Source organism: Caenimonas terrae, assembly GCF_042655405.1.
GTDB lineage: Bacteria > Pseudomonadota > Gammaproteobacteria > Burkholderiales > Burkholderiaceae_C > Ramlibacter > Ramlibacter terrae_A.
Window position 1 is genome coordinate 1,035,646 of sequence record NZ_JBHSMF010000009.1, and the last position, 53,595, is coordinate 1,089,240.

A 53,595-nucleotide genomic window follows, 5' to 3' on the forward strand; every position below is an offset into this window, starting at 1 on the left:
TCGATGATAGGACGCGGCCGGATGCCCCGATTGTCCCGGCGGCGACCGGCCCGCGGCCTACAATCTTCGCAAACGGCGCCCCCATGAAAATCCTGATCTGCAATGACGATGGCTACCAGGCGCCCGGCCTGGTTGCGCTGCACGCGGCGCTCAAGGACGTGGGCGAGGTGGAGGTGGTGGCGCCGGAGCACAACAACAGCGCCAAGTCGAACGCGCTCACGCTGCATTCGCCGCTGTACGTGACCCAGGCGCACAACGGCTTTCGCTACGTCAACGGCACGCCGGCCGATTGTGTGCACGTGGCGCTCACCGGCCTGCTCGATTACCGGCCCGACCTGATCGTCAGCGGCATCAACAACGGCGCCAACATGGGCGACGACACCATCTATTCGGGGACCGTCGGGGCGGCGATGGAGGGCTACCTGTTCGGCATCCCGGCGATCGCCTTCTCGCAGGTGGAAAAGGGCTGGGCCCACATCGACGACGCGGCGCGCATCGCGCGCGAGCTGGTGCTGTACATGACACGGCACCATACCACCGACGGCGCGCACTGGCTGCTGAACGTGAACATCCCGAACCGCCCGTACGCGGAACTCAAGCCGCCCAAGGTCTGCCGGCTGGGACGGCGCCATGCGGCGGAGAAGGTGATCTCGCAAGCCAGCCCGCACGGCCAGACCATGTACTGGATCGGCGCCGCCGGTCCGGCACGCGACGGCGCCGAGGGCACGGACTTCCACGCCACCGCGCAGGGCCACGTGTCGCTGACGCCGCTGCAGGTGGACCTGACGGACCACGACGCGCTCGGGTTCTGGACCCAGGCGGCCTCGCAGCTGGCGCGCGGCGAAGGCTGACGATGGCCAGCCGCCCCGGCTTTCCGGCCCGCATCGACCTGGGGCCCGCCCCCGCGACGCCGCGCGGCGCGCGTGCGGGCGCGCCGGTGCGCGAGGGCACCATCCCCGGCGGCGTCGGGCTGGAGTCCAGCGCGATCCGCCACCGCATGGTGATGAAGCTGGCGGCACAGGGCGTCAGCGATCCCAAGCTGCTGGAGGCGATGGCCACGGTGGAACGGCACCGCTTCGTCGACAGCGCGCTGGTCAACCAGGCGTACGAAGACACCAGCCTGCCGATCGGGCTGGGCCAGACCATCTCCAAGCCGAACGTGGTCGCGCGCATGATCGAGCTGCTGCTGGGCGGACGGCGGGACAGCAATGGCCGGCTCGGGCGGGTGCTGGAGATCGGCACCGGCTGCGGCTACCAGGCCGCGGTGCTGAGCCGGCTCTGCACCGAGGTGTACAGCATCGAGCGGCTGCGCGGGCTGCATGACAAGGCGCGCGACAACCTGCGCCCGTTCCGGCTTGCGAATGTGCACCTGCTGTTCGGCGATGGCATGGCAGGGTTCGCCAAGGGCGCGCCCTATGCCGGCATCATTGCCGCGGCCGGCGGCGAATCGGTGCCGCAGGCATGGATGGATCAGCTGGCGATCGGCGGCCGCATCGTCGCGCCGACGCAGACCGCTAACGGCCAGCAGGCGCTGGTCGTGCTCGAAAGAACGCAGCATGAATTGAAACAAACTGTCCTTGAGGCGGTTCACTTTGTCCCCCTAAAATCGGGGATTGCTTGATCGAAAGAAGACGAATGCCCCAATCCCTGAGCCGCTGTCGCAACTGGGTGCTGATGTTGCTGGCGGTCACCGTGCTGGCCGGCTGCAGCAGCACCAGGCTGCGTGCGCCGGCGCCGGTGGAAGACCGCAGCGCGGGCCGCCAGCAGGCGCCCGCCAGCGCGCAGGCCACGCGTCCTTCCCCCTCTGCGATGGCGCCGCAGGACAACACGCTGGCGCCGCCGAAGGCCGGCTATTACACCGTTCGTCCCGGCGACACCCTGATCCGCATCGCACTGGAGGCGGGCCAGAACTGGCGCGACCTGGTGCGCTGGAACAATCTCGAGAACCCGAACGTGATCGAAGTGGGCCAGAGCCTGCGGGTCGCGCCGCCGGCCGGCACCACGACGGCTGAAGTGACGGCCGTGCGGCCGGCCACGCCCGCCACCGGCAGCGCCAACGTGCCTCCCCTGGCCCCGGCCAGCGAAGCGCGGCCGTCGGCGAGCGCAGCCGCGCCGATGACGCCGATGACGGCGCCGGCCACGGCCGCCCGCGCCAGCGACGCGGCCGAAGACGACGTGTCCTGGGCCTGGCCCACCGCCGGTGCGCCCACCGTGCTGGCCGGTTTCGACGAAGCACGCAACAAGGGCCTGGACATCGGCGGCAAGGCCGGCGACCCGGTGCTGGCCTCGGCCGACGGCCGCGTGGTGTACGCGGGTGCCGGGCTGCGCGGCTACGGCAACCTGATCATCCTGAAGCACAACAACACTTACCTCACGGCTTATGCCCATAACCAGGCACTGCTGGTCAAGGAGGACCAGAATGTGCGCAAGGGCCAGAAGATCGCGGAGATGGGCAACAGCGATGCGGATCGCGTCAAGCTGCACTTCGAGATCCGCAAGCAGGGCAAGCCGGTCGATCCTTCCAAGTACCTTCCGAGGTAGACATGAAAAAGCGCAACGGACACAGCAGTAAAGCAGTTCCGGGTGCGCATGAGGTTGCCAGCGTGCCTGCCGCACGGCCGCTGGTCCAGGAAGACGAGGAGATAGCCGAGCCCAATCCGCGCGAGATTCCGGCCGAGATCGCCGGCGAGTCGAGCGACACGCTGACGCTTTACCTGCGCGAAGTGCGGCGCACCCAGCTGTTCACCCCCGAGGAAGAATTCGCCGCCGCCACCCGCGCGCGCGCCGGCGACTTCGCCGCGCGCCAGTCGATGATCGAGCACAACCTGCGGCTGGTGGTGAGCATCGCCAAGGGCTACCTGGGTCGCGGCGTTCCGCTGTCGGACCTGATCGAGGAGGGCAACCTCGGCCTGATGCACGCCATCGACAAGTTCGAGCCGGAGCGGGGTTTCCGCTTCTCCACCTATGCCACCTGGTGGATCCGCCAGTCGGTGGAGCGCGCCGTGATGAACCAGGGCCGTGTGATCCGCCTGCCGGTGCACGTGGTGCGCGAACTGCAGCAGGTGCTGCGGGCCCGCCGCACGCTGGAGAACGACCCGGCCTTCGCCGCCGCCCGCAACGGCTTCGAGGGCGAGGGCGTGCGGGTGGAAGACGTGGCGGCGCTGCTGGGGCGCGAGGTGCACGAAGTGGCCGCGCTGCTGGCGATGGCCGAGACGCCGCGCTCGCTGGACGCCGCGCTGGACCGCTCGGAAGACGAGCACACGCTGGGCGATTCGATGCCCGACGAACTGGCGATCGATCCCACCGGCGTGACGCAGAACCACGAGGTCGAGAAGCTGTTGAACAACTGGATCGACGCGCTGTCCAACCGCGAGAAGGAAGTGCTGGAAGGCCGCTTCGGCCTGCATGACCGCGACCCGGAGACGCTGGAGGTGCTGAGCGACCGGCTGGGCCTCACGCGCGAGCGGGTGCGGCAGATCCAGAACGAGGCGCTGCTCAAGCTCAAGCGCCACATGGTGCGCAACGGGATCGACAAGGAGGCCCTCCTGTGATGCGCCTCTGTCGCGGGGCCCCGCGGGCCCCGCTTCACATTGCGGCCCTTGGGCCGACTCGTCGGGGCACTGGTACAGTGCTCCGATGAGTTGGCCCGTCCTCGTCTTCGACATCGAATCCATCCCTGACATCGCGGGCCTGCGCGCCTTGCGCGGGGCCCCGCCGGAAAACAGCGACGCCGAGGTGTACGGCGCCTGGCTGCAGGAGCGCAAGGACCGCGGCCAGAGCGACTTCACGCCGCTGCACCTGCAGCGCGTCCTCGTCATCAGCTGCGTGTTCCGCAACGCCGAGGGCTTGCGGGTGCATTCCTTCGTCGACCGGGACGGCGCCAGCGAAGGCAAGGTGATCCAGACCTTCTTCAACGCGATCGAGAAGCACACGCCGCAGCTGGTGAGCTGGAACGGCGGCGGCTTCGACCTGCCGGTGCTGCATTACCGCGGCCTGCGCCATGGCGTGCAGGCGGACCGCTACTGGTGCATGGGCGAGAGCGGCGGCCAGGACGACCGCGAGTTCAAGTGGAACAACTACATCGGCCGCTACCACATGCGGCACCTGGACCTGATGGACCTGCTGGCGATGTACCAGCCCAAGAACAACGCGCCGCTGGACGCCATGGCCAAGCTGTGCGGCTTCCCCGGCAAGCTGGGCATGGACGGCTCGCAGGTGTATCCGGCGTTTCTCGAGGGCAAGCTGGAGGAGATCCGCCGCTACTGCGAGACCGACGTGATGAACACCTACCTGCTGTACTGCCGCTTCCAGAAGATGCGCTGCGGCTTCAACGAGGCCGAGTACGAGCAGGAGATCGCGATGGTCAAGTCCACGCTGGGCGAGCTGGCGCAGGCGGAGCCGCACTGGAAGGAATACCTGGATGCCTGGGCCTGATGGGCCGGGCGCTGCCGGCCCGGTGACGCACGTCGCTCGGGCCGCCGACCGATGAAGGGGCCGCCCGACCGCGAGGCTGCTTTCCCCGGCATCGGCAAGGCGCTGCTGCTGGTGCTGGCGCTCTGGATGTGCGAACTGCTGGTGTTCGCGGCGATCCGGTCGGCGGGATGGATCGATGGCGGCGAGCCGCTGCAGGCCTGGGTGTTCTCGGCGCTGCTTGGCAACGGCATGCTGCTGGCGACCTGGCTGACCCGCTATGGCATTGGTTATCGCGAGGTGATTCATCCCGGCCCGGCGTCGGCCAGGGCGACCCTGGGCCTGGTTTCGCTGCCGCTGCTGTCGATCCTGCCAGCCGTGTTCCTGGCGGCCGGGGTGGTGCAGACGCTGCTGACGCAGCTGGTGCCCATGAGCGAGCGGCAGCTGAAGTTGTTCGCGGAGCTGCTCAACGGCGGCCCGGCATCGCTGGTCGCGCTGGTGTTCGTCGCACCCGTCCTCGAAGAGCTGTTCTACCGCGGCATCATCCTGCGCGGCCTGCTGCGGCGCTACCGCAGGACCAACGCCTTGCTGCTGTCCTCGCTGATCTTCGGCGCGGCGCACCTGAACCTGTACCAGTTCGTCGGCGGCGGCCTGGTGGGGCTGCTGCTCGGCTGGCTGTACATCCGCTTCCGGTCGACCCTGCCCGGCATGTTCTTCCACGCGATCTACAACGCTGCCTTCCTGGCCCTGGCGCTGTCCGGATCGGAGGACAACGCCGGCTTCTTCGATGCGGTGCCGGCCTCGCTGTGGTTCGCGGCGCTGCCGCTGCTGGCCGCCGGCGGCTACGCGCTGGCGCGGCTCGCCAGGCGCGCGCAGGCGCCAGCATCGACGTGAGCACCGGTCAGGACGGCGACAGCATCTCGTCGTAGCCGCGTCCCTGGAATTCCAAAAGATCGAAGCCGTGGCCCCAGGGATCGGCCATGTTGGCCATGCGGCCCCAGGGACGGTGCTGGATCGGCCGCTCCAGGGTCGCGCCCCGGGCCACCAGCCGGGCCGCTGCATCGTCGATGGCCGTCACCACGAAGTCCAGGTGGACCGGCGTCCAGTGGCGGCGGAAGTCACGGCGCTGCGGATGGTCCGCGCCCAGCGGCGGCGAGCCGGCCTCCTGTGCCAGCAGGTCGATCGCGCTGCCGGCGCCCAGCAGCTCGGCCCAGTCGGCGCCGAGGCGCCGGCCCAGCGTCAGCTGCAGGCCCTGGGTGTAGAACGCAATCGCGCGGTCCAGGTCGTCGACGTCGATGCAGATGCGGATGTCCATGCTTGTCCCTCCGGCGCAGGGCGCCAGTATCACCTGAGACAATCGGGCCATGTCAGAAGAGATCGAGACCGAAAAGAAGCAGCTGCCCGAGGGCTGGCTGGAAGTGGATGCGCTGGACATCGACGCGCAGGGCGTGGCGCGGCGGCCCGACGGCAAGGTGGTGTTCATCGAAGGCGCGCTGCCGTTCGAGATCGTCAGCGCGCACGTCAACCGGCGCAAGAACAGCTGGGAGCAGGCCACGCTCACCGAGATCCACCGCGAATCCTCGCAGCGGGTTCGCCCGCGCTGCCCGCACTTCGGCCTGCACCCGGGCGCCTGCGGCGGCTGCAAGATGCAGCACCTGCACGAGGGCGCCCAGGTGGCGATCAAGCAGCGGGTGCTGGAAGACAACCTCTGGCACCTGGGCAAGGTCAAGGCCGAGAACATCCTGCGTCCGATCGAGGGCCCGCCCTGGGGCTACCGCTGGCGCGCCCGCTTCTCGGTGCGGCACGTGCACAAGAAGAACACGGTGCTGGTCGGCTTCCACGAGCGCAAGAGCCGCTACGTGGCCGACATCCGCGAATGCCACGTGGTGCCGCCGCACGTGAGCGACCTGCTGCTGCCGCTGCGGGCGCTGATCGGCTCGATGGACGCGATCGAGACCTGCCCGCAGATCGAATTGGCCTGCGGCGACGAGGTGACGGCGCTGGTGCTGCGGCACCTGGAGCCGCTGAGCCCGGGCGACCTCGCCAAGCTGCGGCAGTTCGCCGCCGACCATCCCGGCGTGCAGTGGTGGCTGCAGCCCAAGGGACCGGACACCGTCGAACTGCTCGACGCCGGGGCCGCGCAGCTGTCGTACGCGCTGCCCGAGTTCGGCATCACCATGCCGTTCAAGCCCACCGATTTCACCCAGGTGAATCCGCACATCAACCGGGTGCTGGTGGGGCGCGCGCTGCGCCTGCTGGACGTGCAGGGCGACGAGCGCGTGATCGACTGGTTCTGCGGCCTGGGCAATTTCTCGCTGCCGCTCGCCACCCGGGCGCGCGAGGTGCTGGGCATCGAAGGCAGCGAGGCGCTGGTGGCCCGCTCGCGCCAGAACTACGAGTTGAACCGGGCGCAGGCCGTCCCCGGCCGGCACCTGTGTCCCACCGGCTTCGTCGCGCGCAACCTGTTCGAGATGACGCCCGAGATGCTGGTGCGCGACGGCAGGGCGGACAAGTGGCTGGTCGATCCGCCGCGCGAGGGCGCCTTCGCGCTGGCCAAGGCGCTGGCGGAGCTGCACCAGCAGCCCGGGGCGCACGGCAGCTGGGAACCGCCGAAGCGCATCGTGTATGTCAGCTGCAATCCGGCGACGCTGGCGCGCGACGCCGGCTTGCTGGTGCACCAGGGCGGCTACCGCTGCACGCAGGCCGGCGTGGTCAACATGTTCCCGCACACGGCGCACGTCGAGAGCATCGCGGTGTTCGAGCGGGATTGATCGGGCCAGCGCCCTGAACGACAAAGGGGCCCGAGGGCCCCTTTTGAATGCAGCGAAGCGTCCTGTCAGTCGTTGCTGCCGCTGGTCAGGCCCAGGATCGCCAGCAGGCTCTGGAACACGTTGAAGATGTCCAGGTACAGGGCCAGCGTGGCGCTGATGTAGTTGGTCTCGCCGCCGTCCACGATGCGCTTCAGGTCGTACAGCATGTAGGCGCTGAACAGGCCGATCGCCATCACGCTGATCACCAGCATGCCGGTGGTCGAGCCGACGAACACGTTGATGACGCCGCCGATCAGGATCGCCAGGGCGCCGACCATCAGGAATTTTCCCATGCCCGACAGGTCGCGCTTGATGATCGTCGACAGGCTGGCCATCACGAAGAACACGCCCGCCGTGCCGCCGAACGCGGTCATGATCAGGCTGGGCCCGTTCTTGAAGCCCAGCACCATCGCGATCAGCCTGGACAGCATCAGGCCCATGAAGAACGTGAACGCCAGCAGCACCGGCACGCCGGCCGCGGAGTTCTTGGTCTTTTCGATCGCGAACATGAAGGCGAAGGCGATGCCGAGGAACACCATCAAGCCGAGGCCGCCGGTCAGGCCGCGCGTCATGCCGGTGGCGACCCCCAGCCAGGCGCCCAGCACGGTGGGCACGAGGCTCAGCGCCAGCAGCCAGTAGGTGTTGCGCAGCACCTTGTTGCGCTGCGCCGCCGCCGTCGCCGCGTAGCCGTAGTCTAGGGATTGGACCTGGTCAGTCATGCACATCTCCTGTTGCCGATGAGGCTGTTAGATGTGCGCATTCTAGGTTGGTTCAAGGGGGCGGGACCAATGACCGGCGTTATGCTCCCAATTTCCTGCTGCTACCTGCCGGTCCCCATGAAAACCAAATCCTTCCTCGAACTGTCCGACGTCAAGGCCATCGCGGCCGCCGCCGAAGCCGAGGCGCTGAAGAACAAGTGGGCGGTGACGATCGCGATCGTCGACGACGGCGGCCACCTGCTGTGGCTGCAGCGGCTGGACGGCGCGCCGCCGATCTCGGCCCATATCGCCCCCGGCAAGGCCAACACGGCGGCCGTGGGGCGGCGCGACAGCAAGGTCTACGAGGACATGATCAACGGCGGCCGGGTGTCCTTCCTGAGCGCGCCCGATCTCAAGGGGCTGCTGGAGGGCGGGCTGCCGATCGTCAAGGATGGCAACGTGATCGGCGCAGTCGGCGTCAGCGGCGTGAAGTCGGGCGAAGACGCCCAGATCGCCCGTGCCGGCATCACGGCCATCGGCCTGTAGCTACTTGGTGAGGATCAGTTTGCCCAGGCGGGTGGCCTGCAGCCGGTAGACCTCGCCGTTGTGGCGGATCTCCACGATCTTGCCGCCGCGCAGCAGGTCGTCGCTGGCAAGGACATGCGGCCGGGCCGCCGGCGTCCCACTGTCCTCGCGGCGCACGGCATCCTGATTCGCTGGTAGAAGCGAGCCCATCACGCCCTTATGCGCAGGTGCCTGCACTTCGGCTGTCGGTCAAGCGGATGGCCGCCACCGGGTGCCCGGCGTTGCATTGCGCCACGACCTCGCGGGCACAGCCTTCGCATTGGCCGCATTGCGTGGCCACGCCGGTCTCGAACTGGATGTTGTCGAAGTCCATCCCGGCGCGCGCGTGGCGGGCGATCTCACGGTCGGAAACGCGGCGGCAGACGCAGACAATCATGGGGTTTGACGGATCGGGTGGACGATTCGTCAATATTAATGCGAATCGCTCGCATTTGCAATCGATGCCGGCCAGCTAACCCTGCTCGACTTGAGGTTGATCAAGCTTTTAGCGGTCCCCGGACGGTCGCGGCCGAATTAGAATGCGAATAATTCTTATCCAGCCCACCCATGAGCCGCCGCTTCCATGCCCAGATGCCGACCTCGTCCGAGGCGTCGCGCCTGCACCAGGCGCCCCTGCGCCGGCAGTTTGCGGTCCGGCGCGTGCTGCCGGACGACGCCGTGCCGGAACGCGAACGCCAGCTCGAGGAACTGGGCTTCTACGCCGGCGAGCAGGTGATGGTGATGAGCCGCGGCTTTCCCGGCGGCGACCCGCTGGTGGTGCGCATCGGGGCGTCGACCTTCGCGCTGCGCGGTGCTGAAGCCGCCTGCGTGGAGATCGAACCGCTCGGACCCGCGCCGGCGCCCTGATGACGGAATCGATCGTCCACTTCCATCCTGCGGGCTGGCTCGCGGCCCTGGTGGGGAACCCGAACGCCGGCAAGACCGCGCTGTTCAACCGGCTGACCGGCAGCAGCCAGAAGGTCGCCAACTACGCCGGGGTCACGATCGAGCGCAAGGAAGGGCGGCTGCAGCTGGCGTCCGGCAAGACGGTGCGGATCCTGGACCTTCCAGGCACGTACAGCCTGCATCCGCGTTCGCCGGACGAGCGCATCACCTGCGAGGTGCTCCTGGGCCGCGCCAACGGCGAGAAGCGGCCCGACCTGGTGGTCTGCGTGCTGGACGCCACCAACCTGCGGCGCGGCCTGCGGCTGGTGCTGGGCGTCAAGCGGATGGGCCTGCCCTGCGTCGTGGCCCTGAACATGGCCGACCTGGCGGCGAGCCGCGGATTGCGCATCGACGCCGATGCGCTGGCGCGCGAACTCGGCGTGCCGGTGGTCAGCACGGTGGCGGTGCAGGGCGAGGGCGATGCACAGCTGCGGGCCTTGCTCGATCAGCCGCAGGTGTGGCAGCGGCCGGCAGCCCCGGCTCCGCAGGCCAGCGACGTCGCCGACCACGAGGCGGTGCGCTCGCTGCTGTTGCGGCTCGGCCTGGACCAGGTGGCGCCGCACCTGCCGAGCGATCGCATCGACCGGGTCGTGCTGCATCCGCTGATCGGCCCGCTGCTGCTGGCGGTGCTGCTGTTCCTGGTGTTCCAGGCCGTGTTCGCATGGGCGGCGCCGCCGATGGATGCGATCAAGGCCGGCACGTCGGCGCTCGCACGCCTGGTGGAAAGCACCGTGCCGGCCGGACGGTTCCAGAGTTTCCTGGCCGACGGCCTGATCGCGGGTGTCGGCGGCGTGCTGGCCTTCCTGCCGCAGATCCTGATCCTGTTCTTCTTCATCCTGGTCCTGGAGGAATCCGGCTATCTGCCGCGCGCCGCGTTCCTGCTGGACCGGATCATGGGCGGGGTCGGGCTGTCGGGCCGCTCGTTCATCCCGCTGCTCTCCAGTTTTGCCTGCGCGATCCCCGGCATCATGGCGACGCGCACCATCAGCAATCCGCGCGACCGGCTGGTGACGATCATGATCGCGCCGCTGATGACGTGCTCGGCCCGGCTGCCGGTGTACGCGCTGTTGATCGGCGCGTTCATCCCGCACCGCAGCGTCGGGCCGGGCATCGAGCTGCAGGGGCTGGTGCTGTTCTGCCTCTACGCCGCCGGCGTGCTGGGCTCGCTGGCGGTGGCCTGGGTGCTCAAGCGCTTCAGCGGCCGCGGGCAGGTGCGCGCGCTGATGATGGAACTGCCCGCGTACCACCTGCCGCGGGTGCGCAACGTGGCGCTCGGGCTGTGGCAGCGTGCCCTCATCTTCCTGCGCCGGGTCGGCGGCATCATCCTGGTGCTGACCATCGCGTTGTGGTTCCTGGCCAGCTTCCCACTGCCGCCGCCCGGCGCGGTGCGGCCGGCGATCGAATACAGCATTGCCGGCATGCTGGGCCACGCGCTGGCCGTGGTGCTGGCACCGATCGGGTTCAACTGGCAGATCAGCATTGCGCTGGTGCCGGGAATGGCCGCGCGCGAAGTGGCGGTCGGCGCGCTGGGCACCGTGTATGCGCTGTCGGCGAGCGGCGTGAACACGGCCGGTGCGCTGGCCCCGCTGATCGCCCAGAGCTGGAGCCTGGCGACCGCGCTGTCGCTGCTGGCCTGGTTCGTGTTCGCGCCGCAGTGCCTGGCCACGCTGGCGACGGTCAAGCGCGAGACCGGCGGCTGGCGCTGGCCGCTGGTGATGGCCGGCTACCTGTTCGGACTGGCCTACCTGGCGTCGTTCGTCACTTACCGCGTCGCACTGATGCTCGGCTGGGGCTGACCCCGGCACGTCAGCTGGCGGACGATCCCATCTGCGACTGCAGGTAGTTCTGCAGGCCGACCTGGTTGACCAGGTCCAGCTGGGTCTCCAGGAAGTCGATGTGCTCCTCGGTGTCGCCGAGGATGCCTTGCAGGATGTCCCGCGACACGTAGTCGCGCACGGTCTCGCAGTGGGCGATGCCGTCCTTCACGGCGGCCTGGGCGCCGCGCTCGCTTTGCAGGTCGCATTCCAGGATCTCCGGGACGGTCTCGCCGACCAGCAGCTTGCCCAGGTCCTGCAGGTTCGGCAGGCCGCCGAGCATCAGGATGCGCTCCATCAGGCGGTCGGCGTGCTTCATCTCGCCGATCGACTCCTCGTACTCCTTCTTGGCCAGCGCCTCGAAGCCCCAGTGCTTGAGGATCCGGTAGTGCAGGAAGTACTGGTTGGTGGCCGTCAGTTCGTTGCGCAGCTGGGCCTGCAGATGCTGGATGACTTGCGGATCGCCTTGCATGGTGACTCCTTCTTGGTTCGCGACATTGTTGCACCGGCGGCGGGCTCAGACATCGGCCCACATCCGCAGCAGGTTGTGATACACGCCGGTGAGCTTCACCGTCTCGGCCGTGTCGCCGCCCTGGCGCAGCGCCAGGATCGCCATGTCCAGGTCGTACAGCAGGCGGCGCTGGTCGTCGCGCCGCACCATGCTTTCGATCCAGAAGAAGCACGCCAGCCGCTCGCCGCGCGTCACCGGTTCGACCCGGTGCACCGAGGTGCCGGGGTACATGACGAGGTCGCCGGCCTGGAATTTCACCCGCTGCTCGCCGTAGGTGTCGTTGATGACGAGGTCGCCGCCGTCATAGCTGTCCGGCGGGCTCAGGAACAGCGTGCAGGAGATGTCGGTGCGGACATGGCGAGCCGTCGCCGCGTGGGTCCGCACGGCGTTGTCGATGTGGTCGCCGAACGCGTTGCTGGCGCCGCCGTAGCGGTTGAACAGCGGCGGGTAGACGCTCCTGGGCAGCGCGCCGGTGACGAACATCGGATTGCGCGCCAGGGCGACCGACGCGATGTGCCGCGCCTGCTGCGCCGCCGGGCAATCCTCCGGCAGCTGCTGATTGTTCTTGGCTTGCGCGCTCTGGTCGCCGGCAGTCGCGCGGCCGTCGGTCCAGTCGGCGTCCATCACCAGGCGGCGGACCTGGTGCAGTTCATCGGCGGTCAGGACCTGGGCGATGCGCAGCAACATGTCGTGAGCGCCGCTCGCTCAGAAGCGCCCGGTCCAGGTGGCGCGGACGGTGCGCAGCGGCGCAACCGTAGGCCACGCCTGGTAGAGCGAGCTGTAGTAGACCTTGTTGGTGAGGTTGTCGATGTTCAGCCGGAAGCTGTGGTTGTCGCTGTAGGCATATTCCAGCATCGCGTCCCAGCGCGTGTAGCCGGGCGCGCGGTTGGCCAGCGCCGCCGCATTGGCCGACGCCGGGCCGTTCTTGCTGGCCGCGGTGAAGCCGCCGCCGACGCGCCATCGGTCCGCCAGCCTGTAGGTGCTCCAGAGGCTGGCCTGGCGCTTGGGCGCCAGCCCGGGATTCATGCCGACGGTCGCCTGCGCCGACGCCGATGAGCCGGCCTTGTCGATCACTGCATGCATGAAGGCGACGCCGGCGAAGATGTCCCACAGCGGCGTGATGCGTCCGGTGACTTCGAACTCCAGCGCGTCGGTGTGGCGCTGTCCCGAGAGCAGGAATTCGCCGCTGGCCTGGTTGACGTCGGTATTGCGCTCGTTGTACTTGTCGGTGCGGGCCAGCGCCGTGCGCAGCGACAGGTCGCCGTCCCACAGCTCCCACTTGGCGCCGATCTCGATGTTGCGGCTGCTTTCGGGGGGCGTGTTGGCGCTGTTGGCGTCGTACTGGTACAGGTCGCCCGAGGTGTTGAACGAGGTGCCGTAGGAGGCGTAGTAGCTCACCTCGTCGCGCGGCTGGTACATCACGCCCAGCCGCTTGCTCCAGACGCCGTCGCTGCGCGCCAGCGGCGTGTTGTTGGGCGCCGCGTTGCCGGAGCGCTCGAAGTTGCCGGAAAAGCGGTCGTAGCGCAGTCCGGCCAGCAGCTTCCATTGCGGCGTCAGCTCGATGGTGTCCTGCGCGTACAGGCCGACGGCGGTGGAGCTGAACTGGGTCTGTGCAAAGCGCACCCGGGTGTCCACGATCGGGCTGTTGTCGGCAAGGTCGACGGTGGTGGATGGCCGCAGCGGCACGTTGCGGTAACCGTCGCGCGCGGAACGCTCGCGCGCGATGTCGGTTCCGAGCAGCAGCTGGTTCTCGCGGCCGAACCATTGCGTGCGGGTGAGGTAGTCGCTTTGCAGGAAGCTGTGGTGCTCTGCGCCGGCCCGGGTCTGGGTGCCGCGCGGCACCACGGTGCTGGGGCCGAAGCTGGCCTGCGTCACGCCCGGTGCCAGGGCGTTGACCTGCGTGGCCCACAGGTCGCGCCTGAACTCGCCGTCGCGCAGGCTGGTCTTGAGGCTGCTGCCGTCGCTCCATCGGTGGGTGTGCGTCACCGTCGCGATGTCGGCGCTGTCGCGCTGGTAGTCCGAGTCAGCGCCGTACCACTTGTCCGCGGGGAACGGGGCCGGGCGCAGTTGCAGCCAGCGGCCGCCGAGGTCGGGCTTGTCGTCGTAATCGAGGTGGTACAGGCTTAACACGAGTCTGTCGCTGCTGCCGATGTCCAGCCGGTAGTCGAGCGCCAGGCCGCGGCGCTGCGTCGACGCCTTGCCGGCGCGCCCGTCCCAGTCGGTGGTCATGGTGCCGATGCGCAGTGCGGCGTTGTCGCCGGTCCTGATATTGAAGTCACCGGTGGTGCGCAGGTAGTTGCCGTCGCCGACCGTCACGTCGACCTGGTGCTGCGTCGCCAGCCGCGGCACCTTGCTGACCTGGTTGACCACGCCGCCGGTGGAGCCGCGGCCGAACAGCATCGAGGCCGAGCCGCGCAGCACCTCGATCCTGTCGATGTTGAAGGTGTCGCGGTTGTACTGCGCGATGTCGCGGATGCCGTCCAGGTAGATGTCGCCCGACACGCTGAAACCGCGCAGCCGGATGCTGTCGCCGATGCGGCCGCCTTCGCCGGCTTCGAAGCTGATGCCCGGCACGTTGCGCAGCGCTTCCTTGAACGAATCCTTGCCCTGGTCCTGGAGCAGTTTGTCGTTGACCACGGTGAGCGACTGCGGAATGTCCCTGGCCGTCGCGCCGGTCTTGCCGACGCTGACGACGCCGCTCTGGTAGGTCTGGCTGTCGCGGTCGCGGGTGCCGCGCACGATCACCGGCGCAAGCGCGGTGCTCGCCTCGGGCTGGGCCCAGCTGCCGACCGACGCGGCCAGCAGCATGGCCCCCAGGGGCAGCAGGGCGTCGCGCGAGGCCGGCGCGGATCTCGCGTCGCAGGATGAGGAATGGGTGCGGTCGTCATGAGCCAAGATGGCCTCCGGATCGAGCGCGCCGAACTGGCGCGCGGGTTGGCGGGGAGGCTGGCTAAGGGGCCGCAAGGCAGGTGGCTGGCCGGGACGTCGCGATCATAACCTAAATGAGAATTGATCGCATTTGGCGATTCGCATAATCGCTCCATGCCGCCGTCATCCGATCCCAAGCCCGTCATCGTCTGCGCCGACGACTTCGCCCTGAGCGAAGCCGTGTCGCTCGGCATCGCCCGGCTGGCCGCCATGGGCCGCATCAGTGCGACCAGCGCCATGGTGCTGTCGCCGCGCTGGACCGGCGACGCGGCATTGCTGCGCGACCTGCGCGGGCGCATCGACGTCGGACTGCACCTGGACTGGACCAGCCCGCTGGCGGTTGCTGCCGGCCACGGCATGTCGCTGGGGCGCGCGATGCTGCGTTCGCTGGCCGGCGGCTTCGAGCGCGCCCGGGTGACGGCCGCGATCGAGCGCCAGCTCGACGCCTTCGAGGCGCAATGGCAGGCGGCACCGGACCACGTCGACGGCCACCAGCACGTGCAGCAGTTCCGCGGGATCCGCGAGCCGCTGCTCGATGTCCTGGACCGCCGCTACGGGACCGGCGCCGGGCCCTGGGTGCGCGTGTCGCAGCCCGTGGGCGCAGGCACGGGGGTCAAGGGCCGGGTGGTTGCCGCCATGGGCGCGCGCGCTCTGGCGGCAGCGCTGTCGCAGCGGGGGCGCGCCGCGTCACCCGCGCTGGTGGGCATGTACGGCTTCGACGGCAGCAGCGCCGGCTACGCAGCCAGGCTGGCCGGCTGGCTGCGCGACGCCCCGGCCGGCGCGGTGCTGATGTGCCATCCGGCCGCGCGGGCGGACGACGCGGACGAGATCGGCGCGGCGCGCTTGCGCGAATTCGAGTGCTGGCGCGGCGAGGCCGCTAGCGCTGCGCTTGCAGCGGCGCATGCGGTGCCGGCACGGGGCCCGGCGCGGCAGCCAGTCCCTGGCCCTGGCGCTCGCTGACGAGGTAGACCGGCCGGCGCTTGACTTCGTCGTAGATGCGGCCGACGTACTCGGCCAGCACGCCCACCGACAGCAGCTGGATGCCGCTGAGGAACATCATCGCCACGACGATGGTCGCGAAGCCGGGTGCGGCGATGCCGTAGTAGAAATATTCGAAGATCACCCACGCGCCGTAGGCCAGCGATGCCAGCGCCAGCAGGAAGCCGACCACGCTCAAGGCGCGCAGCGGCGCGGTGGAAAAGGCCAGCATGCCGGTCATCGCCAGCCGGAACGCGCCCTTGATCCCGAAATGGGTGCGGCCCTGCGACCGGGGCAGCGGCTCGTAGTCGAGCGGCAGGCTCTTGAACCCGACCCACGCGTAGAAGCCCTTCATGAAGCGGTTGCGCTCCGGCAGCGCCTTGAGCGCCTCCACCACCTTGCGGTCCATCAGCCGGAAATCGCCGGCGCCGGCCGGGATCTCGATCGGGCTGCCCCAGTTGATCAGCCGGTAGAACGTCTTGATCATCCGCCGGTGCAGCCGCGACTGGTCCTCGCGCACCCGCCGCACCCCGTACACCACGTCGGCGCCGTCGCGCCATCCCTGCAGCATGGGGGCGACCATGTCCGGCGGGTGCTGGCCGTCGGCATCGACGAACAGCAGCAGGTCGCCGGCGGCCGCTTCCATGCCCGCCGTCAGTGCCGCTTCCTTGCCGAAATTGCGCGACAGCCGCAGCAGCACGATCTCGGGGTTGGTGGCCCCCAGCCGCTCGACGATGGCGGCCGTGTCGTCCTTGCTGCCGTCGTCCACCACGATCAGCTCGATGCGGCGAAACAGCGGCCGCAGCGTGGCCAGCATGGTCCCGAGCGTGTCGGCCAGGCTGGCGGCCTCGTTGTAGGCGGGCACCACGCAGGAGATGGAGGGGGTCGATTCGGTACGCTGGAGCATCGGCCAATGGTAATGGGACGGCCGGCCGGGAGCCCTGAAAGCCGTCGGCAATCTGGCGGTGTCGGAAAAGTCCCACGGCAGCACGCCCGGGCTTTCCTACTTTGCTGCACCGCAGCGGGCCTAGAGTGCCCGCATGGGGACCATAAAGCAGGGCGGATGGCCCGTCGATACCGAACCGTCGTGGACCGACGATACCTTGCCCCTGGACGTCCGCCGCAAGCTGCTGGACCGGGCGCTGGACACCATCAAGGCCCAGAAGCGCGTGGCGCACGGCCATCCCGGCAACCAGGGGCAGCCTGACCATCCCGGCGAGAGCGGCTCGGAATCGGCCGACCACAACGATTAGCAACGCAAAGGGGAAGCCTGATGTCAGACGACAAAAGCAAGCGAGGCGGCCAGGACCGCGAGCGCATCAACGTCAACGAAGACTACGAACTGCGCGACTGGGCCAAGAGCCTGAACACGACGCCGGACCGGGTGAAGGAAGCGGTCCAGGCCGTGGGCGACCGGGCCGAGAAGGTCCGCGAGTTCCTGAAGAACAAGTAAGGCGCCGCGCGGCTAGACCGCGCCCTCGAACATCAGCACGTCGACCGCGTCGCCCGCGGCGACGTTGCCCTGTGCGTGGTGCAGCACGATCAGGCCGTTGGCCTGCACCATCGAGCTGAGCACGCCGGAGCCCTGGTTGCCCGTGGTCTGCACCACCAGGCTTCCGTCCTGGGCCCGGCTGACGATCCCCCGCTGGTATTCCGTGCGTCCCGGCTTCTTGCGCAAGGCCTGGGCGCTGATCGCCTTCAACAGCGGCATGGCCTCCGGCCGCGCGCCCATCATCTGCAGCAGCGCCGGCCGGACGAACGCCAGGAAGGTCACCATCACGGCCACCGGATTGCCCGGCAGGCCGAAAAGAATCGCCCCGCCGGCCCGGCCCGGGCCGGTCGAAGCAATGCGGCCCACCGCCATCGGCCGGCCGGGCCGCATCGCGATCCGCCAGAACTCCACGTCGCCCAGCTGCTTCATCATCGCCCGGGTGTAGTCGGCCTCGCCCACGCTGACGCCGCCGCTGGTGATGATGGCGTCGGCCTTGCTCGCCGCCTCCGTGAACGCCGCTTCCAGCAGCGCCGGCTCGTCGCGCACCACGCCCATGTCGATCACCTCGCAGCCCAGCCGGGTGAGCAGGCCGAACACGGTGTAGCGGTTGCTGTCGTAGACCGCGCCTTCGCGCGGCGCCTGGCCCAGGCTCAGGATCTCGTCGCCGGTGGAGAAGTACGCGACCCGCAGCTTGCGCCACACCGGCACCGTCGGCAGCCCCAGGCTGGCGACCAGGCCGCAGGCGGCCGGCAGCAGCCGCTCGCCGCGCCGCAGCGCCGGCGTGCCTTCATGCAGGTCCTCGCCCTTCAGGCGCCGGTTGTCGCCGGGCTGCAGCAGCTTGGGCGGGATGGCGATCGCCGGCCCGTCGACGGTGACGAACTCCTGGGGCACCACCGTGTCCAGCCCCGCCGGCATGATGGCGCCGGTCATGATCTTCACGCACTGGCCGAGCCGAACCGTTCCCTGCCAGGCCTTGCCGGCCAGCGCGGTGCCCACCACCTCCAGCGCCAGCGGCGCATCGGTGCGCAGTTGCGAACTGTCGAAGGCGTAGCCGTCCATCGCGGAGTTGTCGTGCGGCGGCACGCTGACCGGCGAGACCACGTCTTGCGCCAGCACGCGGCCCAGCGCCTCGAAGATGCCGACCTCCTCGACCTCCAGCACCGGATCCACCAGCTGGGCCAGGAAGGCGTTGACGCCGTCAGCGCTCAGCGCCTGCGGGTCGTAGCCTTGCAGCTGCGCCGCGATCTGCGCGATCGTCTTCATGGCCGCTCGAGCTGGTGCAGTTCGGCCAGCGTGTTGGCGTTGAAGAAGGCGCGCGGGTCGTCGCCGGGGGCATCGAAGGGCATCAGCACCGTCTTGTGCTGCGCGGTCCAGGCGTCGATCTTGCGGCCGCCCTCGTGGGTGAAGCGCACCAGGCTCTCCAGCAGCTCGCGGCGCAGCAGGCAGAACACCGGCTGCGCCCGCAGCTGGCCGTCTTCCTCGCGCGCGGCCGCCATCGCGATCTCCGCGCCCTCGCGCTGCGCCGCCTGCGCCAGCCGGGCCACCAGGTCGTGCGGAAACAGCGGCGTGTCGCAGGGCACGGTGAGCAGCCACTCGGTCTCGCAGCGCTCCAGCCCGGTGAGGAAGCCGGCCAGCGGGCCGGCGTAGTCCGCCAGCACGTCGGGCCAGACCGGTGCGCCGAACGCCTCGTAGGCCGACAGGTTGCGGTTGGCGTTGACCATCAGCTGGCCGACCTGGGGCTGCAGCCGCAGCAGGGTGAAGAGGGCGAGCGGCACCCCGTTGAAATTCTGCAGGCCCTTGTCGACGCCGCCCATGCGCGAGCCGCGGCCGCCGGCCAGCACCAGGCCGGTGATCTGCGATGCGTCGGCGGCCATGTCAGCCACCGATGTAGCTCATCTCGACCCGCCGCGCGCCGCTGCCGGCATCCGGCGGCAGGCTGCTGCGCAGCTGCGAGTAGCGGTCGTCGCGGCCGTGCCAGATGTGGCCGATCGCCGACGCCAGCTGCTCGTCGCTCGCGCTCCCGCGCACCAGCGAGCGCAGGTCGTGGCCCTGCGTGGCGAACAGGCACAGATAAAGCCGGCCTTCGGTGGACAGCCGGGCGCGGTTGCAGTCGCCGCAGAACGCCTGCGTGACGCTGCTGATCACGCCGATCTCCCCGCCGCCGTCGGCATAGCCCCAGCGCTCGGCCGTCTCGCCCGGCGCCGAAGGATCGAGCTGCACCAGCGGCAGTTCCGAGCCGATGTGCCGGACCACTTCGGCCGACGGCATCACCTCGTTCATGCGCCAGCCGTTGGTGGCGCCCACGTCCATGTACTCGATGAAGCGCAGCACGATGCCGGTGCCCTTGAAGTGGCGCGCCATCGGCAGGATCTCGTGCTCGTTGGTGCCGCGCTTGACCACCATGTTGATCTTGATCGGCCCCAGGCCCGCGTCCCTGGCCGCCTCGATGCCCCGCAGCACCTCGGCCACCGGAAAGTCCACGTCGTTCATCGAGCGGAACACGTTGTCGTCCAGCCCGTCCAGGCTGACCGTCACGCGCTGCAGGCCGGCGGCCTTCAGGGCCTTGGCCTTGCGCGCCAGCAGCGAGCCGTTGGTGGTCAGCGTCAAGTCCAGCGGCTCGCCGTCGACGGTGCGCAGGGCCGCGAGCTGCTCGACCAGGATCTCGATGTTCTTGCGCAGCAGCGGCTCGCCACCGGTCAGGCGGATCTTGCGCACGCCGTGGGCGACGAACTGCTTCGCGATCCGGGTGATCTCCTCGAAGGTCAGCAGGTCCGCATGCGGCAGGTAGGGGTAGTCCTTGTCGAACACCTCCTTGGGCATGCAGTAGCTGCAGCGGAAGTTGCAGCGGTCCGTCACGCTGATGCGCAGGTCGCGCAGCGGCCGTCCCAGCGCGTCGGACAACAGGCCGGTGGCGGCGATCGGCTGCGCCGGCACGGCCGCGGGCCGCGCGGCGACGCGCTGGTCGATCAGGGGGATGACGCGTTCGGCCATGCGGACCATTGTCTCCGGTCAGACGCAGCGTGCGCCGTCGACCTCGATGCAAACCCCTGAAATGAAAGCGGCTTCATCGCTGGCCAGGTAGAGCGCCGCGTTGGCGACGTCCAGCGCGGTGGAAAAGCGCCCCAGCGGGATCGTGGCACGGAACTTGGCGCGCACCGCGTCGTCCACCGGGCCGCCGGCGAACTCGGCCGACAGGCCGGTGTCCGGGTTGAACACCGGATTGATGCAGTTGACGCGGATGTTGTCGGGGCCCAGTTCGGCCGCCAGCGACTTGCTGGTGGTGATGACGGCGCCCTTGGAGCCGTTGTACCAGGTCAGGCCCGGGCGCGGCCGGACGCCGGCGGTGGAGGCGATGTTGATGAAGCTGCCGCCCTTGTTGGCACGGAACGCAGGAACCGCATGCACGGTGGCCAGGTAGATGCTCTTCATGTTCACCGCATAGCACTTGTCGAAGTCTTCCTCGCTCACTTCCAGGGCGGGGCGGTTGCGGTGGGTCCAGCCGGCGTTGTTGACCATCACGTCCAGCTTGCCGTGGCGCTGCACTGCGGCGGCGACCAGCGCCTTGACCTCGTCCGACTTCGTGACGTCGGCGGCGAAGAACGAGGCGTTGCCGCCGGCGGCCTTGATCTGCGCGACGACCTTCTCGCCCAGGTCCTTGTTGATGTCGTTGACGATCACGTTGGCGCCTTCCTGCGCCAGCCGCTTGGCGATGCCTTCGCCGATGCCGCTGCCGGCGCCGGTGACGATGATGGATTTGTCTTTCACGCGCATTGGGTGTCTCCTGGGTCCTGGGGGTTCAACCGTGCTTGATGGCGACGGTCTTGAGGGTGGTGAAGCCGTACAGCGCCTCGAAGCCCTTTTCGCGGCCGTAGCCGGAGGACTTGACGCCGCCAAACGGCAGTTCGACGCCGCCGCCGGCGCCGTAGTTGTTGATGAAGACCTGGCCGCTCCTGACGCGCTTGGCCATGCGGAACTGGCGGCCGCCGTCGCGGGTCCAGACGCCGGCCACCAGGCCGAACTGGGTGGCGTTGGCCAGCTCCACCGCCTGGTCCTCGTCGCGGAAGCTCATGGCCGCCAGCACCGGGCCGAACACTTCCTCCTGCGCCAGCCGGTGCGACACCGGCACGTCGCGCAGCAGGGTTGGCGCCTGATAGTAGCCCGTCTCCGGCGCTTCCTCCACCACCTGGCCCTGCGCCACCATGGCAATGCCGGCGTGCTGGGCGTCGGACAGGAAGTCCCACACCCGCTGCTGCTGGCTGGCGCGGATCAGCGGGCCCACGTCCAGGTCCATCGCCGCCGGGCCGACGCGCAGGTTCTCGAAGGCCTTGCCCAGGCGTTCCAGCAGCGGCTCGTAGATCGATTGCTGCACCAGCAGGCGCGAGCCGGCCGAGCAGGTCTGGCCGGCGTTCTGCACGATGGCGTTGACCACCATCGGCAGCGCGGCGTCCAGGTCGGCGTCCTCGAAGATGACCTGCGGGCTCTTGCCGCCCAGCTCCAGCGTGACCGGGCAGTGGCGCTCGGCGGCCACCTGCTGGATCAGCGTGCCGACCTTGGGGCTGCCGGTGAAGCTGATGTGGTCGATGCCGGGATGGCGGGCCAGCGCGTCGCCCACCTCGTGGCCGTAGCCGGTGACGATGTTGATGGCGCCGGCCGGAAAGCCCACTTCGGTCGCCAGTTGCGCCACCCGGATCAGCGACAGGCAGGCGTCTTCCGACGGCTTGACCACGCAGACGTTGCCGGCCGCCAGGGCGCCGCCCACGCTGCGCCCGAAGATCTGCATCGGGTAATTCCACGGGATGATGTGGCCGGTGACGCCGTGCGGCTCGCGCCAGGTCAGCACGCTGTAGCCGTCCAGGTAGGGGATGGTGTCGCCGTGCAGCTTGTCGCAGGCGCCGGCGTAGAACTCGAAATAGCGGGCCAGCGCCAGGGCGTCGGCCGTGGCCTGCTTGGTGGGCTTGCCGCAGTCGCGCTGCTCCAGCTGCCACAGTTCCTCGGCGTGCTCGGCCACCTTGGCCGACAGGCGCATCAGCAGCCGGCCGCGCTCGGCCGCGCTGAGCTTGGACCAGACCGCGTCGTAGCACTGGCGCGCCGCATGGACGGCCTGGTCGATGTCCTCGGCGGTGCCGCGCTGCAGTTCGTCGAACGGCTGGCCGTCCGACGGGTCGATCACGGGGATGGTGCGGCCTCCGGAAGAAGGCAGGGAGGCGTTGGCGATGTAGTGAAGCTGCATCCCGCCATTGTCCCGGAAACCGGATGGCCGTTTCCGGACGCCGGCCTCTTGGAGGTGCCGGATGCCGGCACGGGCCGCCCTGTCGCGGCCGTGAAGGGTGTTCAGTGCCGGCCGTATGCGGGCCTTCAGCGGCGCACGCTGTGGGCCCCCATCTCGTCGCTTCGCATGGCCGCGATCGCGGTAATTGCGGCGACCTCGCTGAATCGCGCTTGCGGCGGCGGGCTTGCGGCGGACAGATCGGCGTTGGTTGATCTCCTCTATCCAAAAGCCTGGGGTGCGTCCATCCCACCGCAGCCCGACAGTCCTCCTGCCGGGCTGCAAACCTCCTCCAAATTGTCTAAGGACTTTCCCGAGTTCTGCTGTAAAGGTTGACAGGGCAGGGGACTTGCAGACCCGTCACCTGTGGTCAATATTTAGCGGGTGCCAAGGGATAGAACGGAGCGCTGGCAGGCGCACTGGGGGGGGAATGTTCTGGCATTCATGGCCGGGGCGATCAGCCCCCAAGTTAGATGCGTTCCCGCAGGCGGACCTGCTCTGGGCGTTGGGGAGCGTTTCGGCCTTGCACCGCACGGCGTTCTCTGCGGAACTGGTCGCCCGCGAATTCCCTGGAGAAGGAAGTGTCACGAAACTGGTCCAGGCGGCACGGACGCTCGGTTTCCACATCAAGACAATCCATGTATCGGCGGACAAGCTGGCCCGCCTGCCGCTGCCGGTCCTGGTGGTGCTGAAGGGCGAAGCTGCCGAGGATCGGCTTGCGCTGGTTACTGCCGCCAACGAAGAAGCGGCGGTCGTCTTCGAAGGCGGGACGAATACGCCCCGGCCGCTGAACCTGCCCGATCTCGACTTGCGGTTGGCGGGCACGGGCTGGATCCTCGCACCGCAAATCCAGGCCGCGAACGACGCGGACGCTCAATCCGGCGGCGCCGCGGGCGTGACAAGGCATTTCGGATTCGGCTGGTTCGGTCCCGAACTGCTGCGCCATCGCAAGGTGTGGCGCGATGTGTTGCTCGCCTCCCTGGCGTTGCAGCTGGTGGCGCTGGCCACCCCGCTGTTCACCCAGGCGATCGTCGACAAGGTCGTTGTCCACCGCACCGAAAGCACGTTGATCGCGATCGCTGCAGTGATGGCCATCTTACTGGTCTTCAACGGTGTACTCAGTTGGGGGAGACAGTACCTCGTGCTGCACACGGGCAATCGCGTGGATGCAGTCTTGGGCGCGGCAGTCTGGGACCACTTGCTCAAATTGCCGGCCTCGTATTTCGAGCGCCGGCCGACCGGCGTCGTTGCAGCGCGCCTGCATGCGGTCGAGAACATCCGGGAGTTCGTTTCTGGCGCGGCCATCAGCATGCTGCTGGACTTGCCTTTCCTAGTGATCTGCCTGGCGGTAATGTTTTCATACAGCGCGGTCCTGAGCGGTTTGTGCGTCAGCGTGGTCCTTGTGATTGCGCTAGCCAGTCTCGTCATGGCGCCCGTCTTCCAGAGGCAACTGAACGAACAATTCCTGCTGGGGGCGCGCAACCAGGCCTTCGTCACGGAACACATTGCCGGGTTCGAAACCGTGAAGACGCTGCAGATGGACCCGCAATTGCGGCAACGCTACGGCGGCTACTTGGCGACCTATCTGGCGAGCGGTTTCCGCACGAAACAGATCGGCAACACCTACAACACCTTTGCCAACAGCATGGACCAGGTCACAACCTTGTTGATCCTGGTGATCGGGGGATACACGGTCATGACGAATTCGGCGTTCACCATAGACCAGCTCGCCGTCGTTTAGGTTGCACCAGGCTTCGATCTTGGTCCGCTGCGCTTCAAGGCTTACGCCTTCCTCTGCCTGGCCTTGGGTGCTAACTCTGATGTAGCCGATGACCTTTTGCACTTTGCACTCCTTCGCTGTTCCACCTACCGCATAGGTAAGTATCTGCGTATGTACGTATTATGCCACGACTAGGGTCCGATAGCTACACTGACCTATGCCAACAAAAAGTTATGCCGCCATGAAAGTCGCTTCTCTGCTCGCCGTCTGTATCGCCGTTTCCTTCGGCCCGGGCGCGAGCGCACAGACGCGAGCCGCGGCTGACTACATTCGGGTTTTGGAAGACGCCGGGTATCCGCTTGCACTCTTGAAGGCCGCCCCCTTCTCGAAGGGGAGGGGGTGGGCTACGACTTTCTTGTACAAGGTCCAGGGGGACAAAAACCCGTTGGTATTTTTTGCTAATGTCTCAAGGGAGAAAAATGGAGCCGAGATCTTCTTTAAGGTGTTTCGCGACTGCGTTCCCAGCGATGCGCGTGTGAATCCGCCGCAAAAACACGTCATCATGGTTAGCAGTCGGAAAATCCAAGCCACTTCAGTATGTGTGGGCGCACCAGGCAAGGAAACGCAGGACATATTCACCATCGACTCTGAAGAAGGTAGCAGCTTCATCAAAAAGGAGTTCGCTGATAAGGAAGCCGCGAACGACATGGTGTTCGTCCAATTGCACGATCTGCCGGTGCCGTTTTTGCCAGAAGGCTTTTCAAAGGCACTGACTGAAGCGAGCGGCAAAGCGCTGTAAGCTAATTACCGTCGCCCCTATCTAGGGCTGTCGTCATCGCCATGCGGGCCAGCTTCCTGCACTCCTTCACGTCCACCGACGTCTTGAAGCGGTGCTCCGGAACCTCCAGCAAAGACGACAAAAATCACAATTTCTGGAATGAAACCTAAGGCGTCGGGCCATTACCTCCCACAAGCCTTGCGCTCCCACTTGTCTTTGACTCTACCTTCGGCCACGGTCTGCCACTGCATGTTTTCAGGTCGATCAGCACCGCCGCAGGCCAGCGGCCGAATGTGGTCAATGACATAGCCCTTGCACGGCCCTTTGTGCGCGCCGGTGGCAGGACACGGATGCCGCTGCTTGAATTCGACCTTGCCGCTCTGGCTGCGCTTGGTCCTGGCTTCTGCTGGCGTCATAAGGCCAAGGCCGGTGAAGGTCAACGCCAGCATCAGGTTAGAACACCACCTTGACATGGTGAGGGTCGTTCGTGTCATGCGGGATGGAGCCAGAGCGACTTGATGATTTGATTGTTTTTCACCACAGGAAAAATTCTGCGCGTGGAATACCGGGTGGTTTCCTTGCCGCCGCGGTCGGAAGATTTGACCCGCCCCCTGTTTCCGCCCTGTTCTCAGCTAACCCGGCTCACCAGCTCGCGGGCGGCGCGAATCTCGGCGTTCACCATGCTGGTCAGCTCGCGCAGCTTCTGCCGGTGGCCGCCCTTGTAGGCGTTCAGGGATGCCCTGGCCTTGCCGTCGGGGGTGCGCGGCCCGGTGGCCTGCTGCCACGGTTGCCAGGTGCGGATCAGCGCCGCCTGACGTGCTCTGCGCTCGGGTGTCCAGCTCGATGCCATGCGATGCCTTCAAATAGTCCGTTTTACAGGCTCGTGGTTTTGGCCCGCATGCGCGAGCGCGCGCCACCCGTCACCTGGAAACGAAGGGAAAGTACGTGGCGACGGCCAGCTTGCTGCCGAAGCTCGACAGGTGCCCGATGTCGGCCACCAGGTACTGCCCGTCGCGCCTGAAATCGCAATCCTGGGCATGGCACAGCTTCGCCAGCGGATCGATGAAGGTGCCCGCTGGGAGCACCGCCGCGAGCCTGCCGTTGATGTCTCGGCTGAAGCTCAGCGGCGCGGAAGCCTCGGCAGTGGTCGCCGAGTTGCCGCCCTGCGCGAAGAGCGTTTGCACGTCGTTGTTGAAGACGGTCGACTGGCCGATCACGTAGACGGCGACGCCCATCCGGTTAAGGCGCGCCACGGTGTCGGCCACCTGGCTGGGAGAAACGCCGCGTTTGAACAAGGATTCCCAGCGCCCGACCATCACGACGGTCTTGATCCCGTATTTGGAGATGATCTGCGGAAGGTTGTCGTTGAACTCGCGGCAGTGAGGACGAATGGCCGTGTAGTAGTCGAAGACCGGCGGGCACGCCGAGGCGGTGTACTGCAGATAATCGACGGAGAGATGCGCCGCTTCGTCGACGAGGCCGGGAGCGTAATGTGCCGCGTAGGAATCACCCCAGAGCAAGACGGTTTTCCCGCGCCCGCGCGAGAGAAAGCAATCGTCGCCGCGCCAGGAGCGGAAGGTCTGATTGCCATCGAGGAAGCAGGTGCCTCCGTTGTATCGCTCCTTCCCCGAGATGGTCTGCTGCTCGAAATTCGGGTAGCGGAAGCTCAAGCCCTGGCTGTAGATCCCAGCGAACGCCGCGGCGGTCATCAGCGTCATCGCAGCAGCCGAGCCGGCGAAAATCATCCGGGAGTTGAAGAACCGCCGGTTCTGCCGGAACGGCATCTCGACGTATCGCCAGGACAAGATGGAAATCGCTAGTGCCGCGGTCATGACGCCGGCCGTTTCCACCACCGTCAACTGACGCATTGCCTGGTATTTCGCCAAGGCCAGCAGCGGCCAATGCCACAGGTAGAGGGAATAGGAAATTTTCCCGACGAACACCAGCGGCCGCACGCTCAACAGCCGCGAAACCCAGGCACCGCCGCGGCCGCCCGCGTCGATGATGGCCGCAGCACCAAGGCAGGGAAGCAAGGCATTCCAGCCGGGGAACGAACTCTCTTCGGAGAGCATCGTGATGCCGTACAGAATCGCAAGCAACCCGGCGCCGGCAACGATCTCCCTGATCGCGCGGGGAGAAGGGCTGATTCGTTCAGGTCGAAGCGCGATCAAGGCGCCGACCGCCAATTCCCAGAATCTCATCGGCAGGAGATAGAACGTCGACGTCGGCGCATGGGTCAGGCCCCACACGCTCAGCGCGAACGACGGCAACGTCAGCACCAGCAGCCAGATCATGTACTTGGACTTGAGCCACCTGGCGATGACATACAGGATCAGCGGCATGAAGATGTAGAACTGCTCTTCGACGCCGAGCGACCAAGTGTGGAGCAGCGGCTTGAACTCGGACCCGCCATCGAAATAGCTGGAGCTGCGCCAGAAGAAGATGTTCGAGACGAAGAAGGTGGCGGCGATCAGGCTCCGGGAAAAACTCTCCATGTCGGGCGGCAACAGCACCTTCGCCGCGACGGCCGAGGTTGCCAGGAACATCACAGTGAGCGCCGGCAATATCCGGCGGCAACGATTCTCGTAGAAGCGGATGATCGAGAACTCGTTGCGTGCGAGCGCACGGGCAATGAGCGAGCAGATCAGATAGCCCGATATGACGAAGAAAATGTCGACGCCGATGAAGCCGCCCGACAGCCCTGGTATGTGAGCGTGGAAAAGCACGACGGGCAATACAGCCAGCGCGCGAAGGCCGTCGACGTCCGATCGATACTTCATCAACAATCCCTTCTTTTGCGATCGTGTGCCCAGCTCGATGCCATGTGATGCCTCAATAGTTAGTTTTGCAGACAGCTCGTTCTGCGCCGCTATCACGCTACCTTGCTGCGCTTCCCACTTCGTCAGCGGTTTCCAGCTTGGTTTCCAGTCCGGGTGCGGGTAGAGATTTGATCTCCTCTCCCCCATGCGCCGAGCCGGTTTGTTGCACCGGCTGCCGCAGCCCGTTGTTTACCTGCTGATGCCCGCCGCTGATGTTGGCCTGCTTCAGGAATGCGACCGGGCGCGGATTCTTGATCTCGGCCAGCGCCTCAAGGGTGGCGCGGCATTGCGCCTGCGCCTTCAGTGCCATGCCCAGGTACGCCTGAAACTGCTTCAAGTACTCCTGGCTGGTGGCCTTCCGCGCCAGGCTGGTGAAGATCGTTTGCAGCGTCATGGCCTGGCCGTACAGCATGGCCTCGACAGACCGCATGTCACCGGCCTGCACCTTCTCGATCCGCTTATCGAGATCCTTGACCAACTCGCTCAGGTCCGCATCGCCAGCGAACTTCGACCAGGCATGAATACCGACCGCGTTCTGGACAAGTGGCGACATGACGATTTCATGCGCTGCCAAAACCTTCTTGTCCGGCGTTGATGCATCGGGCGTGGCCTTCTTGGCCTTGGGCGCGACCCTGGCCATCAGTGCCAGCCCTCGATCCATTGCTCGATCAGCTCGCCCACGGTGGTGCGCTCCTGGACGGCCCGGATCTTCAACCGCTGATGCAAGTCATCCCGGATGTTCACGGTCAGGCGAACGTCGCCAGTTGGCACCAGGCCGGATTTCTGGCCCTTAGGGGCGTTTTCGCTCTTGGCCGCTACCTTGCCCTTGGTAGCCGCGCTTTCGCGCTTCATAGAGCCTTCTGCGAAGGCAAGAACCGCGCTGTCGTTCAGCGTTGGCTTCTTCAGGTTGGTGATCTTGGTGCTCATGGCCGGATTATATACGTACGTACTTACCTAAGTATCTTCCTGATCTCAGCCATCAGGAACCTCATCTCGATCCTGGCGTTCTGGTCGGTCGTCTCGGCCGCGGTCAGGCCGGTGCCCAGCGCCTCCTGGTAGGCCACCCGTAGCGCCATTGGAATCCTCAGGATCGGCAGGCCCAGTTCCTTGGATGCCTGCTCGGACAGCTGTCCACTGTCGACGCGCTGAACGCGGCCATCGCACAAAGCCAGCGCAAGCTGGACGCCGTCCGTTCCAGCTATCGGACCCAACTCGAAAATGAGCGGGTGGAAACGCTGGCGCAGGTTCGCCGTGTCGCACAGGACCTGGACAAGTCCGCGATACGCAAGGGCCAGATGGATATCCGGGCGCCGGCGGACGGGATCGTGAAGGACCTCGCCGTCACCAGCGTCGGCGCCGTCGTCCAGGCGGGTGCGTTGCTGATGAACATCGTGCCCCGGGGCGAACCGCTGCTGGCGGAAGTGATGCTTGGCAACGAAGACGCGGGCTTCGTGGCCGTCGGCCAGAAGGCGCAGGTCAAGATCGCGGCGTTCCCGTTCCAGAAGTACGGCGTGATCGAAGGCACCGTGATGCACATCGGCGCCGACGCCTCCGAAGCGCGGCAAGGCCAGGCCGGCCAGGCCCCGAGCTATCGGGCGCTGATCAAGCTTGCAAGCCAGCGCCTTGAGGCGGTGAAGGACGAGGCATTGACGCTTGCACCGGGCATGTTGCTGGTCGCCGACATCCACGAGGGCGATCGCAGCGTTATCGAATACCTCTTGAGTCCCGTGCAGAAGGTGACGTCCGAGGCAGGGCGGGAGCGTTGACGGCGGGCGCCGCAAACATCCTCTTACGCCAACGCCCGATGCAAGTCGCGCACACCGCCCTGTCGCGTGTGTACGCCGCAACGCCATTGGTTACTTAACTTGCGACCCGGCGTGAACTTGTAATGGCTCTGCTCCGTAGCATCGGCAGCTCTTCAACCCACCAGAGGACCTCGCCATGGCAACACCGTTCTTCAACAAGAAGGAAGACCCTTTCGCCGCCCAGCAGCGCCCGATCACGCCCAATCCCAATGCCGCCGTGCTCGGCGCCGCGCAGCAGGCCGCCGCCGCCAGTGCCGCCGCCGCAGCAGCAGCTGCTGCCGCCAGCAGCCAGCCGGTTGCATCCGCTTCCGGCAAGGAAGGCGAAAGCAAGCTCACCGTGGGCCCGAACATCAAGTTGAAGGGCGTTGAGATCACCGACTGCGACACGCTGGTGGTGGAGGGCTCGGTGGAGGCCACCATGGATTCGCGCGTCATCCAGATTTCCGAGCGCGGCTCGTTCAAGGGGTCGGCCGAGATCGACATCGCCGAGATCCGCGGCGAGTTCGACGGCACGCTGACGGTGCGCCAGAAGCTGGTGATCTATTCCACCGGCAAGGTCACCGGCAAGATCCGCTACGGCAAGGTGGTGATCGAGGAGGGCGGCCAGCTCTCCGGCGAGATCGAGTTCGGCACCGCCCAGGCCAAGATCCCCATGACCACGGTGCGCCCCGGCCTGCAGGTGCACTCGAACGTCGGTTAAGACGGGTCGGGTTCAAGGACGCAGAAGCAACGCAGAAAGCGCGGAAGGTTCAGAGACAACCTTCAATCGGTTTTCTTTTCTGCGTCTTCTGCGTTGCTTCTGCGAATTCTGCGTCCGGCTGTCCGTCTTCGGCTTTCGGCTATCCGCCTTCGGCAGCCGCGTTCAGACCACCGTCTGGTGGCGGGCAATGCAGGTGTCCAGCACCTCGTCGTGGCCGCGCAGCCACCAGTTGCCGCTGGAGAAGATCTCCACTTCGCTGTAGCCGGCGAAGCCCTGCGCCTCCACCCAGCCGCGGATCTTCGGGATCTCGATCACGCCGTCGCCCATCATCCCGCGGTCGTTCAGCAGGTCGGCCGTCGGCGTGAGCCAGTCGCAGACGTGGAAGGCCAGGATGCGCTGTTTGCCGGCGCGCTCGATCTGGGCTTGCAGCTTCGGGTCCCACCACACGTGGTAGACGTCCACCGCCACGCCCAGCGCGCCGCTGGCCTGCGGGTCCAGCCGGTCGCACACGTCCAGCGCCTGCTCCATCGTGTTGATGCAGGCGCGGTCGGCCGCGTACATCGGGTGCAGCGGCTCGATGGCCAGCGGCATGCCGGCCGAGCGCGCGTATTCCAGCAGGTCGGCAATGCCGTCGGTCACCTGGCTGCGCGCCAGCCCGATGTCCTTGTGCGCCGCCTTGCCGGCCAGCGCGCCGGGCAGCCCGCCCACCACCAGCACCAGGCAGGCGGCATCGAGCTCGCGCGCCTCGTCGACGGCGCGCCGGTTGTCGTCGCGCGCCGCCTTGCGGCCGGCCTCGTCGGCGGCCGGGAACATGCCGCCGCGGCAATAGCCCGAGAGTGCCAGGCCATGCTGCTTCACCAGCCTGGAGACGGTGGCCAGTCCGGCCGCCGCCACCTGGTCGCGCCAGGGCGAGATGGCGCGGATGCCGCGGCGGGCGCAGGCCTCGATGATGTCGGGCAGCGGCAGGTCCACGCCGCGCGACTTGCGGATGGTGGCGGTGTTGATCGACAGCCAGCGGTGGTCTTGCGAGAAATCGCGCATGGGTCAGGTCCCTGGTGGCCGGCGCTGGCGCCGGAATTGCCGGATCAGGCCGGCGTTGTCGAGGTCGCCGTCGCCGGCGGCGATGGCGTCGCGCATCAGCGCCGCATGGGTTTCCGACAGCGGCAGCGGCTGGCCGGACTGGGCCGCGCTGGCCAGCATCAGCTCCACGTCCTTCAGGTGCTGGCGGATGCGGGACTGCGGCGCGAACTCGCCGCGCACCATCATCTCGCCCTTGGCCTCGGCCGCGCCCGAGCGGGCCGGCGTGGCCAGCACCAGCGCCAGGAACTTGTCCGGCGCGATGCCCAGCGACTCGGCGAACACCATGCCTTCGGCCAGCGCCGCCCGGTTCAGGCCCAGCACCAGGTTGGTGGCCAGCTTGGCGGTCGCTGCCATGCCGGCGGCGCCGACGTGGATGCGCTGCGAGGCCAGCGCGCGCAGCACCGCCTCGCAGGATTCGATGGCCGCCGCATCGCCGCCGAGCAGCTGCGTCGCCTCGCCGGCGGCGATCTGCTGGCTGGAGCCGGAGAGCGGCCCTTCGATGAAGGCCACGCCGCGCTGCGCCAGCCGGCCGGCCAGCGCGGCAAGCCTGGCCGGGTCGCCGGTGGAGCAGTCGATCACGCTGCGCACGCGGTGGCCGGCCGCCAGCAGGCCGTCGGCGCCTTCCACCACCGCGAGCACGTCGTTGCTGTCGAACACCGCCAGCACCACGCAGTCCGCGCGGGCCCCGACCTCGCGCACCGAATCCACCGCCACGCCGCCGAACGCCGCCCGCGCTTCGGGCCGCAGGTCGTAGCCGGTGACGGCAAAGCCGGCCGCCAGCAGGCGCGCGGCCAGCGCCTGGCCGACCAGCCCGAGTCCGACGATGCCGATGGATGCTGGCGCGCTCATGGCGTCAGGCCGACAGCGAGGAGCCGCCGCACACCTGGATCTCCTGGCCGGTGATCGCGGCCGCGGCAGGCGAGAGCAGATAGGCCACCAGCGAGGCCACTTCCTCCGGCTGGATCAGCCGGCCGATCGGCGGCAGCTTCGGGCTGGTGGCCGCGCGGGCCGGGTCGTCCAGCATCGCGGTCTGCGTCGCGGCGGGCGACACCACGTTGACGGTGACGCCCTGCGCCACCACTTCCGCCGCCCAGCTGCGCGCCAGCGAGGCCAGCGCCGCCTTGGTGGCGGCGTACTGGCCGCGGCCGGCGATGCCGCGCGACACCCGGCTGCCGATCAGCACGACGCGTCCGTGGCCGGCGCTGGCCATCGCCGGCAACACCACGTCGGCGATGCGCGAGACCGCGTCCACGTGCAGCCGCCACATGCGCTCGGCGTCCTGCGGATCCTGCCGGCCCAGCGGCGCCACTCGCAGCACGCCCGCCGCATGGACCAGCGCGTCCACCTGTCCGGCCGCGCGGGCGGCGGCTTCGGCGGCGGCGCCGTCGGTCAGGTCCGCCGTCACCGGGCTGAAGCAGGGATGCGCCAGCGCCGGCGGTGCCCGGTCCACGCCGATCACGTCCCAGCCGTCGTCCAGCAGGCGGCGGGCGATGGCCAGGCCGATGCCCGAGCTGCTGCCCGTGACCAGCGCCAGCGGCGCCTCACTCGACACGGATATTGCCTTCGGTGACGATCTTCTGCGCCCGCGCCATGTCCTCGCGCTGGAACTTGACGAAGTCGTCGACCGAGCCCGGCGTCAGCAGCAGGCCCTGCTGCGTCAGCTTGTCCTTCATGTCGGTGGCCAGCGCCTTGTTCACTTCGGCGTTGAGCCGGTGCGCGATGTCGGCCGGCAGCTTGGCCGGTCCCCACAGGCCGTACCAGCTGTAGAACTCGTAGCCGGGGATGGTCTCGCCCACCGTCGGCACGTCCGGCAGGGCGGGAACGCGGTGGGCCGAGGTGACGGCCACCACCCGCAGCATGCCGCTCTTGTGGTACTGCAGCGAACCCAGGATCGGGTCGATGAAGCCGTCGATCTGGCCGCCGATCAGGTCCTGGAAGGCCGGCGCCGTGCCCTTGTACGGCACGATCAGGTAGTCCAGGTTGCCGGCCCGCTTGAGCAGCTCGGTGGACATGTGGCCGGCCGAGCCGATCGAGCCGACCGCGAAGGTCATCTTGCCCGGGTTGGCCTTGGCATAGGCCATCAGCGACTTGACGTCCGTGATCGGCAGCTTCTTGTTGATCGCCACCGACAGCGGCGCCTTGGCCACCAGCGCGATCGGGCTGAAGTCCTTCAGCACGCCGTAGGGCACGGACTTCATCGTCATCGGCGCGCTGATGAAGGTGGAGGCGTTGAACAGCAGCGTGTAGCCGTCGGCCGGGGCCTTGGCCACCACGTCGGCGCCGATGATGCCGTTGCCGCCCGCCTTGTTCTCGATGATGAAGGTCTGGCCCATCTGCTCGCCGAGCTTCTGCGCCAGCAGCCGGCCCACCGTGTCCAGCGTGCCGCCGGGCGGGAACGGGATGATGACGCGCACCGGCCGGCTCGGATAGGGCTGGGCCAGCGCCGCGGCGGCGGCCAGCACCAGGGCGGCGGCCAGCGTGGACTTGAGCAATTGCCTGATGTTCATTTCGTGTCTCCTGATTCGATGCCGTGCAGGGCCAGCAGTGTTTTCATCCGGCGCACCGCCAGCTCGGGGTGCTCCAGCAGGTTGGCCTCGTCGGCCAGGCGGAACAGTTGCGCCAGGTGCGGCAGCGAGCGGGTGCTCTGCTGGCCCCCGACCATGGTGAAGTGGCTCTGATGGCCATTGAGCCAGGCCATGAAGACGACGCCGGTCTTGTAGAAGCGGGTGGGCGCCGCGAAGATGTGGCGCGACAGCGGCACCGTCGGCCCCAGGATGGCGTGGAACTTCTCGACGTTGCCCTGCGCCAGTTCGCCCAGCGCCGCGCTGGCGGCCGGGGCGATCGCGTCGAAGATCCCCAGCAGCGCATCGCTCTTGCCGTGGGTGGGCTCCGGGCCGGCGCCGTCGCCGGCGATCAGCTCGGCGTAGTTGAAGTCGTCGCCGGTGTACATCCGCACGCCCGGCGGCAGCCGGCGGCGCATCGCGATTTCCTTGTCCTTGTCCAGCAGCGAGATCTTGATGCCGTCCACCTTGTCGGGATGGGCGGCGATGATGCCCAGCGCCGTGTCCATCGCGGCGTCGACATCCGCGGCACCCCCGGCTCCGACTTGATCGGAGCCTCTCCAGTATCCGGCCAGGGCCGGATCGAACATCTCGCCCAGCCAGTGCAGCACCACCGGCTGCCTGGCCTGCGACAGGATGCGGTCGTAGACGCGCTCGTAGTCGGCCGGGCTCTTCGCCACGCGGGCCAGCGCCCGGCTGGCCATCACGACCAGCTTGCCACCGAGCTTTTCGATGGCGGCCATCTGCTCCTCGTAGCCGGCGATGACCTGGTCGACCGTCGTCACGTCCTCCGGTTCGAGATGGTCGGTGCCGCAGCCGGACGCGACCAAAGCCTGTCCTGAGCTTGTCGAAGGGCCTGCGGAAAAGTCGCGCGCCGCGTCCAGCGAGCGGCGGATCAGCTCCAGCGAGGTCGGCCAGTCCAGGCCCATGCCGCGCTGCGCCGTGTCCATCGCCTCGGCCACGCCCAGGCCCAGCGACCACAGGTGCTGGCGGTAGGCGATGGTGGCGTCCCAGTCCACCGCGCATTGCAGCCAGGGATCGATGGCGGCGCGCGGGTCGGCCACCACATGCGCGGCCGAGTAGGCGATCCGGTTGAACTTGACGCCCTTGGCGGGCCGGGCCGGCGCGTTGCCGCGCAGCGTGTAGGCGGCCAGCTGGCGGTTGTCGGTAGGGCCCTTCGACGGGCTCAGGACAGGGAGTTGCAGCGTGAGTGCCATGGCCGCCTCAGACGTTCAGCGCCGGCACGTCGACCCAGCGCCGTTCCTTCCAGCTTTGCAGCGCGGCTTCCACCAGCTGCACGCCCTTGGCGCCTTCCGGCAGGGTCCAGCGGTAGGGCTCGTTTTCCACCACGTGGCGGATGAAGTGCTCCCACTGGATCTTGAAGCCGTTGTCGTAGAACTGGCTGTCCGGCACTTCCTGCCACTGGTCGAAGAAGTTCATGGTCTGCTTGACGTCCGGGTTCCAGACCGGACGCGGCGTCGTCACGCGCGATTGCGCCCGGCATTCCTGCAGGCCGGCCACGGCGGAGCCGTGGGTGCCGTCCACATGGAAGGTGACCAGGTCGTCGCGCCGCACCCGGGTGGCCCACGACATGTTCATCTGCGCGATCACCGGCTCGCCGTTGTGGCCCACCAGTTCGGCCGTCGCATAGGCGGCGTCGTCGGCGGTGGCCTGGTACGGCTTGCCTTCCTCGTCCCAGCGCTGGGGAATGTGGGTCGCGCCGATGCAGGAGATCGACTTGACCTCGCCGAACAGGTTGTCCAGCACGTAGCGCCAGTGGCACATCATGTCCAGGATCATCCCGCCGCCGTCCTCGGTGCGGTAGTTCCACGACGGCCGCTGGATCGGCTGCAGGTCGCCTTCGAACACCCAGTAGCCGAACTCCAGCCGCACCGACAGCATCTTGCCGAAGAAGCCGGCGCGCCGCAGCATGTCCAGCTTGCGCAGGCCGGGCAGGAACAGCTTGTCCTGCACCGCGCCGTGCTTGAGGCCCGACTTCTCCGCCAGCCGCGCGATCTCCACCGCCTGGTTCAGGTTGGTGGCGATCGGCTTCTCGCAGTACACGTGCTTGCCGGCGCGGATCGCGCGGGCCAAGAGGGTGGGGCGCATCTGCGTGGTGCCGGCGTCGAAGAAGACGGTGTCGTCCTCGCTGGCCAGTGCCTTGTCCAGGTCGGTACCCCAGCGCTCGATGCCGTGCGTCTTTGCCAGCGCCTGCATCTTGTCGGCGTTGCGCCCGATCAGGATCGGGTCCGGCATCACCTTGTCGCCGTTGGACAGGGTGACGCCGCCCTGGGCGCGGATCGCCAGGATGGAGCGGATCAGGTGCTGGTTCATGCCCATGCGTCCGGTGACGCCGTGCATGATGATTCCGAGTCGTTGGGTGGCCATGTCGCTTCCTTGGGTGGGTGGGGTCGTTCGGTGCGGCTAATTAACTGTTTGGTGAATTGTAGGAAAGAGCCCGGCCCGGCGTCAAGGGCCATGCTGGCCGTGGGGAGATCGCCCGCCTTCAGGCCCGCAGCACGTAGCCCAGGATCACGTCGCACATGTGGGTGAGGCGCTCGTGCTTGGCCTTGGGCGTCATCAGGTCGCGCCCGAAGATGGCGCCCAGCGTGTGGTTGTTCGACAGGTAGAAGTACGACAGGCCGGCGATCGAGACGTACAGCTGCAGCGGGTCGACGCCGCCGCGGAAGGTGCCTTCCTTGCGGCCCCGCTCCAGGATCTCGGCCAGCATCTCGATCAGCGGCGAGTTCATCTGGCGCGCCCGCTCGGACTGCTGCAGGTGGCGCGCGCGGTGCAGGTTGGCGCTGTTCAACAGGGTGAGGAATTCGGGATGCGCCAGGTAGTAGTTCCAGGTGAACTCCACCAGCTTGCGCAGCGCCTCGGCCGGCGGCACGTCCAGCAGGTTCAGCCGCCGCTCCTGCTCGCGGATGTCGCGGTAGGCCTGCTCCAGCACCGCCTGGAACAGCGCCTCCTTGTCGGAGAAGTAGTAGTAGATCAGGCGCTTGTTCAGGCCGGCGCGCTCGGCGATGCGGTCCATCCGTGCGCCGCCCAGGCCGTACTCGGCGAATTCGTCGCGGGCCGCCGCTAAGATGGTGCCCTGCGAGCGGTCGGCATCGCGCTGGCGCTCTTCCGTGACGGGCGTGGTGTCTCGTGTCATGGTTTCATAATTCACCATATAGTTAATAAAGTCAAGGCCATGAGCGCAGCGCAGAACCGCTTCAAGCAAGATCGAGCCCCCTCGGGGGGCAGCGCCGCCGCCTTGGCGGCAAGCGTGGGGGCCGCATGAGCGAAGCGAAATCCCAGATCGCCGGTCACCTGCTGGTCGAGTGCCTGGTGGAGCAGGGCGTCACCCATGCCTTCGGGGTGCCGGGCGAAAGCTACCTGGCCGCCCTCGACGGCTTCCATGCCTACCGCGACCGGATCCGCTTCGTGATCAACCGGCAGGAGGGCGGCGCGGCCTACATGGCGGAGGCGCACGGCAAGCTGACCAACCGTCCCGGCATCTGCTTCGTGACCCGCGGCCCCGGTGCGACCAACGCGTCGATCGGCGTGCACACCGCCTTCCAGGACTCGACGCCGATGATCCTGTTCGTCGGCGACGTGGCGGCCGAGCAGCGCGACCGCGAAGCCTTCCAGGAGCTCGATTACGGCAGCTTCTTCGGCCCCAGCACCCGCGGCATGGCCAAGCGGGTGGAGCGCATCGACGACCCCGAGCGCATTCCCGAATACGTGATGCGGGCCTTCGCCACCGCGATGAACGGCCGGCCCGGCCCGGTGGTGCTGGTGCTGCCGGAGGAAATGCTGACCAGGCTGGTGTCGGCGCGGCCGCTGGCCCGCGTCGAGCCGGTGGAGGCCTGGAGCGACCCGGGCGCGCTGCGCAAGCTGCGCGAGCTGCTGCTGGCATCGAGCAAGCCCTTCGTGATCGCCGGCGGCGGCGGCTGGACGGTGCAATCGGCCCAGGCGCTGCAGCGCTTCGCCGAGAACTGGAAGCTGCCGGTCGGTAATGCGTTCCGGTTCCAGGACACCTTCGACAACTTCCATCCGCTGTACGCCGGCGACGTCGGCATCGGGCTGAACCCCAGGCTGGCGGCCCGCATCAGGGAGAGCGACCTGGTGATCGCGATCGGCCCGCGGCTGGGCGAGATGACCACCGGCGGCTACACGCTGCTGCAGGCGCCGCGCTCGCAGCAGAAGCTGGTCCACATCCATGGCAGCGCCGAGGAACTCAATCGCGTCTACGAGGCGGACCTGGCGATCAACGCCACGATGAACGCCGCGGCGCGCTCGCTGGAGGTGCTGACGGCGCCGCCGGCCGTGCCCTGGGAGGCGTGGACCGCCGCGGCCCATGCCGATTACGAAGCCAACCTGGTGCCGCAGCAGTTGCCGGGCCAGGTGGACATGCCGGCGATCGTCGCGGTGCTGCAAAAGCACCTGCCGGCCGACGCGGTGCTGACCAACGGCGCCGGCAACTTCGCCAGCTGGGTGCACCGGTTCTTCCGCCTCCACGGCCTGGCCAAGGGCTTCAAGACCCAGCTGGCGCCGACCAACGGCTCGATGGGCTACGGCGTGCCGGCCGGCATCGCCGCCAGCATCGCAACCGGCCGTACCGCCTTCACCATCGCCGGCGACGGCGACTTCCTGATGAACGGGCAGGAGCTGGCCACCGCGGTGCAGCATGGCGGCAAGTCGATCATCGTGCTGCTCAATAACGGCATGTACGGCACCATCCGCATGCACCAGGAGCGCGACTTCCCCACTCACGTCAGCGGCTCGAACCTCGCCAATCCGGACTTCGCGGCGCTGGCCCGCGCCTACGGCTATGCCGGCGTGAAGCTGGCCAGCAGCGAGGGCTTCGAGGCCGAATTCGTGGCGGCGCTGGAACGCAAGCAGGGCACGCTGATCGAGATCGCGCTCGACCAGGAGGTGATCACCACCCGCGGCACCCTGAGCGCGATCACGCAGCACGCGCTCAAGGCCAACGCTAAAGCGTGAAGCGCAGGCCCTCGACGATGGCGCCGGGGGCGCTGATGCTGCGCAGCTGGCGCGCGCCGTAGGTCGCGTTGTCCGGCAGCAGCTCCACGCTGTCGGTCAGCGCCACCAGCCCCGAACCGAACATGCGGATGAAGGAGTCGTCGAAGCGCATGACGTCGATCGGCGCTGCCAGTTCGCCGTTCTCCACCCAGAAGCAGGCGAAGCGGGTCATGCCGGTCATCCGGCAGGCCTGGCGGTCGCTGTAGTTCAGGTAGTGCAGGTTGCTGACGTAGACGCCGGTGCCCAGCGCCTTGAGCGCCTCGGCCGGGGGCAAGGTGCCCGCCGCCATGGCCAGCGATTCCGGCGATTCCTCGGGCCCGCTGCCGTTGGCCGCGACGCCGTATTCCATCGCGCTGCGCGGCGCCGCCAGGGTGCCGGCGATGCGGCCGGCGGCCACCAGCGGCACGGCATCCGGCTTGACGAAGCCGTCGTCCTGGAACGACGGCGCGATGCCGCCGGCCGTGGCCTCGGTCAGCGTGACGCCCTTATGCAGCGCGGCCTCGCCGCGGTGCAGCTGGATCAGCGTGGAGACGCCGGTGTTGACGGCCTTGAGGCCGAAGCCGCCCCAGGACAGCGTGCCGAGCAGCTCGCCGACCGCGACCGGGCTGAGGTACACCCGGTAGTCGCCGGGCGCCAGCGTCTTGCGCGCCCGGCCCAGCAGCTCGCACTGGGCGCGGGCCTGGGCCATCCGGGCGGCGAATTGCGCTTCGCTCCACTGGCTGCCGGCGTAGCTGGACTTGACCGCCTGGTCGCCGCTGCGGTACAGGCTCCACTCGAACAGGAAGCTGTCCACCTCGTGCCAGTTGCGCTGGCCGCGGCTGTCGGCATAGGCGCGCACCACCGGCCCGCCGGCGTAGAAGCCGACCATGTCGGTGCCGGCCGCGTGCCGGCTCACCGCATCGATCAACTGGCCGGCGGCCGGCAGTTCGCCGACGGTGCGGCGCTGGCTGGAAGCGATCGCGGACGGCAGCAGCAGGTACCTGTCCTGCGGAATGTGAGGCAGCTGCGCCAGCAGCGTCGCCCGCTCGGCCAGCAGCGCCTGGATGTCCAGCCCCAGCTCGCCGCGCAGGCTCAGGGTGCCGGTGGCGCGCCGGCCATCGGCGATCACCGAGACACTGCCATAGCGCTGCTCCACGTGGGTGGCCTGCCGCACGGCGGCGCGGTTGAAGCGGATGAAGTCGGTGGCCTCGGCGCTGAACGAGAGGGTCACGCGCTCGGCGCCTTCGGCCAGGGTGCACACGGCATCGGCCAGCCGCTCGAAATACTGCTGCATCAATTCGCTCCCCCGAACACCGACACGCCGCTGAACTTGCAGGCCGGCGCGGCATGGCCGACCCGGATCACCTGGTTGGGTTCGCCCTTGCCGCAATAGGGCGTGCCCATCACCTCGAAGGTGCTGGCGTCGCCCACCATCGACAGCGAGCGCCAGAAGCTGGCCGAGATGCCGCGGTAGTTGGGCCGCTTGACCACGCCGGCCAGCCGGCCGCCGCGGATCAACTGGCCGTACTCGCAGCCGAACTGGAACTTGTTGCGGGAATCGTCGATGCTCCAGGACGAATTGGTCTTCATCAGGATGCCGGAGTCGATGCTGGCGATCATGGTGTCCAGCGTGGCATCGCCCGGCTCGATGTTGAGGTTGCTCATGCGGTCGATCGGCGGCCGGTTCCAGCTGCAGGCGCGGGCCGTGGCCACGCCGGCCATCGCGCCGGCCCGGGCCTGCGATACGGTGGCGCCCAGCGGACGCTGCAGGATGCCCTCGCGGATGATCCACTCGCGGCTGGCGGGCGCGCCCTCGTCGTCGAAGGCGAAGCTGGCGAACTGCTCGCGCAGGTCGGGCGCGAAGCTGACGTTCAGCAGCGGGCTGCCGTACCGGTAGTGGCCGAACATGTCGAGCGTGACGAAGCTGGTGCCGGCGAAGTTGCGCTCGTCGCCCAGGATGCGATCGAGCTCCAGCGGATGGCCGATGCTCTCGTGGATCTGCAGCATCATCTGGTCGGGCATCAGCAGCACGTCCATCTCGCCGGTGGGGCAGTTGGGCGCATGCACCAGCTCCAGCGCCTCGCGCGCGACGCGCGGGCCGTCCCCGGCAAAGCCGGCCCGCTCCAGCACCTCCAGCCCGCCCTGCTGGCAGAAGCCGTTGTACTGGCCGGCCGAGGAGCGGGTCTGCGTGTCGCCGTTGGCGCTGGCAACCACCGTGATGGTCGGCACCAGGAAATCCCAGTCCTGCTCGACCCGCCCGCCGCCGGAGGTGACAAGCAGCTGCTCGGTATGGGTGGTCCACAGCGACGCGCTGCGGTCGACGATCGCGGCGCCGAGGTTGGCGCCGGCGCAGACCTGCTGCAGCAGGGCGAAGCGGTCGCCCAGCGACAGCTGCGCCACCGGCCGCTCGTTGGGCGAGCGGTAGGCTCCGGCGCCGGTGGGCAGGACCACCTTGCGGTAATCGACCACGCTGCGCCCGGCGCACGCCTGGGCCAGGGCGATGGCCTCGTCGAAGGCGCGCTTGAGGCCGGCCTGGCTCAGGTCGCTGGTGGCCGCGTAGCCCATCGCGCCGTCGCGCACCACGCTCACCATGGCGCCGGCGTCGGTCTGGCGTGACGGCGCTTCGGCGACGTCGCTGCGCACCACGAGCCGTTCGGATTGCTCCAGCACGCCGCGCACGGACCAGTAGTCCGACGCCGGCGCCGCCTGTTTCGCGCTGCGTTCGAGGTTGAGGAAGTCCATGCGGGCCCGGGAAAAAGGTTAAAAAAAAGGCCGGTTTGCACCGGCCTTGGCACAGCCTTGCGGCTGGTGCTTACTTGACGTGCTTGCCGATCAGGCCAGCCATCTCGAACATGGAGACCTGGGCCTTGCCGAAGATTTCCTTCAGCTTGGCGTCGGCGTTGACCATGCGCTTGTTGACGGAGTCCTGCAGCTTGTTCTTCTTGATGTAGGCCCACAGCTTGCTCACGACTTCGGTGCGCGGCAGCGGAGCGGAGCCCACCACAGCGGCCAGTTGCGGGCTCGGCGTCAGCGCCTTCATGAAGGCGGCGTTGGGCGTGCGCTTCTTGGCCGGAGCCTTCTTCGCAGCTGCCTTCTTCGCCGGTGCTGCCTTCTTCGCAGCTGCCTTCTTGGCCGGAGCCGCCTTCTTGGCCGGAGCCTTCTTCGCTGCTACCTTTTTTGCCGGTGCAGCCTTTTTTGCCGGAGCCTTCTTTGCGGCTGGTTTTTTTGCCGCGGCTTTTTTCGCAGTTGCCATGATTATTTCCTTCTAGAAGTTGATTAATCACCAGCGAGAACCTGCATTCCCTCTGGCACTGCGGATGCTACTGGAGAAAAAACGCGTTTCCAAGCGAAAAACGAGTTTTTTCACTGTGGCGTGTTGTTTTTTTCGTCGCCGTTTTGGGGCCGTTTTCCCTCTGGCGACGGACCGGATGCGCGCTTGCGTCGCGATTGCGCGCGCTGCCACTGCTCACGCAGCGCCGCAGGAAGCGTCACCAACGTGGCGCCGCCAATGGAGTTTTCGCCGGCAGCGTGGCGAGCAGGACGCCCGCGAGAGCGATCGCGAACGCCAGCAGCTGCACGCCGCCGAGGTGTTCGCCGAGGGCAAACACGCCCACCAGAGCAGCAGCCACCGGCAGCATCACGGTGAAGACGCCGGCCTGAGAAGCGGGCACCGCCTTGAGTCCGGTCATCCAGAGCCACACCGTCCAGATGCTGGCGGCGAGCGAGTAGAACAGCAGCAGCACCCAGCTGCCGGCAGCGACGGCGCCGAAGTCGAAGCCGCGCGCAGCGTACAGGCCGAACGGTGTCACCAGTGCGAAGCCCCAGAGGTTGATGATCGCGGTGATCCGCTTGGGCGCGAGCGCGCCGGTGAGCTTCTTGCCGATGACGGCATACGAGGCCTCGCACAGCACGGCGGCGAGCACCAGCAGGTTGCCGAGCCAGTTGCCGGCGGGCCGGCCATGCGCCAGCGCTGGCTCTGCGGCTGGCGCCTCGGCGAAGGCCAGGAGCGCGATGCCTGCCGCCGCGCAAGCCACGGCAGCCCAGGTCCGCGGCCCGATCCGCTCGCGCAGGAAGGCCCAGCTCAGGAGCGCCACCACGGCCGGGATCGAGGCCATGATCACGCCGGCCGAGACCGCGCTCGTCATGCTGACGCCGAACAGCATGCAGATCGAGAACAGGAAGTTGCCGAGGAACGATTCGAGGAATAGCAGCGAGCGGGTCTGCACGGTCATCGGCAGTTCCCCCATCGGCCTGCGCAACCAGTGCAGCATGGCCGCACCGCCGATGCCGAAGCGCAGCCAGGCCAGCAGGAACACCGGAAAGGCCGCCACCAGCGGCTTGGACAGGGCCACATAGCTGCCGACCAGCGACATGCTCAGGGCCAGGCAGAACAGGGCGGCGGGCCGGCTGGGGTGGTAGCTCACGAGCGGTGCAGGGCCGTGCGGCCGGAGTGGGAGGGAGCCGCGATGATGCAGCACCTCGGGACAGCGGCTGCTCCCGACGCGGAAATCACGTTTCGCATTGCGAAATAGTCGGTTGCTGCACTGCGGCAAAATTTCTCGATACGAGAAACTGGATTCCGTATCGAGAAACGTACCCCTTAACTCATTGATATTCAAGGAAAATAAATCTTGTCTTCTATAAGACATAAGATGCCACAAAGTCTTCTACAAGACTTAAAGTTGCTTCATCGGCCCGGGACTCGCATCGCAGCGCCGCCGACCAAGTTTTTAATCAACCGGAGTGAACCTCATGAGCAACTGGACCCACCTGACCCGCGAACAGCAGATTGCCCAACTCGAAAAGGACTGGGCCGAGAATCCGCGCTGGAAGGGAATCAAGCGCGGCTACAGCGCCGCCGACGTCGTCAAGCTGCGCGGTTCGCTGGCCATCGAGCACACGCTGGCCCAGCGCGGCGCCGAGAAGCTGTGGAACTCGATCAACACCGAACCCTTCGTCAACACGCTCGGCGCGCTCACCGGCAACCAGGCCATGCAGCAGGTCAAGGCCGGCCTGAAGGGCATCTACCTGTCCGGCTGGCAGGTGGCGGGCGACGCCAACAGCAACGGCGAGATGTACCCCGACCAGTCGCTGTACTCGGTGGATTCGGTGCCCAAGTGCGTCAAGAAGATCAACGCCACCTTCCAGCGCGCCGACCAGATCCAGTGGAGCGAAGGCAAGGGCCCGGGCGACGAGGGCTACATCGACTACTTCCAGCCGATCGTGGCTGATGCCGAAGCCGGTTTCGGCGGCGTGCTCAACGCCTTCGAGCTGATGAAGGCCATGATCGAAGCGGGCGCCGCCGGCGTCCACTTCGAGGACCAGCTGGCCTCGGTCAAGAAGTGCGGCCACATGGGCGGCAAGGTGCTGGTGCCGACCCGCGAGGCGGTGGGCAAGCTGGTCGCCGCGCGCCTGGCAGCCGACGTGATGGGCACCTCCACCATCCTGTTGGCCCGCACCGATGCGGAAGCCGCCGATCTGGTGACCACCGACGTCGACGAGAACGACAAGCCGTTCCTGACCGGTGAACGGACCGTGGAAGGCTTCTACCGCACCAAGAAGGGCTTCGACCAGGCCGTCAGCCGCGGCCTGGCCTATGCCGAGTACGCCGACCTGATCTGGTGCGAAACCGGCACGCCGGACCTGAAGTTCGCCAAGGATTTCGCCGACGCGATCCATGCCAAGTTCCCCGGCAAGATGCTGGCCTACAACTGCTCGCCGTCCTTCAACTGGAAGAAGAACCTGGACGACGCCACGATCGCCCGTTTCCAGAAGGAGCTCGGCGCGATGGGCTACAAGTTCCAGTTCATCACGCTGGCCGGCTTCCACAGCCTCAACTACGGCATGTTCGACCTGGCCTACGGCTATGCGCGCAACAACATGACGGCCTTCGTGGAGCTGCAGCAGGCCGAGTTCGCCGCCGCCAGCCGCGGTTTCACCGCGGTCAAGCACCAGCGCGAGGTCGGCACCGGCTACTTCGATGCGGTGACGACGACGATCGAAGCGCTGGCTTCCACCGGCGCGCTCAAGGGCTCGACCGAAGACGAACAGTTCTTCGACGAGAAGAAGGCCGCCTGAGATTTCGGCATCCGCGCCACAGCTGTGGCGTTCCAGACGCGAAAACAGGCCTTAGGGCCTGTTTTTCATGGCCGGGGCAGGAGCGGTGTTGCCACCCCGGCCATTCGCTGTAGAGTTGCCCGCATCACACCCGGGGGACCATCATGGGAGCTTCGATCCAGGATACCGGCGCTTTCGACGCGACCGCGCTCAATTACAGCCGCTGCCCCGAGTGCAACGGAACCGGCGAGCTGCGCATCGACAGCGAGAACATCAACGAGCACTTCGAGGTCGAAAAGCAGACGGTGATCACCCCTTGCCCGCGCTGCAACGGGACGGGGTTTCTCAAGGGCAGTTAAAATACATCAACCGCTGCCGCCCCGGGCAGCCTGACAAGAGCGAGAAAGGCACCCTGGTTATGACACCGCGAACTACGCCGGAATCCGGAGCGACCCATTAGGAGGTCGCGTAGTCGCGTGCACTGAAGTTCTTCACGAATCCAGACAAAGCGCGGCTGCCGGCCGCGCTTTTTCATTTGCCCCACACGTTTCAACATGATCCAGATCACGCTCCCCGACGGTTCCAAGCGCGAATACCCCGGCCCGGTCACGGTCGCCGAGGTCGCATCGTCGATCGGCTCCGGCCTGGCCAAGGCGGCCCTGGCCGGCAAGGTCGACGGCAAGGTCGTCGACACCAGCCACACGATCAGCCAGGACAGCCAGCTGTCGATCATCACGGCCAAGGACCCGGAGGGGCTGGACGTGATCCGCCACTCCACCGCGCACCTGCTGGCCTATGCGGTCAAGGAGCTGTTTCCCGACGCCCAGGTCACCATCGGCCCGGTGATCGAGAACGGCTTCTTCTACGACTTCGCGTACAAGCGGCCGTTCACGCCGGAAGACCTGGTCGCGATCGAGAAACGCATGTCCGAGCTCGCTGCCAGGGATGAACCGGTGACGCGCCGGGTGCTGCCGCGCGACGAGGCCGTGGCCCATTTCAAGAGCCTGGGCGAGAACTACAAGGCCGAGATCATCGGCAGCATCCCGGCCGGCGAGGACGTTTCGCTGTATGCCGAAGGCGCCTTCGAGGACCTGTGCCGCGGCCCCCACGTGCCCAGCACCGGCAAGCTGAGGTTCTTCAAGCTGATGAAGGTGGCGGGCGCCTACTGGCGCGGCGACCACCGCAACGAGATGCTGCAGCGCATCTACGGCACGGCCTGGGCCACCAAGGAGGAGCTGCAGCAGCACCTGACGATGCTGGAAGAGGCGGAAAAGCGCGACCACCGCAAGCTCGGCCGCGAACTGGACCTGTTCCACATCGACGACGTCGCGCCCGGCGTGGTGTTCTGGCACCCCAAAGGCTGGGCGGTCTGGCAGGCGGTGGAGCAGTACATGCGCCAGGTCTACCGCGAAACGGACTACCAGGAGGTCAAGGGCCCGCAGATCCTGGACAAGAGCCTGTGGGAGAAGACCGGGCACTGGCAGAACTACCGCGAGAACATGTTCACCACCGAGAGCGAGAAGCGCGAGTACGCCCTCAAGCCGATGAACTGCCCCGGCCACGTCCTGATCTTCAAGTCGCAGCTGCGCAGCTACCGCGAACTGCCGCTGCGCTACGGCGAGTTCGGCCAGTGCCACCGCAACGAGCCCTCGGGCGCGCTGCACGGCATCATGCGGGTGCGCGGCTTCACGCAGGACGACGGCCACGCCTTCTGCACCGAGGACCAGATCCTGGACGAGTGCGTGGCGTACACCGCCAAGCTGCAGCAGGTCTACCGGGATTTCGGCTTCACCGACATCCTCTACAAGGTCGCCACCCGGCCGGACAACCGGGTCGGGTCCGACGAGCTGTGGGACAAGGCCGAACATGCGTGCATGGAGGCGCTGCGCCGCTCGGGCGTCGACTTCGTCGTGTCCGCGGGCGACGGCGCCTTCTACGGCCCCAAGATCGAATACACGCTCAAGGACGCCCTGGGCCGGCAGTGGCAATGCGGCACCATGCAGGTGGACTTCAACACGGCGGAGCGCCTGGGCGCCGATTACGTGACGGAAACCAGCGGCCGGGCCCACCCGGTGATGCTGCACCGCGCGATCGTGGGCAGCCTGGAGCGGTTCATCGGAATGCTGATCGAACACTACGCCGGCGCGCTGCCGGCCTGGCTGGCTCCGGTGCAGGTGGCAGTGCTCAACATCACCGACGGACAGGCGGAATATGCCCAGGAACTGGCCAAAACGCTGAGGAATCAAGGGCTTAGGGTGGCGGTTGACCAGCGTAACGAGAAAATTACGTATAAAATACGGGAGCACTCGATGCAAAAGCTGCCTTATATCCTGGTCGTGGGTGACAAGGAGAAGGCGGCAGGAGCTGTCGCAGTGCGCGCCCGGGGCAACCAGGACCTCGGTGTGATGTCCATCGACGCATTCTCACAAAGGATCGCCCAGGACATCCTCAACAAAAGCTGATTCATCGATTGAATGAAGCTCTTGCCGGCGTGCATTGAGGCAGTGTCAGCCACTTCGCCGTGGCATATGAATTGAAGGATTTGGACCATCGCTACTGAATTTCGCGACCGCCGCCAACGCGAGGAACGCAAGCACCGCCTGAACCGGGAAATCATGGCCCCGGAAGTACGCCTCTCGGGGCCCGAGAACGAGCCTTTGGGCATCGTCAGCATTGCCGAGGCCCTGCGATTGGCCGGCGAAGCGGACGTCGACTTGGTTGAAATTGCCGCCACGGCGAACCCCCCGGTTTGCCGCTTGATGGACTACGGCAAGTTCAAGTACCAGGAGCAGAAGAAGGCGGCGGAAGCGAAGGCCAAGCAGACGGTCATCGACATCAAGGAAGTCAAGTTCCGGCCTGGCACCGACGACGGTGACTACAACATCAAGATGCGCAACATCCGGCGCTTCCTGGCCGAAGGCGACAAGTGCAAGATCACGCTGCGCTTCCGGGGCCGCGAGATCACGCACCAGGAAATCGGGATGGCGTTGCTGAACCGCATCCGCGACGAGCTGGGCGACCTGATCCTGGTGGAGCAGTTCCCCAAGCTGGAAGGCCGGCAGATGATCATGATGATCGCGCCGGGCAAGAAGAAGGTGGCTGTCAAGGCCGCCGCCGAAGCCTCTCAACCGGCGTCGGCATAAGGAATCAAAGCTTCATCGGCCGGTCGCCGGTGGGGCGATGACGGAGAGCCTTTGGCTTTCCAAACAAGTGGCGAATTCAAACTCGCCACTAAAAAGTGGCTCGGGGCCAACAAGACGCGGAAAGCTTTCGCGGCGCCTCACGAGCACAACGTAAAAGGAGCATTCACATGCCCAAGATGAAGACCAAGAGCGGCGCCAAGAAGCGTTTCCGCGTTCGTCCCGGTGGTACCGTCAAGCGCGGTCAGGCCTTCAAGCGTCACATCCTGACCAAGAAGACCACCAAGAACAAGCGTCACCTGCGCGGGGCCATTTCGGTTCACGAGACCAACATGGTTTCGATGGCCGCCATGCTGCCCGGCCGTGGCATCTGATCAACTGACGAACAAGGAGTAATCACATGCCTCGCGTCAAACGTGGTGTAACGGCTCGCGCCCGCCACAAGAAGGTTCTCGCCCTCGCCAAGGGTTTCCGCGGCCGCCGCGGCAATGTCTTCCGGATCGCCAAGGAAGCGGTGATGAAGGCCGGGCAATATGCCTACCGTGACCGCCGCACCAAGAAGCGCGTCTTCCGCCAGCTCTGGATCGCCCGTATCAACGCGGCGGCCCGTGAGTGCGGCCTGACGTACAGCCAGTTCGCCAACGGCATCCGCAAGGCCGGCATCGAGATCGACCGCAAGGTGCTCGCCGACATCGCCGTGCACGACAAGGCAGCTTTTGCCGGCATCGTGGAGCAGGTCAAGTCCAAGCTGGCGGCTTGAGGTCGCGGGGCGCCGCCCACCGGTGGCGCCTGGTGCAACATACAAGGACGGGGGCCAGGGCTTTGCACTGGTCCCCGTTTTAATTCATGCAGACAAACGAGCTCGAATCCATCGTCGACAGCGCGCGCAGCGCATTCGCCCAGGCCGAGGCGCCGGCCGAACTGGAAAACGCCAAGGCGCTGTTCCTGGGCAAGTCAGGCCGCATCACGGAGCTGATGAAGGGCATGGGCGCGCTCAGCGTGGACGAAAAGAAGAGCCGGGGCGCCGCGATCAACCTGGCCAAGCAGGCGATCGAGGCCGCGCTCGGCGAACGCCGGCAGGCGCTGGCCGAGCGCGAACTGCAGGCGCAGTTGAAGGCCGAAGCGCTGGACGTGAGCCTGCCGGGGCGCCTGCGCGAGCCCGGCAGCCTGCATCCGGTCAGCCTGACCCAGGAGCGGATCGAGTCGATCTTCGCCAGCATGGGATTCGACGTGGCCGACGGCCCCGAGATCGAGACCGACTGGCACAGCTTCACCTCCCTGAACAACCCGCCGAACCATCCGGCGCGGTCGATGCAGGACACCTTCTACGTCGACATCGACGGCGACGACGGCATCCCGTACAACCTGCGCCCGCACACCAGCCCGATGCAGGTGCGCTACGCCCATGCGCACATCAAGAAGCACGCCGGCCAGGCGGTGCTGCCCGAGGTGCGCGTGATCGCACCGGGCCGCACCTACCGCGTGGACAGCGACGCCACCCACTCGCCGATGTTCCACCAGTGCGAAGGCCTGTGGCTGGGCGAGAACGTGAGCTTCAAGGACCTGAAGGTGGTGTTCACGGATTTCTGCCGCACCTTCTTCGAGAGCGACGACCTGGCACTGCGCTTCCGGCCCAGCTTCTTTCCGTTCACCGAGCCGAGCGCCGAGATCGACATCCAGTTCCAGACCGGCCCGCTGGCCGGCCGCTGGCTGGAGGTCGCCGGCTCCGGCCAGGTCCATCCGGGCGTGGTGGCCAACATGGGGCTGGACCCCGAGCGCTACATCGGCTTCGCCTTCGGCATGGGCATGGACCGGCTCGCGATGCTGCGCTACGGCGTCAACGACCTGCGGCTGTTCTTCGACGGCGACGTCCGCTTCCTCAGCCAGTTCCGTTAACCGTTTTCCTCGAACAAGAACATGCAATTCCCCGAGTCCTGGCTGCGCGAATTCTGCAATCCGCCGCTGACCACCCAGCAACTGGCCGACACCCTGACCATGGGAGGGCTGGAGGTGGAGGAATTGCGTCCGGTCGCGCCGCCCTTCAGCAAGGTGGTGGTCGGTGAGATCAAGGAAGCGGTGCAGCATCCGAACGCCGACCGCCTGCGCGTCTGCCAGGTCGATGCGGGGCAGGGCGCGCTGCTCAACGTGGTGTGCGGCGCGCCCAACGCCCGGGTCGGCATCAAGGTGCCGCTGGCCCTGGTCGGGGCCGAGCTGCCGCCGGGTGAGGACGGCAAGCCGTTCCAGATCAAGGTCGGCAAGCTGCGCGGCGTCGAGAGCCAGGGCATGCTGTGCTCGGCGCGCGAGCTGCGCCTGAGCGAAGACCACGGCGGCCTGCTGGAACTGCCCGCAGATGCACCGATCGGCGTCGACGTCCGGTCGCTGCTCAAGCTCGACGACACCATCTTCACGCTCAAGCTCACGCCCAACCTGGCGCACGCGCTCAGCGTGTACGGCGTGGCGCGGGAGTTGTCGGCGCTCACCGGCGCCCCGCTGCAGCAGCCGAAGTTCGCTTCGGTGGCCCTCGGGCACCAGGACAGGCTGGCGGTGAAGGTCAGCGCGCCCGACCTGTGCGGCCGCTTCTCCGGGCGGATCGTGCGCAACGTCGATACGCAGGCCAAGACCCCCGCGTGGATGGTCGAGCGGCTGGCCCGCTGCGGGCAACGCAGCGTGACGGCGCTGGTGGACATCTCCAATTACGTGATGTTCGAATTCGGCCGGCCTTCCCACATCTTCGACCTGGACAAGATCCACGGAGGGCTGGACGTGCGCTGGGGCCGGCCGGGCGAACAGCTCAAGCTGCTCAATGGCGCCACGGTGACGGTGGACGACAAGGTCGGCGTGATCGCCGACGACGTGCAGGTGGAATCGCTGGCCGGCATCATGGGCGGCGACTCGACGGCGGTTTCCGATGCCACCAGGAACGTCTACGTGGAGGCCGCGTTCTGGTGGCCGGCCGCGATCCAGGGACGCTCCAGGCGCTTCAATTTCTCCACCGATGCCGGGCACCGCTTCGAGCGCGGCGTGGACCCGAGCACGACGGTGGAGCACATCGAGCACATCACCGGCCTGATCCTCTCGATCTGCGGCGGCGAGGCCGGGCCGGTGGACGACCACGCGGTCAAGCTGCCCGAGCCCAGGCCGGTGACGCTGCGGGTGGCGCGCGCGGCCAAGGTGATCGGCATGCCGCTGACCCAGCAGCAATGCGCCGATGCGCTGGCGCGGCTGGGGCTGGATGTCACCGAAGGCGCGGGAACGCTCACCGTGAGGCCGCCGCCTTACCGGTTCGACATCGCGATCGAAGAAGACCTGATCGAGGAAGTGGTGCGCGTGATCGGCTACGACAAGCTGCCGACCACGCCGCCGCTGGCGCCGATCCAGGCCAGCCTGCGCTCCGAGGCGCGGCGCAGCCGCTTCGTGCTGCGCCGCCTGCTGGCCGCGCTGGGCTACAGCGAGACCATCAACTTCAGCTTCGTCGAGGCGGACTGGGAGCGCGACCTGGCCGGCAACGCCGCGCCGATCAAGCTGCTCAACCCGATCGCCAGCCAGATGAGCGTGATGCGCTCATCGCTGCTGGGCTCGCTGCTGCAGGCGCTGCGCTTCAATCTCGACCGCAAGGCGGAGCGGGTGCGCGTGTTCGAGATCGGCCGCGTCTACACCCGCGACGCCGCCGTCGCCACGACGGACACCACGGTGCGCGGCATCCGCCAGCCGATGCGCGTGGCGGGGCTGGCTTACGGCGACGTCGACGGCCTGCAGTGGGGCCGCAAGGCGCCGGGCAGCGACTTCTTCGACGCCAAGGGCGATGTCGAAACGCTGCTTTCACCGGTGAAGGCGCAGTTCGAGGCGGCCGAGCATCCCGCGATGCATCCTGGCCGCTGCGCGCGCATCCTCGTGGACGGCAAGGATGTGGGCGTCATCGGCGAACTGCATCCGCGCTGGCGCCAGCAGTGGGAGCTGGCCCACGCGCCGGTGCTGTTCGAACTGGACCTGGACGCGGTGCAGGCCCGTCCGGTGCCGGCCTTCGTGCCGGTGCCGCGGTTCCAGCCGGCCGAGCGCGACATCGCGATGATCGTCAAGGACAAGGTCACCCACGCGCAGCTGCTGGCCGCCATCCGCTCCGCGGACACCTCCGGGCTGCTGCGCGACGCGATGCTTTTCGACGTCTACAAGCCCAAGCAGGCTGCCGGCGGCGTGGCGGCGGACGAGAAAAGCATGGCGGTGCGCTTGACGCTGGGTAGCGCCGAAGCCACACTGACCGACGAGCAGATCGACGGCGCCGTCCAGGCCGCGATCGACAGCATCGCTGCCCGCCTGGGCGGCCGCCTGAGAGGATGACAATGGCACTGAGCCGAAAAGCCGAGGTCCAGGACGCCATGGACTTCTCCGTCGAGAGCCTGGAGACGCCGGCGCTCACCAAGGCGCAGCTGGCCGAACTGCTGTTCGAGCAGATCGGGCTGAACAAGCGCGAGTCCAAGGACATGATCGATGCCTTCTTCGACCTGATCTCCGACAGCCTGGTCGACGGCCAGGACGTCAAGATCTCGGGTTTCGGCAATTTCCAGATCCGCACCAAGGCGCCGCGCCCGGGCCGCAACCCGCGCACCGGCGAGGCGATCCCGATCGAGGCGCGCCGGGTGGTGACGTTCCATGCCAGCCACAAGCTCAAGGAACAGATCCAGGGCGAGGGCGCCGAACCCGCCTGAAGCAGAAAAAATACATTTCGTTGCTTCCTGCCAAATGCCCTTGGCACGCCGGGCCTGCTTAGAGTAACCTAGCAGCTTTCTCTCCTACAACATTGATTTCAATGGAGAAAGCTCTCCCCTCAATTCCGGCAAAGCGCTACTTCACCATCGGTGAGGTCAGCGACCTGTGTGGCGTCAAGCCTCACGTGCTACGTTATTGGGAGCAGGAATTCACCCAGTTGCGGCCGATGAAGCGGCGCGGCAACCGCCGCTACTACCAGCACCACGAGGTCCTGATGATCCGCCGGATCCGGGACCTGCTGTACGACCAGGGCTTCACCATCAGCGGCGCGCGCAACAAGCTGCATGAGCTGGTGCAGGTGGAGCGCGACAAGCGCCGCTCCGGCGAGGTGATGCTCGAAGGCGTCGAGGTGATCGAAGTGGACGATTCGTCCTTCGCCGAGGATTTCGAGGACAGCGCCCCGCTCGAGGAGCGCGAACTGGTGTCGCAGAAGCTGCTGCTGGTGCGCCGCGAGCTGTTCGAGATCCGCGATCTTCTGTCGGCAACGCACTGACTTCATGTCGAGCGTGGTCCGCACCGGGCTATAATCGTTGGCTTGTCGGCGTGTAGCGCAGCCTGGTAGCGCACTTGCATGGGGTGCAAGGGGTCGAAGGTTCGAATCCTTTCACGCCGACCATTGTTTGAAGGGTTAGCAGGAGTGTCCTGCTAACCCTTTTTGCGTTGTTGCGGGCTTCCTGCATTGCCCGCATAAAATCATTGCGAATGGCTGTAATTCACAACACTCACCGCGGACGCTGACTCCATC

At 67.2% G+C, this 53,595-nt stretch carries 59 protein-coding genes, 1 tRNA gene and 1 pseudogene; 30 read left to right on the plus strand and 31 right to left on the minus strand.

Annotation, left to right across the window (positions count from 1 at the left end):
* The first annotated feature begins 83 nt into the window (after positions 1-83).
* From surE to ACFPOE_RS18815, 6 genes are all read left to right on the plus strand, one after another.
* The gene (surE, locus tag ACFPOE_RS18790; protein WP_376851816.1) at positions 84-851 is read left to right on the plus strand and encodes a 5'/3'-nucleotidase SurE; all 768 of its coding nucleotides are present in this window, start codon (positions 84-86) and stop codon (positions 849-851) included.
* Positions 852-853: 2 nt separating this feature from the next.
* Entirely contained in the window at positions 854-1,621 is a 768-nt protein-coding gene (locus ACFPOE_RS18795; protein ID WP_376851817.1) for a protein-L-isoaspartate(D-aspartate) O-methyltransferase, read from the plus strand.
* A 14-nt stretch (positions 1,622-1,635) separates the two neighbouring features.
* Entirely contained in the window at positions 1,636-2,541 is a 906-nt protein-coding gene (locus tag ACFPOE_RS18800; RefSeq protein WP_376851818.1) for a peptidoglycan DD-metalloendopeptidase family protein, read from the plus strand.
* A 62-nt stretch (positions 2,542-2,603) separates the two neighbouring features.
* Entirely contained in the window at positions 2,604-3,551 is a 948-nt protein-coding gene (rpoS, locus tag ACFPOE_RS18805) for an RNA polymerase sigma factor RpoS (protein WP_376851819.1), read from the plus strand.
* A gap of 85 nt (positions 3,552-3,636) precedes the next feature.
* Positions 3,637-4,434 (plus strand): 3'-5' exonuclease, encoded by a 798-nt coding sequence (locus tag ACFPOE_RS18810; RefSeq protein WP_376851820.1) that lies wholly within the window; start codon positions 3,637-3,639, stop codon positions 4,432-4,434.
* Between the two features lie 51 nt (positions 4,435-4,485).
* Positions 4,486-5,304, plus strand: a complete 819-nt coding sequence (locus ACFPOE_RS18815; RefSeq protein ID WP_376851821.1) for a CPBP family intramembrane glutamic endopeptidase — start codon at positions 4,486-4,488, stop codon at positions 5,302-5,304.
* A gap of 7 nt (positions 5,305-5,311) precedes the next feature.
* On the opposite strand, the gene ACFPOE_RS18820 is transcribed toward ACFPOE_RS18815, so the two are convergent.
* Positions 5,312-5,725, minus strand: a complete 414-nt coding sequence (locus tag ACFPOE_RS18820) for a VOC family protein (RefSeq protein ID WP_376851822.1) — start codon at positions 5,723-5,725, stop codon at positions 5,312-5,314.
* A 49-nt stretch (positions 5,726-5,774) separates the two neighbouring features.
* On the opposite strand from ACFPOE_RS18820, the gene rlmD reads away from it, so the two are divergent.
* On the plus strand, positions 5,775-7,181 hold the full coding sequence (gene rlmD / locus ACFPOE_RS18825; protein WP_376851823.1) for a 23S rRNA (uracil(1939)-C(5))-methyltransferase RlmD: 1,407 nt from the start codon (positions 5,775-5,777) through the stop codon (positions 7,179-7,181).
* A gap of 65 nt (positions 7,182-7,246) precedes the next feature.
* Here the strand turns inward: rlmD and ACFPOE_RS18830 are convergent, their stop codons facing one another.
* A complete protein-coding gene (locus ACFPOE_RS18830; protein ID WP_376851824.1) occupies positions 7,247-7,939 on the minus strand; it encodes a Bax inhibitor-1/YccA family protein in 693 nt (230 codons plus the stop codon).
* A gap of 117 nt (positions 7,940-8,056) precedes the next feature.
* Between ACFPOE_RS18830 and ACFPOE_RS18835 the strand changes: the two genes are divergently transcribed.
* On the plus strand, positions 8,057-8,464 hold the full coding sequence (locus ACFPOE_RS18835) for a GlcG/HbpS family heme-binding protein (RefSeq protein ID WP_376851825.1): 408 nt from the start codon (positions 8,057-8,059) through the stop codon (positions 8,462-8,464).
* Here the strand turns inward: ACFPOE_RS18835 and hemP are convergent, their stop codons facing one another.
* On the minus strand, positions 8,465-8,620 hold the full coding sequence (gene hemP, locus ACFPOE_RS18840; protein ID WP_376851826.1) for a hemin uptake protein HemP: 156 nt from the start codon (positions 8,618-8,620) through the stop codon (positions 8,465-8,467). It lies immediately after the preceding gene.
* 40 nt (positions 8,621-8,660) lie between these two features.
* Positions 8,661-8,879 (minus strand): (2Fe-2S)-binding protein, encoded by a 219-nt coding sequence (locus ACFPOE_RS18845; protein ID WP_376851827.1) that lies wholly within the window; start codon positions 8,877-8,879, stop codon positions 8,661-8,663.
* 170 nt (positions 8,880-9,049) lie between these two features.
* On the opposite strand from ACFPOE_RS18845, the gene ACFPOE_RS18850 reads away from it, so the two are divergent.
* Together ACFPOE_RS18850 and feoB are read left to right on the plus strand one after the other, a co-directional pair.
* Complete coding sequence (locus ACFPOE_RS18850) at positions 9,050-9,349, plus strand: FeoA family protein (RefSeq protein WP_376851828.1); 300 nt, start codon at positions 9,050-9,052, stop codon at positions 9,347-9,349.
* Positions 9,349-11,223 (plus strand): ferrous iron transporter B, encoded by a 1,875-nt coding sequence (feoB, locus tag ACFPOE_RS18855; RefSeq protein WP_376851829.1) that lies wholly within the window; start codon positions 9,349-9,351, stop codon positions 11,221-11,223. The genes ACFPOE_RS18850 and feoB overlap by 1 nt, the downstream gene beginning before the upstream one ends.
* A 10-nt stretch (positions 11,224-11,233) precedes the next feature.
* On the opposite strand, the gene bfr is transcribed toward feoB, so the two are convergent.
* From bfr to ACFPOE_RS18870, 3 genes are read right to left on the minus strand one after another with little or no spacing between them, the layout of a single operon-like run.
* A complete protein-coding gene (gene bfr, locus ACFPOE_RS18860; protein ID WP_376851830.1) occupies positions 11,234-11,713 on the minus strand; it encodes a bacterioferritin in 480 nt (159 codons plus the stop codon).
* Positions 11,714-11,758: 45 nt separating this feature from the next.
* Positions 11,759-12,439, minus strand: a complete 681-nt coding sequence (locus ACFPOE_RS18865; protein WP_376851831.1) for a Fe2+-dependent dioxygenase — start codon at positions 12,437-12,439, stop codon at positions 11,759-11,761.
* Between the two features lie 18 nt (positions 12,440-12,457).
* Complete coding sequence (locus ACFPOE_RS18870) at positions 12,458-14,647, minus strand: TonB-dependent receptor (protein ID WP_376851832.1); 2,190 nt, start codon at positions 14,645-14,647, stop codon at positions 12,458-12,460.
* 147 nt (positions 14,648-14,794) lie between these two features.
* Between ACFPOE_RS18870 and ACFPOE_RS18875 the strand changes: the two genes are divergently transcribed.
* Positions 14,795-15,640: a ChbG/HpnK family deacetylase gene (locus tag ACFPOE_RS18875; protein WP_376851833.1), complete on the plus strand. Its 846-nt coding sequence runs from the start codon at positions 14,795-14,797 to the stop codon at positions 15,638-15,640.
* Here the strand turns inward: ACFPOE_RS18875 and ACFPOE_RS18880 are convergent.
* Positions 15,558-16,565: a glycosyltransferase family 2 protein gene (locus ACFPOE_RS18880; RefSeq protein ID WP_376851834.1), complete on the minus strand. Its 1,008-nt coding sequence runs from the start codon at positions 16,563-16,565 to the stop codon at positions 15,558-15,560. The two genes, ACFPOE_RS18875 and ACFPOE_RS18880, sit on opposite strands and share 83 nt — an antisense overlap.
* A 196-nt stretch (positions 16,566-16,761) precedes the next feature.
* Between ACFPOE_RS18880 and ACFPOE_RS18885 the strand changes: the two genes are divergently transcribed.
* Positions 16,762-16,911 carry a hypothetical protein gene (locus tag ACFPOE_RS18885; RefSeq protein ID WP_376851835.1) on the plus strand — a complete coding sequence of 50 codons (150 nt, stop codon included), beginning with the start codon at positions 16,762-16,764 and terminating at the stop codon, positions 16,909-16,911.
* A 20-nt stretch (positions 16,912-16,931) separates the two neighbouring features.
* Positions 16,932-17,111 carry a DUF3606 domain-containing protein gene (locus tag ACFPOE_RS18890; RefSeq protein WP_376851836.1) on the plus strand — a complete coding sequence of 60 codons (180 nt, stop codon included), beginning with the start codon at positions 16,932-16,934 and terminating at the stop codon, positions 17,109-17,111.
* A 12-nt stretch (positions 17,112-17,123) separates the two neighbouring features.
* On the opposite strand, the gene moeA is transcribed toward ACFPOE_RS18890, so the two are convergent.
* From moeA to ACFPOE_RS18915, 5 genes are read right to left on the minus strand one after another with little or no spacing between them, the layout of a single operon-like run.
* A complete protein-coding gene (gene moeA, locus ACFPOE_RS18895) occupies positions 17,124-18,413 on the minus strand; it encodes a molybdopterin molybdotransferase MoeA (RefSeq protein WP_376851837.1) in 1,290 nt (429 codons plus the stop codon).
* The gene (gene mobA, locus ACFPOE_RS18900; protein WP_376851838.1) at positions 18,410-19,024 is read right to left on the minus strand and encodes a molybdenum cofactor guanylyltransferase MobA; all 615 of its coding nucleotides are present in this window, start codon (positions 19,022-19,024) and stop codon (positions 18,410-18,412) included. The genes moeA and mobA overlap by 4 nt, the downstream gene beginning before the upstream one ends.
* A gap of 1 nt (position 19,025) precedes the next feature.
* Positions 19,026-20,141: a GTP 3',8-cyclase MoaA gene (gene moaA / locus ACFPOE_RS18905; protein WP_376851839.1), complete on the minus strand. Its 1,116-nt coding sequence runs from the start codon at positions 20,139-20,141 to the stop codon at positions 19,026-19,028.
* 18 nt (positions 20,142-20,159) lie between these two features.
* Positions 20,160-20,921 (minus strand): SDR family oxidoreductase, encoded by a 762-nt coding sequence (locus tag ACFPOE_RS18910; RefSeq protein ID WP_376851840.1) that lies wholly within the window; start codon positions 20,919-20,921, stop codon positions 20,160-20,162.
* A gap of 25 nt (positions 20,922-20,946) precedes the next feature.
* Entirely contained in the window at positions 20,947-22,380 is a 1,434-nt protein-coding gene (locus ACFPOE_RS18915; protein WP_376851841.1) for an aldehyde dehydrogenase family protein, read from the minus strand.
* On the opposite strand from ACFPOE_RS18915, the gene ACFPOE_RS18920 reads away from it, so the two are divergent.
* On the plus strand, positions 22,369-22,752 hold the full coding sequence (locus ACFPOE_RS18920) for a hypothetical protein (RefSeq protein ID WP_376851842.1): 384 nt from the start codon (positions 22,369-22,371) through the stop codon (positions 22,750-22,752). The two genes, ACFPOE_RS18915 and ACFPOE_RS18920, sit on opposite strands and share 12 nt — an antisense overlap.
* 94 nt (positions 22,753-22,846) lie before the next feature.
* A complete protein-coding gene (locus ACFPOE_RS18925) occupies positions 22,847-24,157 on the plus strand; it encodes an ABC transporter transmembrane domain-containing protein (RefSeq protein ID WP_376851843.1) in 1,311 nt (436 codons plus the stop codon).
* A 27-nt stretch (positions 24,158-24,184) separates the two neighbouring features.
* On the opposite strand, the pseudogene ACFPOE_RS18930 reads toward ACFPOE_RS18925, so the two are convergent.
* Positions 24,185-24,259, minus strand: a pseudogene (locus tag ACFPOE_RS18930) (hypothetical protein); the annotation flags it as partial.
* A 118-nt stretch (positions 24,260-24,377) separates the two neighbouring features.
* Between ACFPOE_RS18930 and ACFPOE_RS18935 the strand changes: the two are divergent.
* Positions 24,378-24,935: a hypothetical protein gene (locus ACFPOE_RS18935; RefSeq protein WP_376851844.1), complete on the plus strand. Its 558-nt coding sequence runs from the start codon at positions 24,378-24,380 to the stop codon at positions 24,933-24,935.
* Positions 24,936-25,096: 161 nt separating this feature from the next.
* Here the strand turns inward: ACFPOE_RS18935 and ACFPOE_RS18940 are convergent, their stop codons facing one another.
* The 6 genes from ACFPOE_RS18940 to ACFPOE_RS18965 all read right to left on the minus strand — a co-directional run bounded on the left by ACFPOE_RS18940 (position 25,097) and on the right by ACFPOE_RS18965 (position 28,809).
* Positions 25,097-25,363 (minus strand): HNH endonuclease signature motif containing protein, encoded by a 267-nt coding sequence (locus ACFPOE_RS18940; RefSeq protein WP_376851845.1) that lies wholly within the window; start codon positions 25,361-25,363, stop codon positions 25,097-25,099.
* 179 nt (positions 25,364-25,542) lie between these two features.
* Complete coding sequence (locus tag ACFPOE_RS18945) at positions 25,543-25,764, minus strand: hypothetical protein (protein WP_376851846.1); 222 nt, start codon at positions 25,762-25,764, stop codon at positions 25,543-25,545.
* 70 nt (positions 25,765-25,834) lie between these two features.
* On the minus strand, positions 25,835-27,694 hold the full coding sequence (locus ACFPOE_RS18950) for an acyltransferase family protein (RefSeq protein ID WP_376851847.1): 1,860 nt from the start codon (positions 27,692-27,694) through the stop codon (positions 25,835-25,837).
* Between the two features lie 97 nt (positions 27,695-27,791).
* Entirely contained in the window at positions 27,792-28,394 is a 603-nt protein-coding gene (locus ACFPOE_RS18955) for a hypothetical protein (RefSeq protein ID WP_376851848.1), read from the minus strand.
* Positions 28,373-28,660 (minus strand): ribbon-helix-helix protein, encoded by a 288-nt coding sequence (locus ACFPOE_RS18960; RefSeq protein WP_376851849.1) that lies wholly within the window; start codon positions 28,658-28,660, stop codon positions 28,373-28,375. The genes ACFPOE_RS18955 and ACFPOE_RS18960 overlap by 22 nt, the downstream gene beginning before the upstream one ends.
* Before the next feature lie 23 nt (positions 28,661-28,683).
* Positions 28,684-28,809, minus strand: coding sequence for a hypothetical protein (locus ACFPOE_RS18965; protein ID WP_376851850.1), 126 nt, complete (start codon positions 28,807-28,809; stop codon positions 28,684-28,686).
* 150 nt (positions 28,810-28,959) lie between these two features.
* Between ACFPOE_RS18965 and ACFPOE_RS18970 the strand changes: the two genes are divergently transcribed.
* Positions 28,960-29,499, plus strand: coding sequence for a hypothetical protein (locus ACFPOE_RS18970; protein WP_465251313.1), 540 nt, complete (start codon positions 28,960-28,962; stop codon positions 29,497-29,499).
* 175 nt (positions 29,500-29,674) lie between these two features.
* The gene (locus ACFPOE_RS18975; RefSeq protein WP_376851851.1) at positions 29,675-30,238 is read left to right on the plus strand and encodes a bactofilin family protein; all 564 of its coding nucleotides are present in this window, start codon (positions 29,675-29,677) and stop codon (positions 30,236-30,238) included.
* 162 nt (positions 30,239-30,400) lie between these two features.
* Here ACFPOE_RS18975 and ACFPOE_RS18980 read toward each other — a convergent pair whose 3' ends face one another.
* From ACFPOE_RS18980 to ACFPOE_RS19010, 7 genes are all read right to left on the minus strand, one after another.
* A complete protein-coding gene (locus ACFPOE_RS18980; RefSeq protein ID WP_376851852.1) occupies positions 30,401-31,279 on the minus strand; it encodes a sugar phosphate isomerase/epimerase family protein in 879 nt (292 codons plus the stop codon).
* Between the two features lie 3 nt (positions 31,280-31,282).
* On the minus strand, positions 31,283-32,167 hold the full coding sequence (locus ACFPOE_RS18985; RefSeq protein ID WP_376851853.1) for an NAD(P)-dependent oxidoreductase: 885 nt from the start codon (positions 32,165-32,167) through the stop codon (positions 31,283-31,285).
* Positions 32,168-32,171: 4 nt separating this feature from the next.
* Positions 32,172-32,870, minus strand: a complete 699-nt coding sequence (locus ACFPOE_RS18990; protein ID WP_376851854.1) for an SDR family NAD(P)-dependent oxidoreductase — start codon at positions 32,868-32,870, stop codon at positions 32,172-32,174.
* Positions 32,860-33,825 (minus strand): Bug family tripartite tricarboxylate transporter substrate binding protein, encoded by a 966-nt coding sequence (locus ACFPOE_RS18995; protein ID WP_376851855.1) that lies wholly within the window; start codon positions 33,823-33,825, stop codon positions 32,860-32,862. Before ACFPOE_RS18995 ends, ACFPOE_RS18990 begins: the two co-directional genes overlap by 11 nt.
* On the minus strand, positions 33,822-35,096 hold the full coding sequence (locus ACFPOE_RS19000) for a dihydrodipicolinate synthase family protein (protein WP_376851856.1): 1,275 nt from the start codon (positions 35,094-35,096) through the stop codon (positions 33,822-33,824). The genes ACFPOE_RS18995 and ACFPOE_RS19000 overlap by 4 nt, the downstream gene beginning before the upstream one ends.
* A 7-nt stretch (positions 35,097-35,103) precedes the next feature.
* Entirely contained in the window at positions 35,104-36,267 is a 1,164-nt protein-coding gene (locus ACFPOE_RS19005; RefSeq protein ID WP_376851857.1) for a Gfo/Idh/MocA family protein, read from the minus strand.
* Positions 36,268-36,385: 118 nt separating this feature from the next.
* Positions 36,386-37,036 (minus strand): TetR/AcrR family transcriptional regulator, encoded by a 651-nt coding sequence (locus ACFPOE_RS19010; RefSeq protein WP_376851858.1) that lies wholly within the window; start codon positions 37,034-37,036, stop codon positions 36,386-36,388.
* A 125-nt stretch (positions 37,037-37,161) separates the two neighbouring features.
* Between ACFPOE_RS19010 and ACFPOE_RS19015 the strand changes: the two genes are divergently transcribed.
* On the plus strand, positions 37,162-38,871 hold the full coding sequence (locus ACFPOE_RS19015; RefSeq protein WP_376851859.1) for a thiamine pyrophosphate-binding protein: 1,710 nt from the start codon (positions 37,162-37,164) through the stop codon (positions 38,869-38,871).
* Here ACFPOE_RS19015 and ACFPOE_RS19020 read toward each other — a convergent pair.
* The 4 genes from ACFPOE_RS19020 to ACFPOE_RS19035 form a co-directional block, all read right to left on the minus strand.
* Positions 38,861-40,183: a TldD/PmbA family protein gene (locus ACFPOE_RS19020; protein WP_376851860.1), complete on the minus strand. Its 1,323-nt coding sequence runs from the start codon at positions 40,181-40,183 to the stop codon at positions 38,861-38,863. The genes ACFPOE_RS19015 and ACFPOE_RS19020 overlap by 11 nt on opposite strands.
* The gene (locus tag ACFPOE_RS19025; protein ID WP_376851861.1) at positions 40,183-41,631 is read right to left on the minus strand and encodes a TldD/PmbA family protein; all 1,449 of its coding nucleotides are present in this window, start codon (positions 41,629-41,631) and stop codon (positions 40,183-40,185) included. The genes ACFPOE_RS19020 and ACFPOE_RS19025 overlap by 1 nt, the downstream gene beginning before the upstream one ends.
* A 70-nt stretch (positions 41,632-41,701) precedes the next feature.
* Entirely contained in the window at positions 41,702-42,142 is a 441-nt protein-coding gene (locus tag ACFPOE_RS19030) for an SWIB/MDM2 domain-containing protein (protein ID WP_376851862.1), read from the minus strand.
* A gap of 235 nt (positions 42,143-42,377) precedes the next feature.
* Positions 42,378-43,262: a DMT family transporter gene (locus ACFPOE_RS19035; protein WP_376851930.1), complete on the minus strand. Its 885-nt coding sequence runs from the start codon at positions 43,260-43,262 to the stop codon at positions 42,378-42,380.
* Positions 43,263-43,659: 397 nt separating this feature from the next.
* Between ACFPOE_RS19035 and aceA the strand changes: the two genes are divergently transcribed.
* From aceA to ACFPOE_RS19090, 11 genes are all read left to right on the plus strand, one after another.
* Positions 43,660-44,967, plus strand: coding sequence for an isocitrate lyase (gene aceA, locus ACFPOE_RS19040; protein WP_376851931.1), 1,308 nt, complete (start codon positions 43,660-43,662; stop codon positions 44,965-44,967).
* 143 nt (positions 44,968-45,110) lie between these two features.
* A complete protein-coding gene (locus ACFPOE_RS19045) occupies positions 45,111-45,305 on the plus strand; it encodes a hypothetical protein (RefSeq protein WP_376851863.1) in 195 nt (64 codons plus the stop codon).
* A 195-nt stretch (positions 45,306-45,500) separates the two neighbouring features.
* Complete coding sequence (gene thrS, locus ACFPOE_RS19050; protein WP_376851864.1) at positions 45,501-47,408, plus strand: threonine--tRNA ligase; 1,908 nt, start codon at positions 45,501-45,503, stop codon at positions 47,406-47,408.
* A 78-nt stretch (positions 47,409-47,486) separates the two neighbouring features.
* Complete coding sequence (infC, locus tag ACFPOE_RS19055; RefSeq protein WP_376851932.1) at positions 47,487-48,089, plus strand: translation initiation factor IF-3; 603 nt, start codon at positions 47,487-47,489, stop codon at positions 48,087-48,089.
* Positions 48,090-48,256: 167 nt separating this feature from the next.
* Positions 48,257-48,460 (plus strand): 50S ribosomal protein L35, encoded by a 204-nt coding sequence (gene rpmI, locus ACFPOE_RS19060; protein WP_376851865.1) that lies wholly within the window; start codon positions 48,257-48,259, stop codon positions 48,458-48,460.
* Between the two features lie 26 nt (positions 48,461-48,486).
* The gene (gene rplT, locus ACFPOE_RS19065) at positions 48,487-48,846 is read left to right on the plus strand and encodes a 50S ribosomal protein L20 (protein ID WP_376851866.1); all 360 of its coding nucleotides are present in this window, start codon (positions 48,487-48,489) and stop codon (positions 48,844-48,846) included.
* Between the two features lie 86 nt (positions 48,847-48,932).
* A complete protein-coding gene (gene pheS / locus ACFPOE_RS19070; RefSeq protein ID WP_376851867.1) occupies positions 48,933-49,982 on the plus strand; it encodes a phenylalanine--tRNA ligase subunit alpha in 1,050 nt (349 codons plus the stop codon).
* A gap of 21 nt (positions 49,983-50,003) precedes the next feature.
* Positions 50,004-52,421, plus strand: a complete 2,418-nt coding sequence (gene pheT, locus ACFPOE_RS19075; protein ID WP_376851868.1) for a phenylalanine--tRNA ligase subunit beta — start codon at positions 50,004-50,006, stop codon at positions 52,419-52,421.
* Positions 52,422-52,459: 38 nt separating this feature from the next.
* On the plus strand, positions 52,460-52,789 hold the full coding sequence (locus tag ACFPOE_RS19080) for an integration host factor subunit alpha (protein WP_376851933.1): 330 nt from the start codon (positions 52,460-52,462) through the stop codon (positions 52,787-52,789).
* 101 nt (positions 52,790-52,890) lie between these two features.
* Positions 52,891-53,343, plus strand: coding sequence for a MerR family transcriptional regulator (locus tag ACFPOE_RS19085; protein ID WP_376851869.1), 453 nt, complete (start codon positions 52,891-52,893; stop codon positions 53,341-53,343).
* Between the two features lie 46 nt (positions 53,344-53,389).
* Positions 53,390-53,466 (plus strand) — tRNA-Pro (locus ACFPOE_RS19090).
* The last annotated feature ends 129 nt before the right edge of the window (positions 53,467-53,595 follow it).

Coding starts and splice junctions, on each gene's coding strand:
- ACFPOE_RS18935 (WP_376851844.1), top strand. CDS start 24,378: ATGAAAGTCGCTTCTCTGCTCGCCGTCTGTATCGCCGTTTCCTTCGGC.
- ACFPOE_RS18960 (WP_376851849.1), bottom strand. CDS start 28,660: ATGAGCACCAAGATCACCAACCTGAAGAAGCCAACGCTGAACGACAGC.
- ACFPOE_RS19080 (WP_376851933.1), top strand. CDS start 52,460: ATGGACTTCTCCGTCGAGAGCCTGGAGACGCCGGCGCTCACCAAGGCG.
- ACFPOE_RS18910 (WP_376851840.1), bottom strand. CDS start 20,921: ATGCGCGTGAAAGACAAATCCATCATCGTCACCGGCGCCGGCAGCGGC.
- surE (WP_376851816.1), top strand. CDS start 84: ATGAAAATCCTGATCTGCAATGACGATGGCTACCAGGCGCCCGGCCTG.
- rplT (WP_376851866.1), top strand. CDS start 48,487: ATGCCTCGCGTCAAACGTGGTGTAACGGCTCGCGCCCGCCACAAGAAG.
- ACFPOE_RS18955 (WP_376851848.1), bottom strand. CDS start 28,394: ATGGATCGAGGGCTGGCACTGATGGCCAGGGTCGCGCCCAAGGCCAAG.
- moaA (WP_376851839.1), bottom strand. CDS start 20,141: ATGGCCGAACGCGTCATCCCCCTGATCGACCAGCGCGTCGCCGCGCGG.
- ACFPOE_RS18980 (WP_376851852.1), bottom strand. CDS start 31,279: ATGCGCGATTTCTCGCAAGACCACCGCTGGCTGTCGATCAACACCGCC.
- ACFPOE_RS19000 (WP_376851856.1), bottom strand. CDS start 35,096: ATGGCACTCACGCTGCAACTCCCTGTCCTGAGCCCGTCGAAGGGCCCT.
- ACFPOE_RS19025 (WP_376851861.1), bottom strand. CDS start 41,631: ATGGACTTCCTCAACCTCGAACGCAGCGCGAAACAGGCGGCGCCGGCG.
- ACFPOE_RS19045 (WP_376851863.1), top strand. CDS start 45,111: ATGGGAGCTTCGATCCAGGATACCGGCGCTTTCGACGCGACCGCGCTC.
- ACFPOE_RS18835 (WP_376851825.1), top strand. CDS start 8,057: ATGAAAACCAAATCCTTCCTCGAACTGTCCGACGTCAAGGCCATCGCG.
- ACFPOE_RS18965 (WP_376851850.1), bottom strand. CDS start 28,809: ATGGCGCTACGGGTGGCCTACCAGGAGGCGCTGGGCACCGGCCTGACC.
- ACFPOE_RS18810 (WP_376851820.1), top strand. CDS start 3,637: ATGAGTTGGCCCGTCCTCGTCTTCGACATCGAATCCATCCCTGACATC.
- ACFPOE_RS18815 (WP_376851821.1), top strand. CDS start 4,486: ATGAAGGGGCCGCCCGACCGCGAGGCTGCTTTCCCCGGCATCGGCAAG.
- ACFPOE_RS18915 (WP_376851841.1), bottom strand. CDS start 22,380: ATGCAGCTTCACTACATCGCCAACGCCTCCCTGCCTTCTTCCGGAGGC.
- ACFPOE_RS18940 (WP_376851845.1), bottom strand. CDS start 25,363: ATGCTGGCGTTGACCTTCACCGGCCTTGGCCTTATGACGCCAGCAGAA.
- pheT (WP_376851868.1), top strand. CDS start 50,004: ATGCAATTCCCCGAGTCCTGGCTGCGCGAATTCTGCAATCCGCCGCTG.
- ACFPOE_RS18995 (WP_376851855.1), bottom strand. CDS start 33,825: ATGAACATCAGGCAATTGCTCAAGTCCACGCTGGCCGCCGCCCTGGTG.
- ACFPOE_RS18875 (WP_376851833.1), top strand. CDS start 14,795: ATGCCGCCGTCATCCGATCCCAAGCCCGTCATCGTCTGCGCCGACGAC.
- ACFPOE_RS19010 (WP_376851858.1), bottom strand. CDS start 37,036: ATGACACGAGACACCACGCCCGTCACGGAAGAGCGCCAGCGCGATGCC.
- ACFPOE_RS19035 (WP_376851930.1), bottom strand. CDS start 43,262: ATGTCGCTGGTCGGCAGCTATGTGGCCCTGTCCAAGCCGCTGGTGGCG.
- ACFPOE_RS19015 (WP_376851859.1), top strand. CDS start 37,162: ATGAGCGAAGCGAAATCCCAGATCGCCGGTCACCTGCTGGTCGAGTGC.
- ACFPOE_RS19085 (WP_376851869.1), top strand. CDS start 52,891: ATGGAGAAAGCTCTCCCCTCAATTCCGGCAAAGCGCTACTTCACCATC.
- ACFPOE_RS18975 (WP_376851851.1), top strand. CDS start 29,675: ATGGCAACACCGTTCTTCAACAAGAAGGAAGACCCTTTCGCCGCCCAG.
- ACFPOE_RS19030 (WP_376851862.1), bottom strand. CDS start 42,142: ATGGCAACTGCGAAAAAAGCCGCGGCAAAAAAACCAGCCGCAAAGAAG.
- ACFPOE_RS18850 (WP_376851828.1), top strand. CDS start 9,050: ATGAGCCGCCGCTTCCATGCCCAGATGCCGACCTCGTCCGAGGCGTCG.
- ACFPOE_RS18890 (WP_376851836.1), top strand. CDS start 16,932: ATGTCAGACGACAAAAGCAAGCGAGGCGGCCAGGACCGCGAGCGCATC.
- feoB (WP_376851829.1), top strand. CDS start 9,349: ATGACGGAATCGATCGTCCACTTCCATCCTGCGGGCTGGCTCGCGGCC.
- rpmI (WP_376851865.1), top strand. CDS start 48,257: ATGCCCAAGATGAAGACCAAGAGCGGCGCCAAGAAGCGTTTCCGCGTT.
- ACFPOE_RS18820 (WP_376851822.1), bottom strand. CDS start 5,725: ATGGACATCCGCATCTGCATCGACGTCGACGACCTGGACCGCGCGATT.
- rlmD (WP_376851823.1), top strand. CDS start 5,775: ATGTCAGAAGAGATCGAGACCGAAAAGAAGCAGCTGCCCGAGGGCTGG.
- pheS (WP_376851867.1), top strand. CDS start 48,933: ATGCAGACAAACGAGCTCGAATCCATCGTCGACAGCGCGCGCAGCGCA.
- ACFPOE_RS18845 (WP_376851827.1), bottom strand. CDS start 8,879: ATGATTGTCTGCGTCTGCCGCCGCGTTTCCGACCGTGAGATCGCCCGC.
- mobA (WP_376851838.1), bottom strand. CDS start 19,024: ATGGCCGCCGACGCATCGCAGATCACCGGCCTGGTGCTGGCCGGCGGC.
- ACFPOE_RS19005 (WP_376851857.1), bottom strand. CDS start 36,267: ATGGCCACCCAACGACTCGGAATCATCATGCACGGCGTCACCGGACGC.
- ACFPOE_RS18800 (WP_376851818.1), top strand. CDS start 1,636: ATGCCCCAATCCCTGAGCCGCTGTCGCAACTGGGTGCTGATGTTGCTG.
- ACFPOE_RS18925 (WP_376851843.1), top strand. CDS start 22,847: ATGTTCTGGCATTCATGGCCGGGGCGATCAGCCCCCAAGTTAGATGCG.
- ACFPOE_RS18985 (WP_376851853.1), bottom strand. CDS start 32,167: ATGAGCGCGCCAGCATCCATCGGCATCGTCGGACTCGGGCTGGTCGGC.
- moeA (WP_376851837.1), bottom strand. CDS start 18,413: ATGAAGACGATCGCGCAGATCGCGGCGCAGCTGCAAGGCTACGACCCG.
- ACFPOE_RS19020 (WP_376851860.1), bottom strand. CDS start 40,183: ATGCAGCAGTATTTCGAGCGGCTGGCCGATGCCGTGTGCACCCTGGCC.
- ACFPOE_RS18950 (WP_376851847.1), bottom strand. CDS start 27,694: ATGAAGTATCGATCGGACGTCGACGGCCTTCGCGCGCTGGCTGTATTG.
- bfr (WP_376851830.1), bottom strand. CDS start 11,713: ATGCAAGGCGATCCGCAAGTCATCCAGCATCTGCAGGCCCAGCTGCGC.
- thrS (WP_376851864.1), top strand. CDS start 45,501: ATGATCCAGATCACGCTCCCCGACGGTTCCAAGCGCGAATACCCCGGC.
- ACFPOE_RS18830 (WP_376851824.1), bottom strand. CDS start 7,939: ATGACTGACCAGGTCCAATCCCTAGACTACGGCTACGCGGCGACGGCG.
- ACFPOE_RS18865 (WP_376851831.1), bottom strand. CDS start 12,439: ATGTTGCTGCGCATCGCCCAGGTCCTGACCGCCGATGAACTGCACCAG.
- ACFPOE_RS18945 (WP_376851846.1), bottom strand. CDS start 25,764: ATGGCATCGAGCTGGACACCCGAGCGCAGAGCACGTCAGGCGGCGCTG.
- ACFPOE_RS18880 (WP_376851834.1), bottom strand. CDS start 16,565: ATGCTCCAGCGTACCGAATCGACCCCCTCCATCTCCTGCGTGGTGCCC.
- ACFPOE_RS18795 (WP_376851817.1), top strand. CDS start 854: ATGGCCAGCCGCCCCGGCTTTCCGGCCCGCATCGACCTGGGGCCCGCC.